Source organism: Methylocystis sp. SC2 (genome assembly GCF_000304315.1).
GTDB lineage: Bacteria > Pseudomonadota > Alphaproteobacteria > Rhizobiales > Beijerinckiaceae > Methylocystis.
Map to the genome: position 1 here is coordinate 314,940 of NC_018485.1, position 56,443 is coordinate 371,382.

Sequence of the window (56,443 nt, forward strand, 5' to 3'; positions counted from 1 at the left end):
CAGCGTGCTCAGGCAGCTTGTCTATGAAGAGGGTCGGGCGCATCGTAGCGGCGCTGCCGTGTTTCGCCGCACGCGATTCTAGCCCCGCGCCATTCGGCTTCGCATATAAAGCGAAGCGGCGGGGGTTAGGGCCAAGCGCGATCTTCGTCTCTCCGCCGCTGCAATTCAAGCGCAACCGGCGCGTTAAGGAGGCGTTTTACCGCCAAAACCGCAATTTGGACGTGACAGTTTGTTCATGCATCCCGCATTAAACGCCCTTCGACGGACGCCATGTATAGTCGTCGGACATCCTCATCACGAAAGGCGTTTCCGTCCATGTGGCGCGCAATCGTTGAAACCGCCCTGCTCTTCCTCACGCCCTTCGCCGCCTATGCGCTTTTCCATTCGTTGCAGCGGCGCTGGCCCTTCGTGCGCGAGCTCTGGCATGGCAAGATCGTCTCGCTGCTGACGATCGCGGGACTCCTCGTCGCCATCGTCGGAGTCGTGGCGCTCGGCCTGACCGGGCTTAACCAGGGCGCTTATGTGCCGGCCCATGTCGAAAATGGAAAATTAAAGCCAGGCCGTTTTGAATGAACGCCGCGCAGAGACTGCTTGACGATCCCCGGCTGGCGACCCTGTTTGCGGCGCTCGCGAAGACGGGGGCGGAAACGCGCGTGGTCGGCGGCGCCGTGCGCGACGCGATGCTCGGTCTGCCGCCTCACGAGATCGACCTCGCCACGACCGCTTTGCCCGACGCCGTCCTTGCGGCCGCGCGAAGCGCCGGACTGAAAGGCGTGCCGACCGGCATCGAACATGGCACGGTGACGATCGTCGTCGCTGGAACGCCTTTTGAAGTCACGACGCTGCGTGAGGATGTCGAGACCGACGGCCGCTTCGCCAAGGTGCGCTTCGGCGGCGATTTCGAGCAGGACGCGAAGCGGCGCGACTTTACCATCAACGCATTGTCGCTCTCGTCCGATGGAGAGATTCACGATTATACGGACGGGCTTGCGGATATCGAGGCGCGGCGCATCCGTTTTATCGGCGACGCCGCGACGCGGATTCGCGAGGACTATCTGCGAATCCTGCGCTTTTTTCGCTTCAACGCCTCTCATGGCGAGGGACCGTTCGATCGCGAGGGCCTGCATGAGTCGATCGTCGCGCGGGAAAATCTGTCGCGCCTGTCGCGCGAGCGCATCCGCGCCGAACTGATGAAGCTGCTGCTCGCGCGCCGGGCGCCGGACGTGCTGCGCGCCATGTCGCACGCCGGCGTTATCGAAGTCATTCTGGGCATCGGCTATCCCTCGCGACTGCAGCGGCTCGCCGAACGCGAAGGGACTTATGGCAAACCGGCGGACGCGGTGTTGCGGCTTGCAGCATTTTCGGTGCTGACCGCGGAAGACGCCGAGCGGCTGCGGGAGCGGCTGCGGCTCTCCAACGATGAATTCGCGCGGCTCGCGGCGGCGGCGCGAACGCTCGCGCCCTTGCATGGACGCGAGGCTCCGCCGCCGACGTCGCATCTGCGCGAGATGCTGTTCCTGTGCGGCGCGCGGGCGGCCGCCGACGCGCTGGCGCTGGCGCATGCGGAAAGCGCCGCGGCGGCGGACGATCCGGAGTGGCGGGAGGCGGCGCGCTATCTGGACGAGACGCCCGCGCCCGCCTTCCCCATCAAGGGCGCGGATCTCATCGCGCGGGGCGTCGCGCCGGGCAAGCAATTGGGCGACGCGCTGAGAACGCTGCAAGCCGAATGGATTCGCGCCGGCTTCCCGCGCGATCCGGCGGTCGTTCTGCAGCTTCTTGAAAACGCCATGGCGAACAGCGGCCGGGAGGCGCCCTAGCGCTCGCAAGCGCCCGCCACTAGCCGACTTCGGCTTTCGCCAGCCGCTCGAAGACCCCCAGCACCAGCGCGCGCTTGTCGAAATTGAACACTTCGGTCTCGCGGGCGGCGTCGCGGATTTCATCCCAGGCGCGCGCAAAGCCCGCAAGCCGCGCCGGCGGCGCGCCGCTTCCGGCGAGCTCCCGCACCCGCGCATCGAGATGCCGCTGCGTCGCGCGCATGAACGTCTCATAGGCCGCTTCATTGTCGCGGCCGGTGAGCTTGTCGGCCAGCATATGCGCGCCGAGCCAATCGACCTGCGGCAACCTGTCGAAAATCCGGCGCACGGCGGCGTCGAAGGCGACGCCGTCATCGCCGAGCAGCCGCAGCGCCTCGCGCACCGAGCCTTCGGCGCGCGCGGCGGCGACGAGGAGGTCCGATTCAGGCGCCTGCGACCAGGGGCGTCCAAGATTTTTGACGGCGGCGATCGTGTCTTCCGGCGACAATGCGCCGAGCATCAGCTTGCGACAGCGCGAACGGATCGTCGGCAGCATGCGGCCCGGCTGATGCGCGATCAGCAGAAAAAGCGAGCGCTGCGGGGGCTCCTCAATGAGCTTTAAAAGGGCGTTGGCGCTGGCGCGATTGAGATCGTCGGCGCAGTCGACGATGGCGATCCGCCAGCCGCCGCTTCCAGAGCCCTGATGGAAGGCCTGAATAACTTTCCGCACATCCTCGATGCGAATCTCGGTGAAATGCTTTTTGGTCTTCTCGTTCCAGGCGCGGCGCAGCAGAAAAATATCGGCGAGCGCCATGGAGGCGATCCGACGCGCCGCCGGATGGTCGGCGGGCGTATCGAGGCTCTCCGCGGACTGAACCGGCGCTGCGGCGGGTTCGGGATGCGCCAGGAGAAACCGCGCCAGGCGCCAGGCGAGCGTCGCCTTGCCGACGCCTTCCGGCCCGCCGATGATCCAGGCCTGCGCCATCTTGTTGCGGCGGTAGGCGTCGAGCAGTTCCCGCTCCGCCGCGGCATGACCGAAAAGCGCCAGGGTCTCCCGCGGATGCGGGGCCTCGTTGTAACGGTCGCTTTCCGGGTTCGTCTCTTCGCGGCTCATTGCGCGGCTTGCGCGGCGTGCGCGAGGAAACGGTCGTGAACGAGCCGCTGCACCGCGCGCGCGACGTCGTCGATGGACATGCCGGCGTCGATCACGCAGCAGCGTTCCTGCTCGCTTTCGGCGATGTCGAGGAAGGCCTGCCGCAGCTCCTCGTGAAAGGCCGGCGCTTCGCTTTCGAAACGATCGACCGCTTCGCCAAGCCGCCGCGACGCTGCGCGCGTGAGGCCTTCTTGCGCCGGCAGGTCGAGCATGATCGTCAGATCCGGCCGCGCATCGCCGACCGCCGCCCTTTCGAGCAGCGCCAGAGTCTTGGCGTCGACGCCGCCGCGCGCGCCCTGGTAAGCGCGGGTCGAATCGGCGAAGCGGTCGCACAGCACCCAGGCGCCGCGCTTCAAGGCGGGCGCGATCAAGGTTTCGACATGATCGGCGCGCGCCGCCGAGAACAGCGCCGCCTCGGCGAGCGGACCGAGCGGCGCGGCGCGGCCTGCCAGCAGAAATGCGCGCAGCTTCTCGGCCTTTGGCGTGCCGCCGGGCTCGCGCGTCGTCACCACCTCGAAGCCGCAATCGCGCAAATGTTCGGCGAGTCGGGCGAGCTGCGTCGACTTGCCGACGCCCTCGCCGCCTTCGAAGGTGATGAAGCGGCCTTTTTCGGGCGTCGCCTGGAAGGTCATTTCTTGCCGGAGAGTTTCTGGTGAATGGCCGCGGCGGCGGATTCGTAAATAGCGTCGAAGGCGCGCCGCGGCAGCGATCCCTGCTCGACCGATTCCGCAGTCTGCAGCGGCTGTTCGAGCACGATGGAGTTTCCGCGCTTCACTTCGAGGCGTCCGACCATTGCGCCCGCCTCGACCGGCGCCAGCACCGGGCCTTCGTAAATGATCTTGCCCATCAGCCGCTCGTTCGCGCCGCGCGGCAGGAGCACCTTGATGTCCTCTTTCGCCGTCAGCTCGACGGATCCCTTGGTCCCGCCATAGACCTGCGCAGGCCCGATGGGTTCGCCGGCCTTGAACAGTTCCTTCTCTTCGAAGTTGCGGAATCCCCATTGCAGCAATTTGCGCGCTTCTTCGGCCCGCTCCTTCGAACTCCTCGCGCCGTAAACGGCGACGATCAGGCGTCGGCCGTCCTGCGTGGCCGATCCCACCAGGCCGTAGCCGCTGTCCTTATCGATGTTGCCGGTCTTTAAACCGTCGGCGCCGATGCTCATCGTCAGCAACGGATTGCGGTTCTGCTGGCGAATCTTATTCCAAGTGTACTCCTTCTCGCCAAAATAGCGGTAATATTCGGGATAGGTCTTGATCAGATGCGCCGCGAGCTTCGCCATTTCGCGCGCCGTCACCTTTTGATCGGGACCGTCCATGCCCCAGGGATTGCCGAAGCGCGATTTGACGAGGCCGAGCTCGGCGGCGCGCTTGTTCATCCGCGTCACGAAGGATTCTTCGGCGCCCGCCAGACCTTCGGCGAGCGTAATCGCGGCGTCGTTGCCGGACTGGATCACCAAACCTCGAATGAGATCCTCGACTCGCACGCGACTATTGAGCGCGAGGAACATCGCCGAGCCGCCGGCCGGCGCTCCGCCGGTGCGCCAGGCGTGCTCGGAAACCGTGAATTCGTCGTCGAGCTTCAATTTTCCTTCGGCCAACGCCTGAAAGATCAGCTCCGCCGTCAGAATTTTAACGGTCGACGCGGGCTTGGCGTAGTCGTCCGCGCCTTTCTCGAACAGGACGGTGTTCGTGCCCGCGTCGATCAGAATCGCGCTCGGGACGCTCGTTTGAAAATTCTGGGCGCGCGCCGGCGCTGCGCCAAGCGCCCACAATGCGACGACGGTCAGAATAAGGTGCAGCCCGGGAAATTTCGGCAAGGCGCGCTCCCGTTATTTACGCCGCAGCGCGGCAAGCCGGGAGAAGATGGCGCGCGACGCCGAAAATTGCAATCACGGCGTGGGGCCGCTCAGTTGGTTCGAACCGAGGAGTTCAGCGCCTGTCGGATCGCGTTGCGAGCCGAAGCTTGACGGGCGGCGAATTGCGCGGGCCGCACGGGCGGCAGCGGCGCCACGACTTTCCTGGCCTTCTGGGTCGAAGCGACCGGTTCTTTGTCGATGCCGGCCTGCTCCCGCAAGGGAGGCAGGGGCGCGTCGCTCTCCTGCCTGGCGTAGGCCCGCGCCTGGTCATCCGACGCGGGCCCATTCTCATAGGCGACGCGCGCCGAGAGTTCGGCGACTTCCGCCCTTTCATCGTAGCGCGTCGCGCGGGCCGGATCCTCATTCGCCGCCGTCATCACCGGCGCGTCGAGCTGCGCCGGTTGGCCGTCGTCGCGCAGGGTCGCAAGGAGCTTTTCGTCGTCGTCTCCCTCAAGATCGGCGCGTCCGACCCATTCCACTTTGACGCGCGTCGTGCCGACGCCGTGAAAATCAAGCGCTTGCGCCACGCGCTGGGAGACGTCCATCACGCGTCCGCCATGATAGGGTCCACGATCGTTGACGCGCACCACGATCGAGCGGTCATTGCGCAGATTGGTGACCCGCGCATAGCTCGGCAGCGGCATCGTTGGGTGAGCGGCGGAAATCGACGCGCTGTCGAAGATTTCGCCATTGGCGGTGCGTCGCCCATGGAAATCCGAGCCATACCAGGAAGCCATTCCGGTCGCCCGAAAGGGCCTCTCGCTCGGGTAATAGGTGCGTCCGGCGATCTTGTAGGGCTTGCCGACCATATAGGCGCCGCCGCCCTTTGGCACCTCTTCGCCCTCGGCGATGACCCGCGGACTGGGACGCACGCCGTAGCGCGGATCGATCTGCCCAAGGCCGCCGAGGCCCGCGCTTCTATGCGATCCCGTGGTCGAAGAGCATCCGGCGAGCGCGCCGAGACAGATAAGAGGCAGCAGTTTGGAAAGGATGATTGAGGAGCGAACCAGCGGACGCGGCGCATGAGCGGCGTTCTTAAAGACGACAAATCGCATTCAAACGGTCCTTGCCACCAAACTTCGATCCGCCGCCGACTGCACCGAAGCGCGTCCCACAAGCGGCGACGCGTTCTTGATACGGGCGCGACGTGAAGCCGCCGCGCGGCACAACCCGCGGAGTGTCTCGTTGATGAGTGAAGTTGTCGTTAAACGCCGTTACGCTGGCGTCAGCAGGCGTCGCGAATGAGACCAAAATGCGACACACGCCCTCCAAAAGCTTGCGCGCGCCGAGATTGAAAACAGATGTGGCCCAGGCGCCACAGTCTGCTCGGCTTCATTGAACGCGCGCGAGGTCGACGATTCGCGTCTCGACGCGCTCGATGCCGCGAAAGACGTTGCGCGACAGTTTCGCCGCGACGTGAAGCTGTGCGCCGTCCCCCCTCAAGAGCGCCTCGCCCAGCGGCGAATGCAGGGCGCGAAAGGCGATGGCGTCAACCGTCGCGCCGTCGCGCGAACGCAAACGGGCGCGCACATGATCGGCTCCAACCGTCTGAGCGAATGTGACCTGCTGCTCAGGCAGAGCAAACAAGGGTTCGGGGTTGCCCTGCCCGAACGGCCCGGCCCGCTCGACCCGTCGCAGCAGTTCGAGACAGACTCCGCGTCCGGCGACCGCCGCATCGACAACCAGCGCATCGTCGAGACGCGCGGCGTCGACGGACGCCGCCAGCGCCTCATCGAGAAAGGCGCGAAACTCGTCGATTTTGCCACGGGCCAAAGTCACGCCGGCGGCCATCGCATGCCCGCCTCCCTTGACCGCCAAGCCCGTTTCGACGGCGCGCCGTACCGCTGCTCCAAGGTCGACGCCACTTAAACTTCTACCTGAACCAGTTCCATATTCTCCATTAAAAGCGATAACGAATGCTGGAATATTAAAGCGTTCCTTTAAACGGGATGCGATCAGCCCGACAACGCCCGGGTGCCAATCCTGGCCGTGCACGATCAGGCAGGACAGCCGATTGGATCGCGCCATTTGCGCCTCCGCCTCGGCGACCGCCTGTTCCAAAATCGCCCTCTCGACGATCTGGCGTTCGCCATTCAGCCGATCCAGCTCGCGGGCGATGCGAAGCGCTTCATCGCCGCCTGGAAGGGTGAGAAGCCTTGCGCCGAGGCCGGCGTCGCCGATCCGACCGCCGGCGTTGATCCGCGGCCCAAGCGCGAAACCCAGATGATAGGCGCGCGGCGGCCCATCCAAGCGGGCGGCGTCCATCAGCGCGGCGAGCCCCGGACGGGATCGCCCCGCCATCACCATCAGACCCTTGGCGACGAGCGCCCTGTTGAGCCGGGCCAGCGGAGAAACGTCGGCGACCGTCGCCAGCGCGACGAGATCCAGCGCCGCGAGCAGATCCGGTTCGGGTCGATCATCGCGCCACCAGCCGCGCGCGCGCAGCGTCCTCGACAATCCGACGAGGACAAGAAAAACGACCCCGGCGGCGCAGAGCGCCCCCTGCCCCGAAAGGTCGTCGAGCCGGTTGGGGTTGACGACCAGCGCGTCAGGCAGGACCTCGGGCGCCTGATGATGGTCGAGGACGATCACATCGAGGCCAAGCGCGCGCGCGACGGCGAACGCCTCGTGGCTTGAGGTGCCGCAGTCGACGGTCGCCAGCAGAGTCGCGCCGCGCGCCGCGAGATCGCGGATCGCCTCGACGTTCGGCCCATAGCCCTCGATGATCCGGTCGGGAATATGGAGCAAGGGCTCCGGCGCGCCGGCCGCGCGCCAAAAGTCGATGAGCAACGCGGAGGAGCAGGCGCCGTCGACGTCATAGTCGCCAAAAACGGCCATCTGCTCGGACTTTTCAATCGCCTCCGCGAGCCGCCTCGTCGCGGCGTCCATGTCGCGCAGCGACGACGGGTCCGGTAGGAGGTCGCGCAGCTTGGGATCGAGATAGCCGGCGGCGTCGGCGACCGTCACGCCGCGTCCGGCGATCACCCGCGCAAGGAAATCGTCGATGCCGTGCGCCTGGGTCAGCGCGAGCGCCTGCGCCTCGCCTCGAGCGTCGAGCCGCCCGCGCCAACGTCGGCCGAGGACGGAGCGCTCGACCCCAAGAAAGGCGGGAACCATCGAATCGGACATTGGCGCCTCAAACGAATCGCTAAGCCTCGCCGGCATACGACGCAAGTTCTTCCGATCGCGTCGCGCGCGGGACTCTCCGAGCGTCGCAAATCGTTCATCAATTCTAGCGCCCCGGGAATTCACTTGACATCACTGTCCATTGGCTGCGTCATAACGCTGGTGGAAAATTTCCAATCCAATCCGTTTTGATGAGGCGAACGTTCGACCGAAGTTTGTAGATTTTTCGCGCACTTAAAGCCCATTCGCGCCTACAGCTTCGTCGGATTGCGTCACAGGAATTGTGCGGAGAGCTTATGGAGACCAGGAAGCTCACGACGGGCGCCGCCCCTCGCAAACTCGGCGACTATCTGACGCGCGCGCGCGACAATGCGCCGGCGCACGCCGGTCATGGCGCTGGCGGCGCGCAGTCGGTGCGCGAGGACGCTTATCGCGGCCACCAGATCGAAATCGTCACGACCTACAAGATCCTGGTCGACGGAAAGCAAATCCGCGCGCCGCTCGGCGTCGACGCCGCCGGCCAGGTTCATTGTCATTCATTGCCGAACTACCAAACCGCGTCGGCGGTCGACATGGTGCGGGCGCTGATCGACGGCTTTCCCGAGGAGTTCGAGCGAAAGCCGGCCCCGACAAAGCGCCAGCCCCCAGCCAGCCGCGCGCGCCGGCCCGCGCCTGCGCGCAAAAGCAGGCCCGCCGCGAAGAAAGGCGCAAAACACGAGCATTGATTTTTCAGGCGAGCATTGATTTTCAGGAGAGAGACGATGGCCGTCGTCCGAAGCAACATTGCAACGAACCCGGGGGTTCGGGACCAATATATTGAAGGCGTCAAACTTTTAAAAAACGAGGCGTCCGGCCGAACGACCGTTGACTTCGGCATTCCGGGCGCCGCGCGCTCCGTGAGCACGTATGATCTTTTCGTCATCTGGCACGTCACCGCCATGATGGTCGAGACGCCGCCCGGAAACCCCGCGCAGCGTAACTCGGCGCACCGGGGGCCGATTTTCGCGCCCTGGCACCGCGTGATGCTGATGGTTTTCGAGCAAAACCTCCAGCGGGTCCTGGATGACGCGAATTTTGGCCTGCCCTATTGGGATTGGGCGGGAGACGGCGACCTGCCGCCACAGGAGCAGAGCGCGGCCACGATCTGGAGCGCCGACTGCATGGGCGGCGAGGGAAATCCGGTCTCAACCGGCCCCTTCGCGTTTCGCGCAGGCGATCCGTCCGCGTTCCGAGTGCGCATCTCCACGAATATCTCCGGAGAGCTGCGTTCGGTGAACCGCGGCCTCCGACGGGCCTTTGGCGTCAGCGCGAATGCGCTTCCCAGAACCGCGCATGTGATGAACGCGCTGGAGCTGTCGAGCTATGATTCGCCCGATTGGGACGCCGACACGAACAGCTTCCGCAATCGCATCGAAGGGTGGATGAACGACGACGGCGTCTCCGCGACCTGGATGCACAATCTTGTCCACGTCTGGGTCGGCGGCGAGATGTTGCTCGGCTCCTCGCCCAATGATCCGGTTTTTTTTCTCAATCACTGCAACATCGATCGCCTTTGGGAGAGCTGGATGTCCCGAAACGGGCGCGTCTATGTTCCCGACATGACGGCGGGCTCCGATCTCAAGGGGCACCGCATCGACGATCCGATCAATTCGCCGCTCGGTCGCAGCGCGACTCCGCGCGAGACGCTCGATGTGAGCGAAATCTATGAATATGACGCGCTCGCCTGAGCGCCAAAAATATTGAATTTCCATCAAATTCGGATCGGCGATGGCGCTCAAGTCCACTCATATCATTTTCGTGCATGATTTCTTCGGCTGGGGCCCCCAAGAATTCGAACTTCCCTATTGGGGCGACGCGCTCGACGAGGTCGGCGAACCCTTCGCGGTTCACGAAGCGAAGGTAGGTCCGGTCAGCTCCTTCCATGATCGCGCCTGCGAGCTTTTCGCTCAGATTGCCGGCGGACGCGTGGACTATGGCGCCCGGCACAGCGATGAGGCCCGCCACGCCCGCTATTCACGGGAATATACCGAGCCTTTCGCGCCCGAGTGGTCGGCGGAAAACCCGGTGATCCTCGTCGGCCATGGCGCCGGCGCGCAGACCGCCCTGCAGTTGCAGGCGCTGCTCGCCAACGATTTCTGGGAGCGCGGAACCAACGCCGACTGGGTGGAAGGGGTGATCAGCGTCGCCGGCGCCATCAACGGCTCATTGCTGCCCTACGGCTTCGGCTGCGACCGCGAAGATGGACGGCTCAAGCGCAGGCCGAGCCGTTTCATTGCGGAATCCTTCAATTTTCTCGGAATGGCCGCCGGCGTGCCGAGCGCCATGCGCAAGCCCTTCGATCTCCATCTCGACCAATGGACCAACGGCGAAGCCGATGCGAAAGCGGCGATGGCGCGTCTGGACGCTGGCGCCTTCGTCGCCGGCGAGGACAATCTCGCCTTCGACATGACGCTGCAGGGCTGCCGCAAGGCCAACGCCCGGTTCAGATCGCATCCGGGCACCTATTATCTGTCGCTGGTGACCAACGCCACGCATGTTCGCGCATCGGGGTTTTTCAGCAAGACCTGGCGGCCCGACCCGACGATCCATCCCATTCTCTGGCAGGCGGCGCTCTACCAGGCGCGCGAGGCCAGCTTCGCCAAGGCGCCGATCGTCGGTTGGGGCGGCGGCGACCTTTCGCTGCCGCAGTGGCGGCCCAATGACGGCGCGGTGAGCGTCATCTCGCAAAGATATCCCTTCACGGCGCGGGAAGAGCCGGTGGGAGGCGAAGGCGTTTTCAAACGCCAAAGGCTTAAGCCGGGGCGCTGGTATTACGAATATCTCGACAAGGCCATTGGACAGCGGTTCGACCATTTTGACGCGGTCGTCGGCGCCCGGCTCAAACCATGGGTTCCGGGACTGCGCGACGCGCATCGGGAGATCTATCTGAGGCTCGGCGAGACCTTGCGCGGGCTGTAGCCTTGTCGAAAGAGCGGCTAATGCAAGCCGCCAAAGCCGGCCGACCGAAGCGCGTCCATAACGCCGTTGAAGATCAACGACACGCCCATCGCCGAGACGAAGAAGCCGACGATCCTGGTCGCCGCGTCAATCCCCAGCGGCCCCAGCGTCGTGGTCAACCGCGTCGCGAAGGCGAGGCACGCGTAAGTGACGGCCACGGCGAGAAAGATCGCGCCGAGGATGACGCCGAACGCCAGCGCCTCATGGGACGAGTGCTCCACGGTGGCCATCATCCCAAGCACGGTGGCGATCGGGCCGGGGCCGATCATGAGCGGCATCGCGAGCGGCATGAAGGCGATGTTGCCCGTCGATCTGGCGAACGCCGGCGCTCCGTCGCCGTCCGACGAGGGTAAAAAAAGCTCAAAGCCGATCTTCATCAGCACGATCCCGCCGGCGATGCGCACCATGCTGAGCGAGACGCCGAAGATTTTTAGGATCACCGCGCCAAAGAACAAGAAGAAGAGAATCAGCAGCAGCGCATAGAGACAGGCCATGAACGCCACGCGACCGCGCTCCTGGTTGCTCTTATCGCGCAGAAGCAGAAGAAAGACCGGCAGCACCTCGAAGGGATTGATGACCGCCAGCAGCGTCGTGAACGTCGAGAAAAAGAGCGTCAGCTCGATTCTGAAAACTCCGGCGCCGATGTCCGACACGAGGCTGCTGTTCATAAGGCCTTCTCATTGGCGTTGCGCTGCGCCAACATGCATGGCGGGTATGGCGGCGGGACGGCGCGACCTTATTGCGGCGGGCGCCGCCGCTCAAGCGCCGCACTGGAGGAACGCGCCGATTTTGTCAGCATTCGCTTGGACTTGTGTCTCACGGTGGAATTGACCCATGACCGACGCGATTCAGCTCACCCACGCCTCTGGCGACGGCGCGCGGATCCTGGCTTTCGGCGCGGAGCTTTCGAGCTGGCGCGCGCGGGGAGTCGAGATGATCTGGGCGAAGAACCCTAAGGTCTGGGACCAGACCGCGCCCGTGCTGTTTCCCGTCGTCGGCTGGACGCGCGACGGCCGCGTGCGCGTCGACGGCGCGACCTATCCGCTTGCGCTCCATGGCTTCGCCTGGAAAAAGCGCTTCGAGGTCGCCGAGCGGCGCGACGACTATGTGCGGCTCGCGCTCGTCGACGACGCCGAGACCCGCGGGCTCTATCCCTTCTCCTTCCGGTTCGAAGTGGAGTTTCAGCTTCGCGCCGGCGCGCTCGAAAACGCTCTCATCGTGACGAACGCCGACTCGCGGCCCCTGCCCTACGCCTGCGGCCTGCATCCCGCCTTCCGCTGGCCGCTCGCCGATTCTTCCTCGCCGCATGCGATCATATTCGAGAAGGCCGAGCGCGCCGAAGTTCCCATCATCGGACCGGGCGGGCTTTTCTCGAAACCCATCCGCAAAACGCCGCTCGTCGGCCGGCGGCTGCCGCTCGAACCGGAAATGTTCACGCGCGACGCGCTGTGTTTTCTTAATCTTGCGAGCCACAGCCTGGTTTTCGACAATGGCGAAGGCGCGCGTCTTTCGGTCACGCTCGACGATTTCCCCCATGTCGGATTTTGGACGCTGCCGCCCGCCCCTTATCTGTGCATCGAGCCTTGGACAGGCCATGGCGATCCGGAGGACTTTTACGGCGATCTCTATGAAAAGCCCTCGATGCGCATTCTGGCGCCGGGCGCGCAGGCGCGGCATGGCGCGATTTTCGCCTTTGAGCGGGAGCCGCCGGTCGGCTAGGAACGAACCGCCATTCGCCAGGAATCATAAATGACCGTCGCCTCCAGCGTCATCGAAGCCATCGGGCGCACGCCGCTCATTGAATTGCACGGCGCCTCGAAGGCGACCGGCTGCCGCATTCTCGGCAAGGCCGAATTCATGAACCCGGGCGGCTCGGTCAAGGACCGCGCGGCGCTGTCCATCGTCGAAGACGCGCGCGCGAAAGGATTGTTGAAGCCGGGAGGAGTCATCGTCGAAGGCACCGCCGGCAACACCGGCATCGGGCTCGCGCTTGTCGCCAACGCGCTCGGCTTTCGCACGGTGATCGTCATCCCCGACACCCAGAGCCAGGAAAAAAAGGACATGTTGCGCCTGCAGGGCGCGCGGCTCGTCGAAGTGCCGGCGGTTCCCTACGCCAATCCCAATAATTATGTGAAGCTGTCCGGCCGCCTCGCCGAGCGCCTCGCCAGGGAAGAGCCGAACGGCGCCGTCTGGGCCAACCAGTTCGACAATGTCGCCAACCGCGTCGCCCATCTCACCGCCACCGGGCCAGAGATCTACGAAGCGCTGGATGGCGCGGTGGACGCCTTCATTTGCGCCTGCGGCACCGGCGGCACGCTCGCCGGCGTCGGCATGGCGCTCAAGGAGAGAAATCCGGACGTGAAGATCGGGCTGGCCGATCCGCACGGGGCGGCGCTCTATTCCTATTATACGACCGGCGAGCTGAAGGCCGAGGGCTCCTCCATCACGGAAGGGATCGGCCAGGGCCGGATCACCGCCAATCTCGAAGGCGCGCCGGTCGACGTCGCCTATCGCATCCCCGATGACGAGGCGCTGCGCATCGTCTTCGATCTCGCCGAGCAGGAGGGCCTGTTGCTGGGCGGCTCTTCGGGAATCAACATCGCGGGCGCCATCAGGCTGGCGCGCGATATGGGGCCGGGCAATACGATCGTGACCGTGCTCTGCGACGGCGGCGCAAGATACGCGTCGAAGCTCTTCAACGCCGACTTCCTGCGCAGCCAAAACCTGCCGACGCCGCCCTGGCTCGAAGGCGCCATCGCGATGGATCCGGGGTTCGTTTAGCCCTCTATCGGGTCCGCGGGCGCGGGTGCGGGCGACGCCACGGGCGCGGGCGACGTCGTGGACTCGGCTTCGCGCTGCGGAACGAAATTCTCGCGACGCACGAAGAGCACCTTTCGTAGCTCCGCCTCCCCGATCAGCTTGGCGAATTCGCGGAAGCCGAAGAACGGCATCAGCGCGGCGAAGGTGACCAGTCCAACCGACAGCAGCGTGCGCAGATTGCCGAGATCCACCGGGTCATGGTCCGCATGGACAGGCCAAAAATGCTCCAGCAGCGCCTGTTCGATGACGTCCATGCCGATGAGCAGCAGACCGAACAGCAGCGACTTGGCCAGAATCGGCACGATCAGCGGCTTGTTGTCGAAGACGCGCCAGACGCCAAACTTGTTGGCGACGAACAGCACCTTCGCGAAAGCAAGCGCCTTGGCGGCGGCGAAGCCCTGATGCTGCACGATATGCGCTTGCGACAGGACAACCGATTTGTGCACGCCGAGCACGGCGAGAAGGAACCACACATAGAGGAACACCGGGTAGAAGGCCCGGGCTTCCTCCTTCACCTTGCTCGTCAGTCCCTTTTTTGCCTGCTCGCTCATGTGCTTTCCCGCGTCGCTCTCATCAGCCTTGGCTGCGCGCCAATTTAGCTGCGCGACTCGTCCTTGGCTATCGAATCGGCGCGCGCCAGATCCTCCGGCCGGTTGACGTTGAAGAAAGGGTCGTAGGGCTCTGCCGGCCAATCGACGATGACATTCGCATGCCGACTGATGAACGCCGACACTCTGCGCTCGTCTTCCGCAACGAGCGCGCGCCGCAAATCGTCGCGCAGCGCGACCGGCCACAGCGCCACGGCGTGATGGGTTCGCCCATGCGAGGCGGCGACGGCGATCGTCGCGCCTGCACGCGTCCGGGCGGCTTGAAGGCGCGAGAGGAGATCGGCGGGCAGGAACGGGGTGTCGCCCGGCGCGCTCAAGACATGCGCCGCGCCTTTTTCCGCGCCAAACTCCATGCCGGCGAGAACGCCCGCGAGCGGTCCGGCGAAACCTTCAACGCTGTCGCGGACGACGGGCAGTCCAAAAGCGGAAAAGCGCGCGGGGTCGCCATTGGCGTTGATCGCGAGACGCCCGCATTGCGGCCTCAAGCGATCGATCACATGCTGAAGGATCGGCCGACCGGCGATCTCGACGAGCGGCTTGTCGCCCCCGCCCATGCGCCGCGCCAACCCGCCGGCGAGGATGACGCCGATGCAGTCGTTCATGCGCTGTCCGGTTTGGTTTCAAAGAGGGGGGCCATTATGTTCGTTCATAATCCCGAGCGCCGCTCGCGCAAGGGGCAGCCTTTCGAGGGAAGCACATGATCTCGCGCCGTCGACTCGCCGTTTCCGCTTTTCTTTTCGCTTCCGCGATCCTTTATTCGGCCGCGCCCGCCGGCGCCGCGGAACAGAGCTTTACGCCGCAGGCCTTCGCCGCCGCGCAAACCGCCGGCAAGTCGATCATCGTGCATGTCTATGCGCCGTGGTGTCCGACCTGCCGCTCGCAGGAGCCGGCGGTGCAGCGCGTCGAAGCCGATCCGAAATATGCCGACGTCGCCAAGTTCCGGGTCGATTTCGACAGCCAGAAGAGCGCTCTCCGCACGCTAAAGGCCAACCGGCAAAGCACGATCATCGTCTTCAAGGGCGATAAGGAAGTCGGGCGCTCTGTCGGCGTGACCGATCCGGGCGAAATTTCGGCGCTTCTCGCAAAGGCTCTGTAAATCGATGGATGCGAGCGCGCTCGGCGCCTTCGGCGTCGCCTTTGTCGCCGGCCTGTTGTCGATTTTGTCGCCCTGCGTCCTGCCGCTTCTACCTCTCGTGCTCGGCGCCGCGGCGGCGGAGCATCGCTATGCGCCGGCGCTTCTGGCGCTGGGCGTCGCCCTGTCCTTCGTCGCGATCGGCCTTTTTATGGCGACGATCGGCTTCGCCGTCGGACTCGACGGAGAGTCGCTGCGGCTGGTCGCGGCGGCTTTGCTGATCGGGCTGGGCGTGATCCTGCTCGCGCCTGAGCTGCAGGCGCGCGCCGCCGCCGCCGGGGGCCCGATCAGCGACAGATTGAGCGCGGCCTTTGGCGCGGGGGCTCGCGGCGGAATGTTCGGTCAGTTTGGCGTTGGTCTGCTGCTCGGCGCCGTTTGGAGCCCGTGCGTGGGTCCGACGCTCGGCGCCGCATCGGTGCTTGCTGCGCGCGGCGAAGACCTGAGCGCCGTCGCCGCGACGATGGCCGCCTTCGGTCTCGGCGCGGCTGCGCCGCTGATGGCGCTTGGAGCCCTGTCGCGGCAAGCGATGGCGCGTTGGCGGGATCGGCTGCTGACCTTTGGAAAACAGGCCAAGCAAGCGCTCGGCGCGTCGCTCGCGCTGATTGGCGTGTTGATCGTGTCCGGCTACGACAAGACGTTGGAGGCGGCGCTTGTCACGGCTTCGCCAGAATGGTTGACGCAGTTAACGACGCGTTTTTAACGCTTCGCCCAATCAATACGCTCGATGCGCGAGACGCTAACCTTGCCGGGGCGGCCCAAGACGCTCGACGCAAGCAAATCCAGGCAAAAGCGGAACGCCGCTCTGGTATTGGCGGCGGCGCGGTCGGCGCGCCAAGTCTCGGAACGCCGCACATTCCTAAAATTTAGTTTATTTTCCATTGCTTATAGAGCCTATCCGTTTAGGCAATTCTTAAAACGGCGCCTCTATAAAGACGCTACAACGTGGCTGTTTGAGTAGCGAGTGAGTGAGATGACCGAGACGCACCGTCCCCGTGTCAAATATGTCATCGGTCCCGATGGCAGTCCGCTGACCATTGCGGATCTACCCCCCGCTTCGACCAAACGCTGGGTGATACGGCGTAAAGCGGAAGTGGTGGCGGCGGTGCGCGGCGGCCTGCTCTCGCTCGACGAAGCCTGCAGTCGCTACACGCTGACGGTGGACGAATTCCTGAGCTGGCAGATGTCGATCGATCAGCACGGCCTCGCCGGGCTGCGGACCACGCGTCTTCAGCAATATCGCATGTGAGCGCGGCGGCCACAGACGCCGAGACGTTCGAAACGCCGGTCCGCGATGGCCGGCGTTTTATTTTCGAGGCTGTTCCTCTATCCGGCGCCAGCGCTCGATGAGTTTCTTGCGTTCGAAAAGCGCGACGACGACGAGCGCGATCAGCAGCGGGACGATGAGATAGAAGAGTCGCCAGACGAGCAGCGCGGCCAGGACCTTCAGCCGCGGCACATCCGGCATGACGTTGATGAACAGCAGCTCGAAGACGCCGAGCCCGCCCGGCGCATGGGACACCAAGGCCGCTGAAAAGGACAAGAGAAACGCGCCGAGCACGACGAGAAAGCCGGGATTGCCCTGCTCCGGCAGCGCGAAATAAATGATGCCGGCGGCGCCGATCAGCTCCAAGGGAGCCGCGAAGAGCTGGCGCAGCATGATGCCGGGGCGCGGATAGAGAATCTCGAAACGCCCGAACAGCCGGATCGCGCGGAAATGCATGAGCGATCCGAGAATGTACAGAACGACGAAGGCCAGGCAGGACAATCCGACCACCAGCGCGGTGCTCGGGTTTGTAAGTATGTCCGGAAGGAAGCCCGACAGTCTTTGCATGAGCGCGGGGTCATAGGTCAGCAAAAGGCCGGCGAGCAGCACATTGCCGAAGCCGAACGTATAGGAGCACAACACCACCAGCGTGGCGACCTGCGTCGCCGTCAGCCCCTTGGTGGAATAGGCGCGATAACGCACCATGGCGCCCGAGAACACGCTTGCGCCGATGTTGTGCGACAAGGCGTAGGTCGTGAACGAACAGACCGAAATAAACAGCCAATTGATGTGTCTGACGCCCAAGTGCAGCAGCGCGATGCGATCGTACCAGGCGAGCGCCGCATAGGCGACAAGCGTCGACAGCCCAGCGAGCAGATAGCGGCTCGTCGGAATGGCCTGGAGATTGGCCCAAACCTCGGCGCCGACCGACTCTCCTTTGAATTCGTGATAGAGGAGGAAAAACGAGGCGACGACCGCGACGAGGCCGACGGCCGGCCAAAAATATTCCAGCAGTTTTCTCATGCGGCCCGTCGCGTTAGATTTCACCGTCGATCATCGAACCGGCCGCAGCTGGCCGCACTCTCCCTCGCATGGAGGACCCGGCGCCCGCAAGCCCCGCTCCATGACCGCTTCGGTAATGAGCGCTTGCGGCGAATAAATGGAGGGCGAAATGCAATTGCTATCGCGGATCAAGGGCTTGATTCTGGCCCCGCAGACCGAATGGGCGAAGATCTCGGAAGAGGAGACGTCCGTCCTCGATCTTTACCGAAATTATATTGTGATATTGGCGCTGCTTCCGCCATTCGCGAGCTTCTTCGGCTCGTGGCTTTTCGGCTTTTCCTACGGCTCGCAGGGAATCATGCATCCGACGTTCGCGGGCGGGCTTTATCGCGCCTTCGTTCAGTATCTGCTGAGCCTGCCGGCGATTTTTATCGTCGCCTTCGTCATATCGGCCATCGCGCCGCATTTCGAAGGGAAGACCGACGACCGCCGCGCCCTGTTGCTGACCGCCTATTCCTACACGCCGGTCTGGCTCGCCTCGCTGTTCGGCCTGATTCCCGGCCTTCGATGGCTGGACGTGCTCGGCTTCTATGGAATTTATGTTTTCTCGGTCGGTCTGCCGCCGATGATGCGCGTGCCCAAGGAAAATCTCGACGTCTTCACCCTCGCGACGCTGTTTCTCGTCGTCGCGACCGTCGCGCTGCACGGCTGGCTGGTGCATCTCATCGCGCCGCAGCAGCTGATCTAGCGCCAACGCTCCGCGGCGGCTTCGTCCTCGGATTTTGCGCTGACCCAGTCGCCCGGCGCGCCATCCGCGCGGCGCTCCTTTTTCCAGAACGGCGCGCGGGTTTTAAGAAAATCCATCAGAAACGCCGCGGCGGCGAAAGCGTCCGCGCGGTGGCGCGCCGCCGCGAGCACGAGGACGATCTGTTCGCCTGGTCGGATGCGGCCGAAGCGGTGAATGACGGTCAATCCCTGCAAAGGCCATCGGTCGAGCGCTTCGTCGGCGACGCGACGGATCTCGGCCTCGGCCATCCCTGGATAATGTTCGAGCTCCAGCGCCTCGAGCGCGCCGTCCTCGTCCCTGCAGAGGCCGAGGAAGCTGACGAGCGCGCCGATGTCTCGCCGCCCGCGCGTCAGCAGCGCCTGCTCCCGCCCAAGATCGAAATCTTCCGCTTGCACGCGCACCGCCGGAGTCGGCTGCGGTGCCATCTCAGCCGCCCGTCATCGGCGGGAAGAAGGCGATCTCCCTTGCTGCGCCGATCGGCGCGTCCGGCGCCGCATGCGTCTTGTCGAGGGCCGCGCGGATCGTCGCCGGGTTGGCGAAAGCGGCGGCATATCCCTCGTCCCGCGCCGACAGCCACTCGATCAGCTCACGAACCGTGACCACTTCGCGCGGCGGCGCGATCTCCTCTTCCGCCAGACCGATGCGCTCGCGCACCCAAGCGAAATACAGCGCCTTCATGTCGCCTCGTCTTCTCCGAAATGGTTCCACGCCGACTGCAGGTAGTCGAACCCGGTATAAAGCGTCAGAATCGCCGCGGCCCACAACAGCGCCGCGCCGATCTTGACCGTGCCGGAGAGAACGACTTCGCCGGCCGGTCCCGCGATGAGGAAGCCGAGCGCCACGAGCTGCGCCGCGGTTTTCCACTTGGCGATCGCGGAGACGGGCAAGCGCACCTTGAGCTCGGCCAGATGTTCCCGCAAGCCGGACACCAGGATTTCACGACACAGGATGATGATCGCCGCCCAGATCGTCCAGCCGGCGACCGTTCGATCGGCGACAAGCGCCATCAGGGTCGTCGCGACCAGCAACTTGTCCGCGATGGGGTCAAGCATTCGCCCCAGCGGCGACTGCTGCTGCCAGATTCTCGCGAAATAGCCGTCGAGAAAGTCCGTCACCCCGGCGGCGATGAAAATGCCGAGCGCGGCCCAGCGCGCCCAGTGCTCCGTAAAGCCCAGGAGCAGCCCCGCCACCACCGGGACGGCGGCCATGCGGCCATAGGTCAGCAGATTAGGCAGCGCCAAGGCTTGGGACCGACGCTTGGCGGTGAGGGCCGTCTGGGACATACCGCAAGGGAATATGTCCCCCGTCCCCAATGTCAATAGAAAGGGCGTCGCCGCCGGGAATCGCTTGCGAAATGCGACGTCACTCGCGGTCGATCGCGAAGGCGCCGGGCCCGGCCGCTGCAAAGAACAGAAATACAAAGCAGTAGAGCGCGGCGAGCTCGCCCTTGTTTTGGAGCGGCCACAGATCCTGGCCGGCGTGGAAAAAGAAATAGGCGACCGCCATCTGGCCGGAAAGGATAAAGGCGACAGGCCGGGTGAAGAGGCCGAGCAGCAGCAGCAGTCCGCCGACAAGCTCGAGGACTCCCGCCGCGCCCAAGAGCGAGAACAGCTTCAAATTGTCGAACATGGCGACATGCGGGACGCCGAAGAGCTTGGCCGCGCCGTGCTGCATGAACAGCAAAGCGGCGACGATGCGCAGCAGTCCCTGTGCGTGCGGGGCGAAGCGTTGGGGAATTATCCGCAGAGTCATGGAATTGGCCTCCTAAAGAATCGTCGCGATCTCCTCACAAGCGAGCCGCGGGCCGCGAGGATAGAGCTTTGCGGGATCACCGTATCCGATGTTGATCAGAAAATTCGACTTTATCCGCGTTCCTTGGAAGAATTCCGCGTCGACCTTCGCCCTGTCGAAACCGCTCATCGGTCCGCAATCGAGACCCACCGCGCGCAGCGCCAGGAGGAGATAGGCCCCCTGCAGCGAGCCGTTGCGAAAGGCCGTCTCCTCGATCAGCGTCTCATTGCCGACGAACCAGGACCGCGCGTCCGTCGCCGGATAAAGGTGCGGGAGACTGTCCGGGAAATCGAGATCATAGCCGACGATCGCCGTGGCGGGCGCGGCCATGGTCTTCGGACGATTGGCGTCCGACATCGCCGGCGCGAGCCGGGCCTTCGCCTCCGGCGAGCGCACGAAGACGATGCGCATCGGCGAGCAGTTGGCGCTTGTCGGGCCCCATTTCGCGTAGTCGACGGCGAGTTCGAGCAGGCTGTCCGGGACGTCTTTGGGGAGCCAGCCATTGTGGGTCCGCGCTCCCGTAAAGAGCTGCTCCAGCGCTTCGGGCGCAACCGGCCCCGGAGCGTGCCTGTCGATCGTCGTCATCGCATTCCCCCGCAGCGTTCAGATGTCGCGCCCCTCGACGTCAATATGCAGGCGCTCCTCGACTTTGCGGAGCGACTCCTGCTGGGGCGAGATCGCCAGCGACTTCCGATAGGCCGCCAGCGCGCCCTTCTTGTCGCCGGTCTTCTCCTTGAGCGCGCCAAGAGCGGCGAGCGCGTCAAAACGCTTCGGCTCAAGCGTCGCCGCGGTCTCGAGGTCGGCGATCGCGCCGCCGTCGTCCCCCTGCTCCGCCCGCACCTTAGCGCGCTGAACATAGCCCTCCGCCCATTGCGGCGAGAGCGCGACCACATAATCGAGAAGCTTCAGGGCGAGAGGCGGCGCGCCGGCGGCGTCCGCCGCGAGGGCCCGCGCCGCAAGCAGGTTGATCGTGTCCGACTCCGAACGCGCCCAGCGGCTGACGATCGCCGCCGAAACGCCCTTCGCCTCCCGCTCGTCTTCGGCGCGCTCCAGGCGAAGATAAAGCCGCGCCATCTCTTCGGCGCGCTGCTGGTCGGGGTCCTTGGGCGGCGGGGGCGGCGCCGCGGCGGCCGGCGCGCGGCGCTCTGGATCAAGATCGCGTCCGCCTTGTCCGGGGCCGAGCGCACGGGTCCCTGGAGGCAGCGGAATCCTTCCGATCCCTGGGATGAAGAGGAAATCGCCCTCTTCCTCGCCAAATGATTCGATCGACGGCGTCTCCGACGCCTGCGCCAGCGCGACTCCGGCCGGCAGGGCTCCGAGAAAGACCAGAATCGTCAGCGGAAGAAGCAGCGGCGTTCGCATCGCCGCTAACATAGCGCAGGTCAACAGAAACGGCCACAGAGCCGAGAATTGGATTAACCATTTGTAAGCCACGACTCGACCGACGGGCGGCGAATTCATCCTGCGTTCAGGCGAGGCGCCCGAATCCTTGGCGCGCTAGTTAAGGTTGTTAGGAAACCCTCGCGCTTATCGCGACAACAACGCTGCAGCCCGCTTCAACCGCGGCGCTCTTGGAGTTGGATCGATGATTGATAAGATACGCCGTTTGCTGCAAGAGCACGGCCGTCTGCATACCCCGGTGGAACATCTGTCTGATTCGGACGATCTCTACAGCGCAGGGCTGACGCCTTTCGCCGCCATCCGCACGATGCTCGCGCTGGAAGAAGCCTTCGACGTCGAATTCCCCGTCTCCATGCTCCGGCGGCAAAGCTTCGCTTCGATCGCCGCCATACGTGATTGCGTCAGCAAACTGGCGCCGTCGGCGGAGCGCCGCGCCGCTTAAGCAGCGCACGCTTCAGGCGATGCAGGGCGCAACGGCGCGCGCCCGCGCCGACCTGTCCCGCTCGGCGCGCGCAAGCTAAACGCTGCGAAAGCTGCGGCTTCGGCTGCTTCAACCGCAGTTGCGGCGGTGCGTTGGCTGCGATAGTCGTCTTTGGAAAGGCTCGAACGACGAGCCTTCGCGACGGCGAGAGTTCAATGCCTCCTTATCGTTCACGCACGACGACCCACGGCCGCAACATGGCCGGCGCGCGCGGCCTCTGGCGCGCGACAGGCATGAAGGAGGAGGACTTCGGCAAGCCGATCATCGCCGTCGCCAATTCCTTCACCCAATTCGTACCGGGCCATGTGCATCTGAAGGATCTCGGCCAGCTCGTCGCCGCCGAAATCGAAAAGGCCGGCGGCGTCGCGAAGGAATTCAACACCATCGCGATCGATGACGGAATCGCCATGGGTCACGACGGGATGCTCTATTCCCTGCCCTCGCGCGATCTCATCGCCGACAGCGTCGAATTCATGGTCAACGCGCATTGCGCCGACGCGCTCGTCTGCATTTCGAATTGCGACAAGATCACGCCGGGCATGCTGATGGCGGCGCTGCGCCTCAACATTCCGACGGTGTTCGTTTCGGGCGGTCCGATGGAGGCTGGCAAAGTCGTGCTCGCCGGCAAGGAGCACGCGCTCGATCTTGTCGATGCGATCGTCGCCGGCGTGGACGACACGGTCAGCGAAGCGGACGTCGCCACGATCGAGCGCTCGGCCTGTCCGACCTGCGGATCATGCTCGGGCATGTTCACGGCGAACAGCATGAACTGTCTGACCGAGGCGCTGGGGCTGTCGCTTCCCGGCAATGGTTCGACTCTCGCGACTCACGTCGATCGCCGGCGCCTGTTCGTCGAAGCTGGCCATCTCATCGTCGATCTCGCGCGCCGCTACTATGAGCAGGACGACGAAAGCGTGCTGCCGCGTTCGATCGCGAGTTTTGAAGCCTTCGAGAACGCCATCACGCTCGACATCGCCATGGGCGGCTCGACCAACACCGTGCTGCATCTTCTCGCGGCGGCGCATGAGGCGCAGGTTAATTTCACCATGGCAGACATCGACCGGCTGTCGCGGCGCGTGCCGGTGCTGTGCAAGGTCGCGCCCTCCGCCCCTGACGTTCATCTCGAGGACGTGCATCGCGCCGGCGGCGTCATCGCCATCCTCGGCGAATTGCTGCGCGCCGGTCTGCTGCACGGCGACCTTCCGACCGTCCATAGTCCTTCGGTCAGCGACGCGGTGGCGCGCTGGGACATCGCCGTCACGCAGAGCGAAACCGCGCGCACCTTCTTTCGCGCCGCGCCCGGCGGCGTGCCGACGCAAGTCGCGTTCAGCCAGGAGCGCCGCTACAAGGAGCTCGACGCCGATCGCGAAAAAGGCGCGATACGCGACGCGGCGCACGCCTTCTCCAAGGATGGCGGCCTCGCCGTGCTCACTGGCAATCTCGCCATCGACGGCTGCATCGTGAAGACGGCCGGCGTCGACGATTCGATCCTCAAATTCGCCGGCCCCGCCAAGGTCTATGAGAGTCAGGACGCGGCGGTGTCGGGCATTCTGACGGGCGACGTAAAGGCTGGCGAGGTGGTCGTCATCCGCTACGAAGGCCCGCGCGGCGGACCCGGCATGCAGGAAATGCTCTATCCGACGAGCTATTTGAAATCGAAGGGGCTCGGCAAGGCCTGCGCGCTGGTGACGGACGGAAGGTTTTCCGGCGGCACGGCCGGGCTTTCGATCGGCCACGTCTCTCCCGAAGCGGCCGAGGGCGGCGAGATCGCCTTGGTTCGCGACGGCGACAGAATTGAAATCGACATTCCGGCCCGCCGGATTACGCTCGCCGTGAGCGAAGAGGAACTGGCGGCGCGGCGCGCCGAACAGTCCGCGAAAGGCTTCGCTCCGGCCAAGGCGCGGCCTCGAAAAATCACGACGGCGCTGCGCGCCTACGCCTCGATGACGACAAGCGCGGCCAAAGGCGCAGTGCGTATGGTGCAGTAGGATCTCGGACTGTTTGCTTAAGAGCTCGAACTAAATAATTTGGAACCCGCGCTCAAGCTTTTGCGTTAGCCTTAGTTCAGCAAAGAAATTGCGTACGGGGACAATGGCTAAAATGGCGAAGGGGCGATCCCTCGAAGAATTTCACGGGCCGGGTTCTATTGCGGCAAGAATGGCCGGTGATCAAACAAGCGGACCGATACATTTACACCCGGGCGAATGGAAACTGCTGAATGCATGCCGTATGGGCGGCGTGTGCACGCTTGGCATCGATAACATTATTCGAGCTGATTTTTTGCGCTTCCTGCTGCTGGGAGGTGACAAAGATGCTCCGGTTCACGAACTGGGCGTACAAATTGAAGGGGCTTCGATTGTCGGCCAATTAATCCTTAGAGGCGCGGCTCTTCCCAATAAAATAGCCCTTCGACAATGCCGCGTGGATGGCAAAATCGACTTGCGCGGCGCCAATGCACGCACAATAAATCTTGAAGGAAGTAGCATTGCAGGGCTGGACGGCGAACATCTTGAACTGAGGGGCGACTTGATTCTTCGTAATGCACAAATAACGGACTGCCTATACTTGCCAGGAGCAAAAATCGCCCACGATTTAGATTGTCGAGGTGGAGAATTCATCGGACCTCACGGCCCCGCAATAAATTGCGAGGGCATAACAATTGGCGGGAGTGCGCTACTCGGCGAATCTTGTCGAGCCAGCGGATCTGTGAATTTCAACAGCGCGAAGATCGTTGGCGACTTCGATTGTTCCGGAGGTAGTTTCCAGAGCGGATATGGTCCAGCACTAGCAATCAGCGGCGCCGAGATCGGCGGGTGCGCCAAACTACGCGACGATTTCTCCGCTGAGGGCGTCGTTGAACTCGTGTCCGCACGGATTGAAGGTCATCTGGAATGTACGAAAGGTAGATTCAATAATCCCAATGGATACGCGCTCGTGTTTGATGGCTCGCAGATAGAGGCCGTCGTATTTCTTGATCGGGGCTTTAGGGCGAATGGCGTCGTGCGAGCACACGGAGCCAGGATCAAAGGTGATTTACACTGCGAGGGCGGCTCGTTTACCGGCGCTCCGATGAAGGAGTTTATCGAAAGAAACAACGATGGTACGTGCTTTGCGTTGAGCCTGAACAAAGCACGCGTAGAAGGAAAATTTTTCCTTCAAAAGTGCACCATTTCTGGAAACATAAGCTTAGCACACACGCACGTCGGGGTGCTCCATGATAATTCACCTACGATCGAAAGCTTCTATAGTAAAATACATGGCAAAACCACTTTAAATAGTCTTCGAAAGCAATTTTCACGCAATCCGGAATATTTTAAGATTCACGAGGCAGCGGCTTCGCGATTTTATCTTGACGGTTTCACATATGATCGTCTCGATTGTGCCGCGCCTCACGATTGTGAAAGCCGTCTCAAATGGCTCTACTCGCAACCAAATGAGCTACTCCTCAAAGAAAAATTTCGCGCTCAACCTTGGATACAACTCATCAAGGTTCTGCAGGCAATGGGGCATAAAGAGGCAGCCAAGCAGATCGCAATTGAAAAACAGAAACACCTGCGCTCCATTGGCAAAATTGGCGATCCAATTATCTCTGCGTTTCACGATTTTTACCATATTTTTATGGATTACGGGCATCGTCCGTGGAAACTTGTCAAGTGGACAGTTGGAATTTGGCTTCTCTGTGCTGGAATATACTTCCTAGCTTGGAAGGAGCAACTAATTGTCCCTGCGACGCCGATTGTGGCCAGCGATCACAATCTGCCAGGGAAAGCCAACACGTCATTCGATGAATTTAATCCGCTATTTTACTCGCTCGATCTGCTTTTGCCGATTGGCGGACTCGACCAGGCGAAGAACTGGAAACCCGCGGTTGGCGCCGCCATATTGAACGAGAAGTGTCGTCAATTCACTGTTGCGAGTGTCTTACCTCACAGCAGCGGTCCTGAGTCTACTGAAACGTGCAATGCTCAAGTCAGCGGCAACAAACGTGATCTTGCCCGACGAAAAAATTTGGTTTTGCTGCTCCGCTACGTCACGTCGATGGAACACTTATTCGGTTGGGCCGCATCATTGCTCCTGGTTGCGTCACTCACTGGATTAGTGAAAAAGGATAGTTGAGATAAATCAGAACCGGGCGATCTCCGCGCGCACGGTAACGATCCGAAAGGGTGGCGGCGCGACGGGTTTCTTGACCTTTCATGAATACGACGCGCGTCGTAGAGTGACGCGCGCATCTCAGCCGTCGCCGGAACGACATGTCTCCGACACGTAAATTCGTCGCTTCTGGACTGTTTGGCATCGCGTTAGGATTCGCGGTGCTTGCGCTCGCCAGCTATGTGGCCGTGCGCGCTGAGTTCCAGCGCCGCACGGCTGGCGCATGGCTGCGCCACACGATTCATGTGCAAAGCGATCTTTATCAGCTTTATGGACTGCTGCAGGCCGCCGAGAGCGGTCAGCGCGGCTTTATCATCACTCAAGACGAACGCTATCTCGACGCCTGCGCCGAAGCGGTGCGCAAACTGCCGGTCGTCGTCGATCGCCTTTCCGAGAGCGTAAGAGACGATCCCAAGCAGCTCGAGGCCATCGCAGAAATGCGGCCGCTGCTTGGCGCAAGGGTCGAGATCATCGATGAGGCGATCGCCGATATGCGCGCGCTCCGGGTCGACAAGGCCGTGCAGCTCGTCAAGTCCGGGCGCGGAAAGGCGCTGATGGACCGGCTCCACGCGATCATCAACACGATGACCGAAAATGAACAAAATCTCAGCGAGAAGCGCGAGCGCGAACTCCATGCGGCCGGCGGCGAGTTTGACGCGGCCGTTTGGGCGCTCGGCGGAATAATCTTCACGCTTGCGGCATTTTCATTTCTCAATGCGCAAAAGCAGATGAACGCGCTGCAAAGGTCGCGCGACTCGTTAAAGACCGCCTACGACCAATTGATCGGCGAAACGACGCGCCGCGAAGCGCTCGAGTCGCAGTTGCGGCAGTCGCAAAAACTCGAAGCGCTCGGCCATCTGACGGGCGGCATCGCGCATGACTTCAACAATATGCTCGGCGTCATCGTCGCGAGTCTGCATCTGCTGCGGCGGAAGCTTGCCGATTCGAATGGCGATTATGTTCAACTGATCGATTCAGCGATGGACGGCGCCGATCGCGCCGCCGCCATGGTGCGCAGGCTCCTGGCGTTCTCCCGCCGCCAGCCCTTGTCGCCACGTCCGCTCGACCCGAACAAGTTTGTCTCCGCCGTCTCGGACATGGTGCGTCGCGCGCTGGGCGAGAAGATCGAACTCGAAACCGTGCTCGCCGGCGGCCTATGGACGACAAAAGTCGATCAGCACGAATTGGAAAGCGCCATCGTCAATCTCGCGGTCAATGCGCGCGACGCCATGCCGAATGGGGGCAAGCTGACGATCGAGACGGCCAACTGCTTTCTCGATGACGCCTACGCCACCGAAAACATGGAAGTGACCCCCGGCCAATATGTGATGATCGCCGTGACCGACACCGGTCAAGGCATGCCGCCCGAAGTCTTGTCGCAGGCGTTCGATCCGTTCTTCACCACCAAGCCCACAGGCAAGGGCACGGGACTCGGCCTCTCGCAGGTGCATGGATTCGTCAAACAATCTGGCGGCCACGTCAAAATCTATTCCGAACCCGAGCGCGGAACCTGCATCAAGCTCTATCTGCCGCGCTTCAATCACGTCGAAGCGCCCGCCGAAGCGCCCCTCCCGCGTTCTCGACCTCTCGAACTTCCGCTTGGAAGGCCCGAAGAACTTGTGCTCATCGTCGAAGATGACGACACGGCGCGCCGGGTGACCGCGCAGGGCGTGCGAGAATTGGGCTATTCGGTTGTCGAGGCCGAGAACGGACGCGAGGCGATCGACATAATTCGCCGACGCGCCGACATCGCGCTGATGGTTACGGATGTGGTCATGCCCGATATGGACGGCGCCCGACTCGCGCGCGAAGCGGTGTTTCGCCGACACAGCCTGCGCGTTCTGTTCATCACCGGCTACACGCGCAACGCCATCGTGCACAACGGCGTTCTCGACAAGGACGTCAAGCTGCTCACCAAACCGTTCACCTTGGAGCAGCTTGCGGTCAAGATGCGGGAGATTCTGGATTCGCGATAGTCGGGGTCAGTCTTCGGCTTTGAGCGGACGCATCAGCAGCGCTTCGACGGCGCCGTCGACGCTTAGCCGCGCCGAGAGAATGGCGTCCACGGCCTCGGCGATCGGCAGCTCGACGTCATGCGCGCGCGCCATTTCCACCATGACGCGCGCCGTAAAGGCGCCCTCCGCAAGCTTGCCATGCGTGGCGTCTTCCACAGACTTTCCCTGCCCCAGCGCTTCGCCAAGCGCAAAGTTGCGCGACTGCGCCGATCCGCAGGTGAGCACGAGATCGCCCAATCCTGAAAGACCCATCAATGTCTCTTGACGCGCGCCCAGGACGCGCCCGAGACGCATCAGCTCGGCAAATCCGCGTGCGATGAGCGCCGCCTGCGCGCTCGCGCCGAGTCCGCGGCCGTGGCTCATTCCTGCGGCGATGGCGAGAACGTTTTTCGCGGCGCCGCCGATCTCGGCGCCGCGGACGTCTGTCGAGCGATAAAGCCGAAACGTCTTCGTCGAAAGCTCTTCGCTCAAGCGTCGGGCCAGCGTTTCTTCATGCGCCGCGAGAGTCACCGCCGTCGGCAATCCTCTGCATACGTCCGCCGCGAAGCTTGGTCCCGAGAGCACGGCGACGTCGGCCTGGGGCAGTTCTTCCTTCGCGACTTCGCTCAGGAACTTGCGCCGGTCGCGTTCGATCCCCTTGGCGCAAATCACAAAGGCGGCGCGCGCGCGCAGATGCGGCCGCGCGGCGCGCGCGGTCATGCGGATCGCTTGTGCGGGCGTGACGGCGAGCACGATGTCCGCCTCACGTAAGACGGAAATGTCGCTCGTCGGGGCGACGGCGGCGGCAAGCGGCAGACCCGGCAAGCGGCGCGCGTTCTCGCGGTCGCGCGCCAGGGCTTCGGCGGCCTGAGGATCATGCGCCCACAGGGGCACGCGGGCGCGGCCTTGCGCGGCGACATTGGCGAGGGCGACGCCCCAGGCGCCGGCGCCGAGAACGGCGACAGTCGCGCGCGTCATCGCATGCCGATCCTCTGATTGTCCGGACGCGACCACAGCCTTTCAAAAGTTTGATGAAACCGCGCCGCGGCCTCTGGGCTTTCGATCACGATCAAATCATTGTCCTGATAGACTTCGCCGGAGACGCTGAAATTCGCGGAGCCGCTGCGCAGGACGCGACCGTCCACCTGATATGATTTCAAATGCATCAGATCGCGCGAGCGGCCTTTGCGGCGCACTTCGACGTTCGGAGCGTCGGCGATTTCCTCGATCGCGGACGCGCCGCGCCGCATTTCCTCGCCGTCGAGATAGATCCGCACCTTGACGCCACGCATGGCCGCGCGGCCGAGCGCCGTCGTCAGAGAGCGGTCGGTCAGAACATAGGCCGCCATGTCGATCGAGCGGCGCGCCTCATTGATCAGCCGCCCGTCGACCGCGCCGAAACCGTCGCCGGGCCCGTAGAATACATGCACGCCCGCGAAGGTCGGCTCTTCCGCGAGCAGCCCGGCCGGTTGCGGCGTTGGCGCGAGCGTCATGGCCGCAAGCGCCGCTGAAAAAAGGAGCCGCATCAAACCGCGCCTCAAGCCTTGCCGTGGTGCGATCGGCTCGGCGCGGCGTCGAGCGGCCATCGCGGCCGCGGCGCAAAGTCGAGGTCGTCGGTCAATCCGCGTTTTAAGCGCTCGAGACCGGTCCAGGCGATGATCGCGCCATTGTCGGAGCACAGCGCCGCCGGCGGCGAAATGAACCGCAGCCCGCTTTCGGCGCAAAGCCGCATGAGGGCGCGGCGAATGGCGCCGTTGGCCGCGACCCCGCCGCCGATCACAAGTCCTTGCGGCGCTCGACCCTCGCCCGCCGTAAAGAGCCGCACGCCGGAGCGCACCCGATCCACGATCACGTCGACGATCGCAGCCTGGAAAGAGGCGGCAAGATCCCGGACGTCCCCTTCGCTCAGAGTCTGCAATCTGAGGATTTCCTGCCGCACCGCGGTCTTGAGCCCAGAGAGGGAAAAGTCGGCCCCTTCGCGGCCCAGCATCGGCCGCGGAAAGTCGAATCGTCGCGCGTCGCCTTCAAGCGCGAGCTTCTCGATTTGCGGCCCCCCCGGATAGGGCAGCTCCAGCATTTTGGCGACCTTGTCGAAGGCCTCGCCGGCGGCGTCGTCGACGGTGGATCCGAGCCGGCGGTAGTCGCCGACGGCCTTCACCGCGACGATCTGGGTGTGCCCGCCGGAGATGAGGAGCGCCAAGAAGGGAAAGTCCAGGCGGTCCGTGAGCCGTGCGGTCAGCGCGTGGGCTTCCAGATGATTGACGGCGATGAATGGTTTGCCCAGGGCGAGCGCCATGGCCTTGCCGGCCGTAAGCCCGACGAGAACGCCGCCGATCAGTCCCGGACCAGCCGCTGCGGCGACCGCATCGAGCTCCTTGGCGTCGATCTTCGCCCGCTCCAGCGCGCGCCTGATCAGCCGGTCGAGCACATCAATATGCGCCCGCGCGGCGATTTCCGGAACGACGCCGCCATAGGCGGCGTGGCGGGCGATTTGGCTCAACACCTCATTGGAAAGGATCTCTCCGCCTTCGCCGCCCAGCCGCTCGGACACGACCGCGACCGCGGTTTCATCGCACGTGGTTTCAATGCCCAAAACGCGCATGCGAACTCCCTGCGCAGAAAAAGCCGCGCCGTTGAACTCTCAGCGGCGGAACGGAGCTTATACCGCCGTATGGCGGGCAGGTGAAAAAATGTGGTCGTTAAAGGGTTTACATCAATAATTCTTAGCTGTTGGGAAATAACAACGTATACTAATGCAGCGCTAAAGATAGCTCCATTAAATTTCTAAGAATTCGTTGGCGTCCCTCTTGACACGATCTCGATAGATACAAGTTGGGTCAGCAGATCGTTGCTCCTCCAACGACGCACATATCTTGAGCTGAGTAGAATTATGGCTAAGGCGAAGAGGTAATTAGCGTCCCGGTTGAGGTTGCTCTCGGTCTAAACTGTATGGAGGTGAAAATGGCGTCGAACAAAATTAAAGCCTTGGCGTTAACGTCCACGATTGCAATGGCCGCCGTGATCGGCTCCACGAGTCTGGCCGAAGCGCGCTACTGCAGGGCTCATTACGGCTGGCATCGGCACTGCGGCGGAACCCACTGGGGCTATGCGCGTCCGGTGCGCACCTATTGGGGTTACGCGGCGCGGCCCACCTATTGGGGCTACTCGTATCGTCCGATGCGCTACTCCCGCTGCTATCGGCCGGGCTATTACGGCTACGGAGCCGGCTATTACGGCGCCTCCTGGCCGTCTTATTATGGTTGGGGCGGCTCCCCGGGCTATTACGGGTATGGCGGCGGCGGCCTGCTTGGCGCAGGACTTGGCGCGGGTCTCGGCCTCGGCGCCGGTCTTGGCGCGGGCATCGGCAGCGGCCTGTTTGGCTGGTGGTGATCGGTTAGCATGCCGCGAGCAGCGTAGAGTACGCTCGCGGAGCTAAAAAGGAACGTCCGCTCCGACGAGCGGACGTTCGCTTTTCGAGGAACGCCGGCGCCACGCCGCTTCCGCTTGCCCTTCACGCGCGCCCGCCTATAGTCGCGCGGATAACGGCCGGCGGATCATGACATCTCCCCCTTCCCTTCGCATTGGAACGCGCGGCAGTCCGCTCGCCCTCGCCCAGACCCATATGGTTCGGGCGGCGTTGATGCGCGCGCATGGCGGAAGCGAAGCGGACTTCCCGATCGAGATCATCCGCACGACGGGCGACCAGATCCAGGATCGGCCTCTCTCTGAATCAGGGGGCAAGGGGCTTTTCACCAAAGAACTCGATTCAGCGCTCATCGCCGGCGCAATCGATCTCGCCGTGCATTCCTCGAAGGATCTGCCGACGCATTTGCCAAGCGAGATCGTCATCGCCGGCTATCTGCCGCGAGAGGATGCGCGCGACGCCTGGATTTCGCGCGGCGGGCTCGCGCTCGATGCGCTTCCCGCCGGCGCCGTGGTCGGAACCGCCTCGCTGCGCCGCGCCGCGCAGGTGAAGCGCCGGCGACCCGACCTCGAGACGACGCTGCTTCGCGGCAATGTCGAAACTCGTCTGAAGAAGGTTGAGAACGGCGAGATCGACGCGACTCTCCTCGCGCTCGCGGGATTGAAGCGGCTGGGTCTCGCCGATCGCGCCACGGCGCTGCTTTCCTTGGAAGAGTTTCCGCCCGCTTGCGGACAGGGCGCAATTGGCCTCACGCGGCGGGCCGGCGACGACGCCACGCGCGATCTGCTCGCGCCGCTCTTTGACGAAGCGACCAGCTTCGCGCTCGCCGCCGAACGCGCCTTCCTTGCGGCGCTCGATGGGTCCTGCCGCACGCCGATCGCCGGCCATGCGCAGGTTCACGGCGCGGAGCTGTCCTTCGTCGGCGAAGTGCTTCGAGCCGACGGCGCGGAAGCTTATGTCGTGCGCCGCCACGGCCGCGCGATCGACGCCGCGCTGATCGGCGCGGACGCCGGCAAGGAAATCCTGCTGCGCCTGCCGCATGGCGTCGCGGGGCTTATGTGAATCTTGTCCTGGTGCTGCGCGCGGCAGAAGACGCCGCGCGCACCGCGGGGAAGCTGCGGGCTCTTGGTTACGCCGCCGTGCTGTCCCCCGTGCTGGAATTCGCCGCCACACACGCGATCATTCCCTGCGACGATTACGACGGCGTCATCGTCACGAGCGCGAAAGGCGTCGAATTCGCCGGCGATGCGCGCCAGCTCAGAGCGGCGCCGCTGCACGCCGTCGGCGAGAAAACCGCCGAAGCGGCGCGCGCGCGCGGCTTCCAACCGGATATTGTCGCCGGGAACGCCGAGGCGATGCTTCCGCGTCTTCTCGAGCGCTATCAGCGTCCGGCGGTTTTCCTTTATCTGGCCGGGCGCGACCGACAGCCCGTTCTAGAGGCGGGTCTGCGAGGCGCAGGCCACGACGTCCATACGGTGGAGGTCTATGACGCGCGGGCGGCTCAATCGCTGACCGCCGAGGCCTTAGCCGCCATCGCCGCGCGGCGCCTCATCGCCGCCCTGCACTATTCCCGGCGCAGCGCGGAAATCTTCCTGCGGCTCGCGCAGGCCGCCGGCGTCGCCGAGGCGTTGCGCGACATGACGCATGTCGCGCTGTCGGAACATGTCGCGGCGCCGCTTCGAAAACTCGGCTTGGAGACGCGCGTCGCGGCGAAGCCGGACGAAGAACATCTGCTGGCGCTTCTCTCGACTCAGCTGCGCAGGAAGACGCCTTGACCATTCGCGTTGAAATAGTCGATGACGACGCCGCTCGCCTTCTCGCCGCCGCTTCGAGAAAACCTCACCGGACTGACCCCGCTGGCGTTTTCTCCTGGCGGCTGAAAGGTGAAAACGTCGCCTGAATAGTGACGCAGCGGATAGGGCGTGGGCCTCGGGCCCAGCGTCAGCGAAAGCCCGTCGGCCGTTTCGACGACCCCGATGGGTCCGTAAAGCTCATTACGGTAGGCGCCGACATATGTCGCGCGCGGCGCGCGCGCCGGCGCGCTGGCGAGCGGTTTTGCGTAATCGGCGTCCCGACCATATGTGGGGACCGCCATCTGCGCAAAAGCCTCGCCAAAGAGCGCGAGCCAGTCCCGTTCGATCTTCCCCGTCAGGACGATGTCGAGAAAGCTGCGGCAGATGGTTTCCGGCGCGCCGACCGGCGCGGAATTGCTGAGCACGACAACGCCGAACCGCTCCGCCGGCATGACATAGACGCAGGTCGAGGCGCCGAGTGAGAATGCGCCCGAATGGCTCCAGCGCACCCGCGCCGGACCGCCATAGTCGATGTCCCAACCCAGGCCGTAAAAGGTTGGTCCGCGCATCGGGTCATGGGCGGGTCCCGTGGCGATCTGCGGGAAATGCGTGTCTGCGAGCGCCTCCGGCTTGACGATCTCGCGGCCGTCGAGCGCGCCGCGGCCGAGTTGCATCCGCACCCAAGTCGCCATGTCGCGCGCCGACGCCGACGCGCCGCCCGCCGGCGCCTGGGCGTCGGGATTTCGCGGTTCGCCGACCACCCATCTGTCGCCGCGGCGCACATGGCCGAATGCGCGGTTCCTGCGCGCGGCGAAATCGGCGTGGCGCGAACTGGCGTTCGCCATTCCAAGCGGCCTGTAGAGGCATTCGTCGCAAATATCTTCCCAGGACTTACCTGCAGCTTTCGCCGCCGCGAAGCCCGCCGCCGAAAACCCCATATTGTTGTATGCGTAATGCGTGCGAAAGCTCGTGTCCGGTTTGATGAAGCGCAGCCGGCGAATGATTTCGTTGCGGTCGTAGCCGATGTCTTCGACAAGGTCGCCGGCATGGTCGGGTAGTCCGCTTCGATGGCAAAACATGTCGCGCAGCGTGATCTCGCGCGTGACCCAAGGATCGCTCATCGCGAAATCCGGCAGGCTCCGCACGATCGGATGATCCCACGAAACGACGCCGTCTCCGACGAGGCTTGCGACAGCCGTCGTCGAGAGCGGTTTGGAAAGCGAGGCGAGCTGGAAAACCGTGTCGGGGTCGACGCGTTCGGGCGCGCCGGCGCGGCGCACGCCGAATCCTTTCAAATAGAGCACGCGATCGGGCGAGACGACGGCCACCGACATTCCCGGCACGCCCGTCTTTCTCATGACGTCGACGACGAGCCCGTTGAGTTCGTCCAGATGTTTTTGGTTCGGCTCGCGAAGGGGCGACGGTTTGGAATGGGCCTTGGCGAGCGCTTTGGGAGACAGCAAGCCGAAACCCGACGCAAGCAGCGCGGATCGTCTCGTGAAAGGCATCGTCCTTCTCCGCTCGCGCTTCTTTCAAAACAATAGCGCGAAATCAGTTCTCCGCCAGCGCCCAGCCGATCAGCACCATCACCGGACCGACGATGGTCTGTTCCGCCGCTTTACCCGGCAAATCCGCGATCGTGCCCTTGACCACCCGCTCATGCGGCGTGGACGCGCGTTCAATGAGGAAGGCGGGCGTATCATGCGACATGCCCTCCTGCAGCAAACGACGCGACAATTCCGGCAGCGTGCGGTTGCCCATATAGACGGCCGTCGTGGCGCGTTCGTCGGCGAGCGCGCCCCAATCGAAGTCCTCGGGAAATTCGCCGTCCTTCGTGTGCGCGGTGATGAATTGCAAACGCCGGGCCGTCTCCCGGCTCGTCAGCGAGGCGCCGATCGCGGCGCCGCCGGCGCAGGCGGCGGTCACGCCGGGCACAATCTCTATCGAGAAGCCTGCCTCGCGCAGCGCGGCGATTTCCTCATTGGCGCGCCCGAAGATGAGCGGATCGCCGCCTTTCAGCCGCACGACATTTTTGCCCTCGCGCGCGAGTTCGACAAGCAGAGCGCTGATCTCTTCCTGCCGCACCGAGGGCGCATAGCCGCGTTTGCCGACGTTGATGCGGGTCGCTTCGCGGCGGGCGAGATCGAGAATGCTCGCGGGAACGAGATCGTCGAAGAGCACGACGTCGGCGCCGGCGAGCGCACGCATGCCCTTCAGCGTCAGCAGTTCCGGGTCGCCAGGCCCTGCCCCAACCAGCGTGACGCGTCCGCGCGCCGTGGCCTCGGCGCCGGCGCGCGCCTCTTCGATCAGCGCCGCGCGGTCATCCTCTTGCGGCGCGCGCTCGATGTCGCGGAAGGCGAGCCGCGTGAAGCGGCGCCAGAAATCGCGCCGCGCCAGAAAGTCGAGTCCGGACGCGCGCACCAGCGGCCGCCAGGCCTGCGCCGCGCGCGCCCACGCCTGAAACGTCGCCGGCACCAGCGTCTCGATTCGGCCGCGCACCGCCTGGGCGAAAACCGGCGACGCGCCGCCGGTCGAAACGCCGATGACGAGCGGCGAGCGATTGACGATGGCGCCCATGATGAAATCGCTGAGCGCAGGCCGGTCGGCGAGATTGAGCGGCACGCCGGCCGCGCGCGCCCACTCATGGACCTGACGCGCGAGCGAATCGTCCTCAATCGCGCCGAGCCCCATGGCGGCGCCGGCGAAATCGTCGGGCTCGACGGCGCGCTCGTGAATGGCGACGTTGCCGCGCGCCGCGCCGATCTCGCGAAGCTTGTCGCTGGGCGCAGGCGCAAAAACGTCGACCCGCGCGCCGGTCGCGGCCGCCAAATCGACCTTCCAGGCCGCCGCTTCGCCGCCGCCGACGACGAGCACGCGCCGCCCGGCAAGGGCGTAGAACACCGGCAGGGTCGCCAGCGGCTGCATCAGATCGGCGGATATTTCGTCGGGCTTGCGGGTCACGGCGCCCTAGGTGCAGGACCAGCGGGCGTGGCGCAAGAGCTTTAACTCGGCGCCGCTCGCCTGTGCGGCTTCGAGAGCGCGCACATTCGCAGGCGCCAAGGCCGTCCATGCGCGCCCATCCGCGGGCCGGCGAAGTTTCGCCGGCTAGAACCTCGCATTGACAGTGACATAGGCCGAGCGCGGAGCGCCGGGCATGATGTTGTTGTTGTTGTGCGCCGAGGCGTAGTAGTACGCGCCGGTGAGATTCTCGATGTTGAGCTGGCCGGAGATGTTTTCCGTCACCTTGACGAAAACCGCGCCATCGATGCGTGCGTAACCGGGCACGATCACCCTGTTGTCGAGAGACGGATAGAAGCTCGAAGCATAGATCACGCCGGCGCCCAATCCGAGCACGCCCGGGCCGCCGCCAACGAACGACGACACATCGTAACGGTTCCAATACGAGAACGTGTTTCTTGGAACCGACGGATTGACTTTGCCGACATCCGTCAGGAAGGGCTGCCGCGGATTGAAGGCGGAATTGCTCGACACCACTCGCGCGTCCTGGTTTCCATATCCAAGCGAGACCTGCCATTCGTCGGTCACATTGCCGGTGAGTCCCAGTTCGGCGCCTTGCGTGCGCGTATTGGCGAGAACGGAGGTCAGCGCAGTCAGCGTCAACGCCTGGTTCGAACGGTTCAATTGATAGATCGCGCCCGTGAACAGCAGCGTCGGCAGGAGCTGCGCCTTGAAGCCGAACTCGATATTTTCGAAGCCCTGCGGCGCCAGACTCGCGGCCGACCTCGGCAGCTGATTGAACTGATCGCCCGACTGCGGCAGGAACGAGCGCGAATAGGTTCCGTATAAGGAGACGATCTCCACGGGTTTGAAAATCAGACCGAATCTCGGCGACCATTTGTTATCGAGGCGGCTCTGATTTTCGAAGGTGATCCCGTCGTTGAACCTCATATGGAAGCTGTCGAACCTGACGCCGGCGAGAACATCGAAATATTTGGTCACCTCGATCTGGTCCTGCACATAGGCGGAGCCAATGTCGAGGTTCGTGTTCCAGCGCCGCGTCGCGGTATCAAAGAAATTGTCGAAGAAGACCGGAGCGTAAACTGTCGGCGCCCAGAACGGCGTCGTCAGCCGTCGCGGCCCGTTGAGCGGATTGTTGAAGCGCGAGATGTCTCTTCCGGTAAAAGACCATTGATTGCCAAACTCCGTCCCCACGAGCATCAAGTGGCGGATCTCGGGCGTCATCTCAAATTTATAGGTCAAGTCCGTCTGATTGAAGATATTGCGCCGCGGCGTCGGCGCGAGATAGCCGTCGAGTCGCGCGACGCCCACCGGCGTGATCGTCATCGGGCTTAGCCCGTTCAACGCCGGATTGAGTTGTTGCGACACCTGTCCCAGCGTCTGATCGGGGAATGTGTTCTGATATAGCTTGTCGTAATTCGCCCAGGCGAACTGATTGCGGATGTTCAACCCGAACTCAGTCGTGTGATCGATCACGAGAGCGGCGCGGTCCATGTTGATTCTGGAGTAGTTCACGTCGCGCACGGACGGATTGCCGACGCCGAAGAAAGCCGAACGCGGGGTTGGCAACGGATAGCCCGGGTAAATATTCTCGCCGAGGAACTGGAACCCGCCGAAGGACGGCACGCCGCGATCCACCGTGCGCCGATCGCGGAAATGCTCGTAATTGAACAGCACGAAGGTGTTCTCGAAAGGCTTCCAACTCACCGCGGGGTTGACGCCCCATCGCTCGAGCTTGTCGAAGTCGCGATAGCCGTAGGACTGTTCATAGAGGGCGTTAAGACGCACGGCGACCTGGTCGGTGATCGCCCGTCCAAAGTCGGCGGTGACGCGCTTGCGGCCAAAACTGCCGCCGACGACCCGCAGATCATTTATCGTTTCGCCGTCGGCCTTCTTGGTGACGCGGTTGACCACGCCGCCGCCGCCGCCGCGGCCGAAGATCAGCGCGCTGGGGCCTTTGAGCACTTCGACGGCCTGGATGTTATAGAGATCGCGATAGTATTCCGCGTCGTCACGGATGCCGTCGATGTAGAAATCCGCGGTCGTGTTCTGTCCGCGAATGGTGATCTGATCGCGGTTTCGCTCGCCCTGCGCCACCGTCACGCCGGGGACGTAGGCCAGCGCATTTTCCAGTGCGAGACTGTTGCGATCGTCGAGCTGCTGTCGCGTCAGAACCGTGACCGACTGCGGTATGTCGAGGATCGGCGTATTGGTCTTCGTAGCGGTTGAAATTCGACCTGCGAAGTAGCCGTGAACGTCGGTCGGGTTACGGCCGACATTGGCGACAGCCGCGGCAAAGGCCGCGCTGCCCGCCCCGGTCGAGGCCGCGCCGGCAGTCCCGGTCGATACGGTGGACGCTGTGACCACAGCGGAGCGCACGGGCGCGACCCGAGCGCTGCGTCGCGCGCCCCCAACGTCGATGGGAGGCAATTTTTGCGCGCCGCTCGCGGAGCGCGCCTGCGAGGCGACGGGCTTCGGCTTCGCCTGCGAGACCGCGCGCGGCTTTTCAGGCGGCGCCTCGACTCGTATGGGCGGCAGGGGCCCGGATTGGGATTGCGCAACAGCAGGAAGCGTGGGCGTCAACGTGGCGGCGAGAATGAGGGCGCCGACCGAAGCCGCGCCTCTCCCTCCGTCCACCGCGGGAGGAAGGGCGGCGAAGCGCGCGCGTCGCGATGTCGATTGTTTCCGAATCATGTCTGCCCCTGGTTGTGAGCCAGGAGAACGTCATTTTCTTTTTCAGAACGGTCAATTACGCGGCTCGGCCGCTTGGAAAGCTTCTATGCGAATATTTAAGATTGTAACTGAGTGTTGCCGAATTGCGACATAAAGGAGGTTTTGACTGGAAGTCTTACAAAGACGAAATCGTCGCTTTTTATTGACTGTTGTATTTTTGATTCAGTCGCGCCTCGGGGCCCGCGCCTGATTTTCTCCTCATCCAAGAGCGCAACAAAAAAGGCGGCCCTGAGAACAGGACCGCCAGCAACGTTGCGTCAGATGATGCGCGCTTACTTCTTCTTGCCGTCGGGGCCGAACTGAACGAGATAGGCCCACACGTTCTCCTGGTCCGCTTCGTTGGGCAGGCCTTGGAAGATCATCTTGGTGCCGGGAATCTTCGCCTTCGGATTCTTGATGAACTCCTTGAAGCTGGCTTCGTCCCAGACGATGCCGGAATTCTTGTCGGCCTCGGAATAGTTGTACCCCTCGACGGAGCCCGCCTTGCGGCCCTCGATCCCGTTGAGTTGAGGCGCGACGGCGTTCTTGGCGGTTTCGCCGACCTGATGGCAGGCTTTGCACTTGGCGAAGATCTTTTCGCCCGCAGCTGGATCGCCGGCGGCGAGAGCCTGGCCGGCGGATGCGGCGAAAGCGACGCTCGCGGCGAACGTCAGCAGGGAAATTGTCTTCATCCTTGTTCCTTTCCTCATCCGGCGTTCGCGTCGCGCCCGCCCTTTTTAAAAACGCGCCCGGCCAAATATTGGCGCCTCGCCGACGCTCTTTAGACGGGTTGCAAACTACAACGAAGCCGGCGTTCAAGACAACTACGTCGGAGGTTACGTTCACTGTTCGGGACATTATCCCGGAAGCGGTGAACGCCCGCTGAACCCTTGGCTTAAGTGACGCGCCGAAGCGTCAAATTGACGCGAACGCCGAACGCCGCCAGCGCGTCCGGCAAAAGCGGGTTGAGCGTCGGCAGAATCCTGTCCACGCCGTGATAGCGCATCCGCGCGGGTCCAGAGAGCACGAGCGCATCTCCGGAAGAAAGCGCCAACGCCATCGCGCTGTCGCTGCGTCGCGTTCCGCCAAGTCTAAAGCGGCAGTCCGCGCCAAACGACAAGGAGAGAATCGGCGCGGCGAAATCCGATTCATCCTTGTCCTGATGAAGGCCCATGCGCGCCGTTGCGTCATAGACGTTCACCAGACAGGCTTCCGGCGGCTTGTGGTAATGCGCGAGTTCGCTCCACAATTCGAGAAGCTTTTGGGGCATCGCCGGCCAGGGACGCCCTGTCTGGGGATGGCGCGGCTCGTAGCGGTAGCCCCGCTCCTTGTCGCTGACCCAGCCAAGCGCGCCGCAATTGGTCATACGCACCGACATGGGGGCGCCGGTCTTGGGCATGGTCGAAACATAAAGCGGCGCGGCCGCGATGACCTGCGCGATCTCTTCGGCCAGCGCCCTCTGCGCCGCTGCGTCGAGAAAGCTCGGATAGTGGAACGCGCCGGGCGCGATTTCAGGCATGCAGCGACATGTGGCGCCGAACGGGCGTGTCGTCTATCCGGCGCTATGGCTGAAAGGCACTCGCGCAAGCTGAACCAATTTGCAGCGCATTGTGGGTGAGCAGCATTTCGACCGAAATGTTGCTGGGTGCCGCAGCGACAACGATCGTGCTAGGAAGATTAAAGCGGGGTCTCTCCTGGGGGGCAAAGGCACAGGCGCCATTAAAAGCATTCGCGCAAAGCAACGCTGAAGGCTTCGTCCGTCACGCGCTCAGCTCTCAATGCTTCGCAATACTTCTCTGGAGCTGGTTACATGCTGTCTGCACTGAGCGAGTGGCTCTTTGACACCTCTGGCCTGTCGCCGCATGGTTACTGCTTGCTGTGGGAACCGGGGCTGATCTGGCTCTATGCGGTTTCCGACGCCATTATCGCTCTGGCGTATTTCTCAATCCCCCTGACGCTCGTGATCGTGGGAAAGCGGAGGAGCGATCTCATATTTCGGCCGCTGTTATGGCTGTTTGCCGCGTTCATCCTGCTGTGCGGCATGACGCATCTGTTCGATCTTTTCACTCTCTGGACCCCGCTCTATGGCTTGCAGGGGCTCGTCAAAGCGGCGACTGCGATCGTCTCCGTCGCGACGGCGGTCGCGTTATGGTGGGCTATGCCGAATTTTCTCACCCTTCCTTCGATGGAGCAGCTACGTCACGCTAATGCTGCGCTGCTCGCGAGCGAGGAGCGGCTGCTCCATGCGCAAAAAATGGAAGCGCTCGGCCAGCTGACCGGCGGCATCGCGCACGACTTCAATAATGTGCTTCAAGTCATCGTCGGTTCGCTTAATGTGATCGAGCGCCAGATTACGCTTGGGCGCGCGAACGCGATAGACCGGCCCCTGTCGGCGATACGGAAAGCGGCGACGACCGCCTCCAGCCTCACCAACCGCATGCTGGCCTTCTCGCGTCGACAGACGTTGTTGCCGCGAGAGATCGACCCCAACAAGCTCGTGGCAGGCATGGAGGAAATGCTGCGCCGAACGTTGGGGCCCGAAATCCATCTGGATCTAAGCTTGGGCTGCCGCTGGAGCGTGAGCTGCGATCCCTCCCAACTCGAGAGCGTCTTATTGAATCTCGCAATCAACGCTCGGGACGCCATGCCGCAAGGCGGCGTGCTCAGGATCGCGACCGCCGATCGGACGTTAGCGAGCGATTCTTCCGATCCCGATGTTGAGCCAGGAGACTATATTGAGATCGAGGTGACGGACAGCGGCGTGGGGATGAGTCATGATCTGCTCAGCCGCGTTTTCGAACCGTTTTTTACAACAAAGCCCCCGGGACAGGGGACGGGTTTGGGCCTGTCGCAGGTTTACGGCTTCGTCAAACAATCTGGCGGGCACGTGCGACTCGAAAGCGCCTCGGGCGAGGGGACCAGAGCGCTAATTTATCTGCCGGGACACGCTCTGCTTCCATACCCAGCCGCCAAAGACCAGCGGACGACCGGGATGAAATTCGATTCCCCTTGCGCTGCGAAGCGAGGAAAAACCCTGGTCGTCGAGGATCAAGAGGAGGTGCGCTCTCTAATTGTCGGCGCCATCGCTGAAATGGGCTACAATACAATCGAAGCCGGCGATGGGACGGCAGGACTGAAAATAATAGAATCAGGCGAGCCGTTGTGCCTCTTGATCAGCGATGTTGGCCTTCCTGGGTTGGGCGGACTTCAATTGGCTGACGCCGCCCGAGCCGCGCAACCTGATCTGCCGATCCTGCTGATCACCGGATACGCGGGTAAATCGACGGAGACATTACAGCTGGCCCCGAATATGGAGCTTTTGCGCAAGCCCTTCACGCTCGATGAATTGGCCGAGAGGGTTCAGGCGATGTTCAAAGGGACCTGAGTGACCCGACTTGCGACGCCGTCCACACGGCGCTGAGTCAGGATGCTTCCCGCCGCAAGCGCGCTAAGCCAACACCGTCTTCGACGCCACCGTCGAATCGGCGTTCAGCTGATAGATAATCGGAACGCCGGTCGTGAGCTCGAGGGTCGTCACGCTCTCGGGCGTCATCTGCTCCAGCACCATGCAGAGCGCGCGCAGCGAATTGCCATGCGCCGCCACCAGGGCCCGTTCGCCGCGCATCACGGGCGGCAGAATGCGCTGGACGTAGAAGGGCACCACCCGCGCGACCGTGTCCTTCAGGCTTTCGCCGCCTGGAGGCGGCACGTCATAGGAGCGTCGCCAAAGGTGCACCTGCTCTTCGCCCCATTTGTCGCGCGCCTCGTCCTTGTTGAGCCCGGAAAGATCGCCGTAATGGCGCTCGTTCAACGCGCGGTCCTTGATGGTCGGGACACTCGTCTGGCCCAGCTCCTCGAAAATGAGATCGATCGTGTGTTGCGCGCGCAGCAAAGCGGAGGTGAAGCCGACGCTGAAGAGAATGTCCCGCTTCTTCAGCTCGCGGCCGGCGCGGCGCGCCTCTTCGACGCCGAGCGGCGTCAAATCGGGGTTTTTCCACCCCGTGAAAAGGTTTTTGGCGTTCCACTCGCTTTGACCGTGGCGAACCAGAACGAGGGTGCGATTCATGCTCATAAATTCTCGTCGATATCAGGCGCCGGAAAGGCCAAGCACGTCGGCCATGGAGTAGAGCCCGGGGGCCTTCCCGCGGGTCCACAGCGCCGCGGCCAGGGCGCCGCGGGCGAAGACGCCCCGATCCTCGGCCCGGTGCGAGAATTCGATGCGCTCGCCGGCCCCGGCGAAGACGACCGTGTGGTCGCCGACGACCGTGCCGCCGCGCAGGCTCGCAAATCCGATCTCGCCGATCCGCCGCGGACCCGTCAAACCGTCGCGTCCGCGCGCGCTGTTGTCGCCGAGGTCGATTCCGCGACCGTGCGCGACCGCCTCGCCGAGCAGCAGCGCCGTTCCCGATGGCGCATCGACTTTGAGGCGGTGATGCATCTCGACGATCTCGGCGTCCCATGCCGGTCCAAGCGCGCGCGCCGCGCGTTCGACAAGCACGGCGAGGAGATTGACGCCGAGGCTCATATTGCCGGAACGCACGATCGCCGTTTCCCGCGCGCATTCGGCGATGGCGGCGAGATCGTCCTGAGACAGTCCGGTCGTGCCGATAATATGCGCCACACGGGCCCGCGCGGCGACGCGGGCCAGTTCCACGCTGGTGCTCGGAGACGAAAAGTCGACGATCGCGTCAGCGTCGCCGAGGGCGGCGCCGACGTCGCTGGTGATCGGCACGCCGTTGGGCGCCGCGCCGCCGCTGTCGGCGCCGAGCGCCGCGGAGCCGGGACGCTCCAGAGCGGCAGTCAGTCGGACGCCCAAAGTATCGGGGATGATCTGGGTCAGCATCCGGCCCATGCGGCCCGCCGCGCCGACTACCACCAAACGCAGTTCGTTCATGTTCAGTCGCCCTCGCCTCCCGCAGCTTAGCGGCTTCGATTCGCATTTCGTGACGCGCCATTTTCCTATACAGGCGAGGCGCCGCGATGAGAAGCGCGCAGCTTGGGCCCGACGTCGGACGCTGCCCGAACGGGCGGTTATTTTGCTTTGGGACGGAAACTTGCGACACGCGCCGGATCGGTCTCGATATAGGCCGCGCCGATAAGATCCAGGCAGTACGGCACCGCCGGCATGACGGCGTCGAGACAGAGTTCGATCGCCCTCGGCTTGCCCGGCAGATTGATCACCAGACACTTGCCGCGATGGGCGGCCACTTGCCGCGACAGGATCGCCGTCGGCGTCTGCGCCAGCGAGACTTGTCGCATCCGCTCGCCAAAGCCGGGCAGTTCGCGCGGGCAGGCTGCGAGCGTCGCTTCGGGCGTCAGATCGCGGGGACTCGGGCCCGTGCCGCCGGTCGTAACGATGAGGTCGCAGCCGACAACGTCGGCCAGGTCGATCAGCGTGTCGCGCACGCTTTCCAGCCCATCAGGAATGATCCGCCGCTCGATGCGGAAGGGCGTCGTCAGCGCCGCGCGCAGATAGGCCTCGATCGCCGGACCGCTCTCATCTTCATAGACGCCGGCGCTCGCGCGATCCGAGGCGGTGACGACGCCGATGATCGCGGCGCGCTTTTCGTCTGTCATTGGCGAGTCTCCCGGCGCGCATGTTTGCCGCCTCCGCCCGCTCTTGTCACTCCCCCGCGCCGCAGCGCTTAAGCTAGTATAGATTGCACATATATCGCACAAAATGCAACTCTGCAAAGACCTGTAACGACAAGAATTTGAATAAATCGACTCGCTATCGAGAATATTGTGCGCTGCGTCGAACATATGCGCCAGGATATTGCCAGCACATATTTTGCCACAATTCACAATTAACTAATTTGACTTCGCCTCCATTCAGACGGATGGAAACTGTGCGCTTGACGAAGCGAATGCGCTCGTCAGCTTCCTTCACGCATTGTGGGTAAACGGAGCAATCCTGAATGAATCGTATCTGTGGCGTAATGACGATCCTTGCACTGACGACCGCGCCGGCTCTGGCGCATCACGCCTCCCGTCATTCCTCGCGCCATGCCTCGCACGACGCCTCGCACGATGCTTCGCGCCACGCGGAAGCTTCGCAGGGTTTCACCGCCAACGCGTCATTCTACGGCGGCGGCCCGCGCCGCTACGAACCCAACAGCCACACCGCCAATGGCGAACTCTTCAACATGTGGGACATGACGGCCGCCCACCGCACGCTGCCGATGGGCACGCGTCTGCGCCTGACCTACGCGGGGCGTTCGGTGGTGGTGCGCATCAATGACCGCGGACCGGCGGCCTGGACGGGACGCAGCCTCGACGTGTCGCGCGGCGCGGCGACCCAGCTCGGCCTCATCGAACGCGGCACCGGACAGGTGCGCGTCGAGGTGATCGGAAAGAGCTAAGCAATTTAAAACGCCCGGCTTCGGCCGGGCGTTTCCCATGCCTGTTTTTGACATACAGACATATAGACGTTATGTCACTCGTGTGACTGAACGAACCACCGTCCGCCTTCCAGAGGATCTCCTGCGTCGCGCGCGCCAAAGAGCGGCGGCCGATGATCGCACCTTGACGTCGATGATCGAGGAAGGTCTTCGCCTTGTCCTTGCGGGAGAACGGCACGCCTCGCCGACGCCGCCTCGCTACGCGCGGATTAGCCTGGAGACGGGAGGCCCCGCGAGAGGCGTAGATTTTCCCAGATTGCGCGATGTCGACGAGCAGGACGACATCGAGCGCCATGAGCGCCTCAAATCGCAATATAGCCGTTCAGAAAATTGAATCTAGCCGATGTCAATGTGCTCGTAGAGGCGTTTCGAGCCGATGCGCCTCGTCATGCACATTGTCGGAGATGGCTTGATGACGCTTTCGATAGCCGCGCGCCATTTGCTGTATCACGCCTCGTTTTGAGCGCAGTCGTACGGATTACAACCAGCACGAGGTTCTATCAATCGCCGAGCTCCCTTGACGAAGCGTTCGGCTTTTGCGCGGACATTCTCGCGCAGCATAATTGTCGTCTCGTCGAGCCAGGCGACGGCCATTGGCGAATTTTTGAGCGCCTCTGTCTCGAGACGCAGACGCGCGGACCCATGGTGACGGACGCCTGGTTCGCTGCGCTCGCCATCGAGTGGGATTGCGAGTGGATTACGCTCGACCGCGATTTCGCGCGCTTTCCGGGTCTGCGATGGCGCGCGCCGTAAGCCGCCTCACGACTCCTTCACGTAAACCGCAACATCAAATCGGCGGTCCGACATTAATTTCATCCTGAAAGCGCGGGCAACAAAAGCATAGCTTTACAATTCAGCCGCGCAATCCTTTCTCAGAATAGGAAAGATAAGAAAAAACGCGCGCAACCCTCTCCCATCGGGAGAGGGTCGGACCGAAGGTCCGGGTAGAGGGGTGGGCGCTTTGCCGGAAAGGCGGACCCCTCACCCGGCCGCCTTCGGCGTCCACCCTCTCCCACAGGGAGAGGGTTACGCGCGCGCTAGGGGAGAAGGGTTTCCTTCACATAAATCTCCGCGCCCTTCTCCAAAAATTCCGCGCTCTTTTCGGCCATGCCCTTCTGGCGTTCGATCTCCTTCGCCTCTTCGCGCAGATCGCGGGTGATCTGCATCGAACAGAATTTCGGCCCGCACATCGAGCAGAAATGCGCGACCTTATGCGCTTCCTTTGGCAGCGTTTCGTCGTGAAATTCGCGCGCCGTGTCGGGATCGAGGCCGATCTCGAACTGATCCTCCCAGCGGAAGTCAAAACGCGCGCGGCTCATCGCGTCGTCGCGTTCGCGCGCCGCCGGATGGCCCTTGGCGAGATCGGCGGCGTGCGCCGCGATGCGATAGGTGATGACGCCGGTCTTGACGTCGTCGCGATCCGGCAGGCCGAGATGCTCTTTAGGCGTTACGTAACACAGCATAGCGGTGCCGAACCAGCCGATCATCGCGGCGCCGATGCCTGACGTGATGTGATCATAGCCCGGCGCGATGTCGGTGACGAGCGGGCCGAGCGTATAGAACGGCGCCTCGCCGCAGACCTTCAGCTGCTTGTCCATATTGGCTTTGATCTTGTGCATCGGCACATGGCCGGGGCCTTCGATCATGACCTGACAGCCCTTGTCCCAGGCGATCTTCGTCAATTCGCCAAGCGTCTCCAGTTCGGCGAATTGCGCGGCGTCATTGGCGTCGGCGTTGCAGCCGGGGCGCAGACCGTCGCCGAGCGAGAAGGACACGTCATATCTGCGCATGATGTCGCAGATCTCGTCGAAGCGCTCGTAAAGGAAGCTCTCCTTGTGCTTCGACAGGCACCAGCGCGCCATGATCGAGCCGCCGCGCGAAACGATGCCGGTGACGCGGCTCGCGGTCAGCGGCACATAGGCGAGACGCACGCCGGCGTGGATGGTGAAATAATCGACCCCCTGCTCCGCCTGCTCGATCAGCGTGTCCTTGAAAACTTCCCAATCGAGCTTCAGCGCGTCGCCGCCGACTTTTTCGAGCGCCTGATAGATCGGCACCGTGCCGATCGGGACGGAGGCGTTGCGGATGATCCAGTCGCGGATGTTGTGAATGTTGCGGCCGGTGGAGAGGTCCATCACCGTGTCGGCGCCCCAGCGGATCGCCCACACCATCTTTTCCACCTCATCGGCGACGGAAGACGTGACGGCCGAATTGCCGATGTTGGCGTTGACCTTGACGAGGAAATTGCGGCCGATGATGACCGGCTCGAGCTCCGGGTGATTGACGTTCGCCGGAATGATGGCGCGGCCGCGCGCGACTTCCGCGCGCACGAATTCGGGCGTGACGAATTCGGGAATGGCGGCGCCAAAGCTCTCGCCGTCGGCGATGCGCTCCCTGGCGACGTCGAGCGCGCGCTCGCGGCAGAGGTTCTCGCGATGCGCGACATAGATCATCTCTTCCGTAACGATCCCGGCGCGGGCGAACTCAAGCTGAGTGACGGGCTGCGCGCCCGATGCGCGATAAAGCTTGCGTTCGGCCGGGCAAGGCGGGACGAGGCGTTCGCCTTCGGCGAAGCCGTTGTCTTCGGGCTTGACGCCACGTCCCTGGTAGGGCTCCAGACCGGCGCGCGTCGCGAGCCAGGGACGCGCCGAGGGCAATCCCGCCGAAAGGTCGGGCGTGAAGGATGCGCAGGCATAGGGTCCTGAAGGGTCGTAGACCCGAAGCGGCGGCTCGCCGGCGGACGGGTTGAGCGCGATCTCGCGATAGGGAACGCGAATGTCGTCGCGGCCAATGGGCGAGGAATAGACCTTGCGCGATGTCCCGATCGGCCCGGTGGTGACGCTCGCCGGCATGCGCTTGTCGTGGATATTCATGATCGCGCTCCTTCATCGCGCTTCGTCAAGGGAAGCGGACGCTGAGTCACGAAGACGAAGGAGGGATGCGCTATCACAGCGTCGACGCGAGGCGCCGTTCGCTTCTTCGCTGGCCTTCCCTACGCCGGCATGACCCGGATCAGGTTCGACGGGTGCTTCTCAGCCGCGCTTGCGGCGCCCCTCGCCATTATGGAAAAATTACCGCGTTCACACTCGTGTCGCAAGCTCGCGTGGCGATACCGGCAAAATAGCGTATAGCCCCGACGAGCCCAGACTATGAGGAATTTAAGTTTTCAGGGCCTGACGTCGGAGGAAGCCGAGAGGCGTCTTGCCGAATACGGGCCCAACGAGCAGCCAAGAGCGCCCCCGCCGGGCATATTCGCGATTGCGCTGCGCACGCTGAAGGAACCCATGTTCTTTCTGCTCGCGTCCGCCGCGTTGCTCTACCTTTTCGTCGGCGATCTGGGCGAGGGCCTGTTCATGGTCGCCGGCGCGGGCGCCTCGATCACGCTCGTTGTTCTGCAGGAGCTGCGAACCGAGCGCGCCCTTCAAGCGCTCAACCGACTGGCCGAACCCACCGCGACGTGTCTGCGCGACGGCGTCGAGCGGCGCATCCCCGCGCGCGACCTGGTCCCGGGCGACGTGATCCTCGTCGGCGAGGGGGAGCGCGCGCCCGCCGACGCGCTGCTGATCGGCGGCGACGCGCTCGTCATCGACGAGTCCCTCCTCACGGGCGAGTCCGCCCCGGTGACGAAATCTCTCGCAAGGCAAGACCGCGCGGCGGAGTTTCCCGATCCTGGCGGCGAACATACGCCCTTTCTTTTTGCGGGAACCATGATCGCGCGCGGATCGGGATTGGCCGAGGTCGTGCGCACAGGCGCGCGCACGGCGATGGGCCGTCTCGGCGCCTCGCTCGCCGCGATAGAGGCCGAGCCCAGTCCCCTGCAGCAAAGGACCGGCAGGCTGGTCGCCATGCTCGGCGCCTTCGCGCTCCTTTTTTGCGTATTGGTGTTTCTCGCCTATTGGTTCGCGCATGGCGACTGGTTCGAAGGCGCCATCGCCGGCATCACGCTCGCCATCGGCCTTTTGCCGGAAGAATTTCCGATGGTGCTGGCGATCTTCCTCGCGCTCGGCGCCTTTCGGCTGGCGCGCCGCAACGTGCTCGTGCGTCGTTCTTCGGTGACCGAGACGCTGGGCTCTACGTCGATTCTCTGTGTCGACAAGACCGGCACGCTCACCCAGAACCGCATGCGCGTCGCCTTCGCTATTTCCGAGAGCATCCAGGCGGTCGATGCGCCGCTCGCGGATGCGAGGCGACGCATGCTGATCCGCGCCGCCTTGCGCGCTTCGTCGGCAAATCCCCTCGATCCCATGGATCGCGCCGTGCACGCCTTCGCGGCGGAAGGGGGCGTCGTATCCGAAGCCGCCCCCCTTTGCAGCTTCCCGATCCGCCCGGACCTGCTCGCCTTCATTCAGTGCTGGCGCGATGCGTCGGGCGAGAGCTACGCCGCGAAAGGCGCGCCGGAAGCAATCTTCAAACTCGCGCGAGTCTCGGACGCAGCACGCGCACGCCTACAGACGAAAGTCGAGGATCTGGCGCATCGCGGCCTGCGCGTGCTTGGCGTCGCGGAGACGGCGCCGCTGCCGCAAGCGCCGCCGCCGGAAGCGGCGTCATTCGATTTCATCGGTCTGCTGGCCTTTGAGGATCCGCTTCGCGAGGATGTCCCCGCAGCCGTCGCGGCCGCGCGGCGCGCGGGCGTCGCCGTGGCGATGATCACGGGCGACTATCCTGCGACGGCGCTCGCCATCGCGCGGCAAGCCGGCATCGATTCTGAAGCCGGCGTGCTCACCGGCGCTGAGATCGCGGCGACGCCGAACGAACTTCGTCCCGAAAAAATCCGCAACATGCGCGTCTTCGCCCGCGTGACGCCGACAAGCAAGCTGGCGCTGGTCGAGGCGTTCAAAGCCGACGGCCATATCGTCGCCATGACCGGCGACGGCGTCAATGACGGGCCGGCGCTCGCCGCCGCGCATATCGGAATCGCTATGGGCCAGCGCGGCTCCGACGTCGCGCGCGAAGCCGCGCACATCGTGCTGCTCGACGACAGCTTTGCGTCGATCGTCGCTGGCGTGGCGTTGGGGCGGCGCATCTTCGCTAATCTGCGCCGCGCGCTTACCTATGTGACGGCGATTCATATTCCGATCGCCGGCGTCGCCCTGACGCCGATCCTGCTGGGGCTGCCGCCGCTGCTGCTGCCGGCGCATGTCGTGCTGATGGAGCTGATCATCGACCCGACCTGCGCGCTCGTTTTCGAGTCGCAGCCCAATGAGGCCGACGCCATGCTCAAACCGCCTCACCGGCGCGATGAGCCGCTTTTTGGTTCGCGCGAACTCTGGCTTGGCTTCGTCCAGGGCTTCGTCGTCTTTCTGACCGTCATGTCGGTCTACATCATTGACGATGGATTTGGCGCGCCGGAGCCGCAGGCGCGCGGTCTCGCCTTCGCAACCCTCGTCGTCAGCAATCTCGTGCTTGCGCTCTCGGATGCGCTTCCGCGCGGCGCCTCGCTGTTTTCACGTGACAATCTGCCGTTCTGGGGCGTCGCCTTCGCGGCCGGCGCGATATTGACGGCCAGCCTTTACGCGCCCGTCATCTCGGAGCTTCTGCGCTTCGAGCCTCCCCCATGGCCAAAACTGGTTCTGGCGCTGACGCTCGCAGCGATTGCGGGAAGCTGGTACGGCGTCTGGCGTCGGTTGCTCTTTCCGGCGCCGAGCGCGCCGCGGGAAGACGCGGCCCTTACTGTCGATTTGCGCTGAGGCGCGCAAGGCGCAAACAGCACATGTGTTGCAAAGACGTTACAGAGACGAGAAATCTTTGCTTGTGAAGGCGAATTTGCCCCTAAAAGCGAGCGGGTCTTGTAATGTTTAACACACTGTAAAAAACGCGTCGAACTTCGGCGCGACATGCGAATGCCCGCCGATGGCGAGGCTCAAGAGACGGTTCGCCTCGGGACTCGCCGACAATGAAAAAACCAAATTCGCGCAGCTTCCTCTTCTCGCTGACCGCAATCGCAGCGCTTGCGCCTTCCTTCTCCTTCGGCGCCGACGGCTATTTCCTTACAGGCTACGGCCCGCGTCAGAGAGCCTTGGGCGGCGCCGGCGTGGCCGACTCCCGAGATCCAATGGCCATGTCGATCAACCCGGCCGGCATCGTCGGACTCGAGCGGGAGTTTCAGATCGGGATCGCCGCGAGCCTGCCCGAGCGCGGTTACTCAACCATAGGCCAGCCAGCTGTCCTGGCGCCCGGCGACGTGAGGAGCGGTCGACCGATCTTTCCGGTGCCAAACGCCGGCTATGTCCACCCGATTGACGCCGACTCCGCATGGGGCGTCGCGAATTACGGCAATGGCGGCCTCAACACCGCCTATGACTTTGGGCATTTCAAGCCTCCGGTTAAGGCGGGCCCGGGAGGCGCGATCACGGTCTCTCCTTCATTCGGCGGCGTCCTCGGCGGCGGCTGGGCGGGACTGGATCTGCAACAGTCCTTTATGAGCGCCACCTACGCCCGAAGATTTGGTCCGATCACCGTGGGCTTCGCGCCCACGCTCGCGATCCAGATGTTCAACGCGCAGGGACTGAAAATCCTCTCGCCCTACTCCTCCAACATGTACAACTTTTCCGACATGGCCTATGATTGGTCGGTCGGCGGCGGGTTCCGGGTCGGCGTCGAGTGGCGCGCGACGAATGAATTGCGCTTTGGCCTCGCTGGCGCGACGCCCATGTTCATGTCGAAGCTGCAGAAGTATCGGGGACTTATTGCGGACCAGGGCAGTTTCGACATTCCGGCGACGCTGATCGCCGGCGTCGCCTATGACGTTCTGCCCAACGTCACGCTGATGGCCGACTGGAGACACATCTTCTATTCGGCGACCACTGCTGGCAACGCGAGTTTTCCCATCTGGTACGGGTCGTTCGGCTCGTCCGGCGGCGCTGGCTTTGATTGGCGCGACACCGATTCCGCCTCCTTCGGCGCCGAATGGCGCACCGAGTCAAAGCTGACGCTGCGCGTCGGCTACCATTACTCGACCTTGCTGATGAGAGAGCGCTCCGCGACGCTGGCGGCGCTGGCGCCTCTTGTCGGCGCCCACGCCGTCACCGGCGGCTTCGGCTATCAGCTGACGAAGAATTCGTCGATCGATTTCGCCGCCCTTTACGACTTCAAGAACTCGGTCAGCTACTACGAGAACGCTCCCTTCGTCGGCCGCGCGTTCGCTCCCGCAATTCCACTGAATGCGCTCCCCCATTACAATACAAACGCCGTCATCACCGCCTGGGGACGCGCCACCCAGTTCACGGTCGGCTACAACTACAAATGGGACGCAGGCGATACGTCCTGGATCCCGAGTCATTTCTGAACGCTAGCGCTCCCTGACGGCCGCAGCGATCGGCCCGCCTGGCGCGCCTCCTGAACGGGAGGCGCGCTTTTTTTTGCGCCCTCGGCTCAGCCGACGACGATCTTTGGCGCAGCGCGCTGCTTTTGCGTTTCGAGCAGCGTTTTCACCTTCGCCGCGAGATTGAGATAGACGGCGGCCTGCGGGCTGTCGGGCTCGGCGCCCACCACCGGACTCCCGGCGTCCGAGGTCTGACGGATCTTGATGTCCAGCGGCGCCTCGCCAAGAAAAGGCACGCCCATCTGTTCGGCGTCGTGGCGCGCGCCGCCATGCGCGAAGATCTCGGAACGCCCGCCGCAATGGGGGCACAGGAAGTAGCTCATATTTTCAATGACGCCGAGGATCGGCGCCTCGACTTTCTGGAACATCGCCACGGCGCGCCGCGCGTCGATCAGCGCCAGATCCTGCGGCGTCGAGACGATCACCGCGCCCGCGAGCGGCACCTGCTGCGCGATGGTGAGCTGAACGTCGCCAGTGCCGGGCGGCATGTCGATGACGAGCGCGTCAAGTTCTCCCCAAGCGACTTCGCCGAGCATTTGCGAGATCGCCTGCGACACCATCGGACCGCGCCAGACCATCGGCACGTTCTCGTCGACGAGAAAGCCCATCGACATGATCTTCACGCCATAGGCTTCGAGCGGCGCGAGCTTGCCGCCTTCGACCTTGGGTTTGTCCGTCAAGCCGAAAAGCCGCGGCATCGAGGGGCCATAGACGTCGGCGTCGAGCAGGCCGACGCGCCAGCCCTGAGCGGCGAGGCCAAGCGCCAGATTGGCCGACGTCGTCGACTTGCCGACGCCGCCCTTGCCCGAGGCGACGGCGACAATGAAGCGGATTTTTTCGAGCGCCGGAATGCCGGCTTTTTGCTGAGGCGGCGGCGCGCCGGACCCGTGGGCATGCGCATGGCCATGGGCATGGGCTTGCGCTTGAGTCCGAGGCGGCGGCGCCTCGGGGCGCGCGGCGCGTTCAGCGGTCAAGGTCACGATCGCCTGCTCGATGCCGGGCGCCGCCTTGATCGCGCGCTCGGCCGCCACGCGCGCCGCCTCCCAGGCCTGCGTCTGGCTCGGATCGCCGGCCAGCGAAACGAAGGCTTTGGCGCCCGACAGATTGACGCCGCTTACCGCGCCGGCGAGCGGCGCGCCGCCCGGCCCGTAGAGCCCTTCCAGAGCCTTCAAAATGTCAGCTTCCGTCGCCACGCGCCCGCTCCTTGCCCGTTTAGAGCTTTTCCAGGCAAGCCATATGCCGCGATTAGCGCGCCCCGTCCATCGGACCGCCGCAGCAATCGCCCTCCCTCTGCACGGGCGGGCACGGAATGTCGCCATAAGAGCAGAACACGCAGCAGTCTCCCGTCTTTGGCGTCAGCCGGGCGCCGCAGGAGACGCAGACATGCACGACGACGCAGGCGTCCTGTGGCATGTCGAGCGTTTCGGCGCGCGCGCAGTGTGGACAGGTGAGGGTCGACTGAAGCTGCAAGTCGACCTCTCTCAGGCGAACATCATCGCCGGATGTTCGATGACATGTTTGAATTCGGCCAAAAGCTCGGCGCCGAGCGCGCCGTCGACGGCGCGGTGATCGCAGGACAGCGTCACGCTCATCATCGTCGCCACAACGGGCGCGCCGTTCTTGACGATCATGCGCTGCTCGCCCTGCCCGACCGCCAGGATCGTCGACTGCGGCGGATTGATCAGCGCCGTGAAACTCTGCACGCCATACATGCCGAGATTGGACACCGCCGACACGCCGCCTTCATATTCTTGCGGCTTCAGCTTGCGGGCGCGGGCGCGCCCGGCGAGCTCCTTGATCTCGTCGGAAATCTCGCGAACGGATTTCGCCTGCGCGTTACGGATGATCGGCGTCACGAGCCCGCCAGGGATCGACACGGCGACGCCGATATCGGAGGATTTGTGGCGCAGCAGCGCGTCCGGCGTGTAGGTGACATTGGCCTCGGGCTTGCGCTGCAGGGCGATGGCGAGCGCCTTCACGACGTAATCATTGACCGACGTCTTCCACGTCGGTTTGCCGTCGGACCCCAGCGGCGCGGCGGCGTTGAAATCCTCGCGCAGGCGCAGCAGCGCGTCGATCTCGCAGTCGACGTTGAGATAGAAAAGCGGAATGGTCTGTATGGCCTCGGTCAGCCGGCGCGCGATCGCCTTGCGCACATTGTCGTGGGGAATTTCCTCGTAGGAGCCGGCCTCGAAGAATTTGCGCGTTGCGTCCGCCGTAGGCGCCGCGGCGAGCGGCGCCGCTTTGGCCGTCTCGCCGCGCGCCAGCGCCGCTTTCACGTCGCGTTCGATGATGCGGCCATGCGGCCCGGAGCCTTGCAGCGCGGAAAGATCGAGTCCGCCCTCCTTCGCCAGACGGCGCGCGAGAGGCGAAGCGAAGATGCGCGGCGCGCCAGTGTCGGAAGTGACGAGCGCCATCACTAAGACCTGTAAAGGACGGCCTTCGCCGCCGTGACGACATCCGCGACGCTCGGCAAAGCGAGCTTTTCGAGATTGGCGGCGTAGGGCATCGGCGTGTCCTTGCCGGTGACGCGCAGCACCGGCGCGTCGAGATAGTCGAACGCCTCCGCCTGCACACGCATGGCGATCTCGGCCGATATTCCGCACTGCGGCCAGCCTTCCTCGATCGCGACGCAGCGGCCGGTCTTCTTGACGGACTCGATGATCGTCGCCGTATCCATCGGTCGCAGCGTGCGCAAATCGATCACCTCGGCGTCGATCCCCTCTTTGGCGAGTTGTTCGGCGGCCTGCAGCGCATAGGTCATGCCGATCGAGAAGGAGACGAGCGTCACGTCCCTGCCCGGCCTTGCGATGCGCGCCTTGCCGATCGGCAAGACAAAGTCTTCCAGCGCCGGCACTTCCGACGTCTTGCCGTAGAGAATCTCGTTCTCGAGAAACACCACCGGATTGTCGTTGCGGATCGCCGCCTTCAGCAGCCCCTTGGCGTCGCTGGCGTTCGACGGCGAAATCACGATCAGTCCCGGCACCTGGGAATACCAGGCGGAATAATCCTGGCTGTGCTGCGCGGCGACGCGCGCGGCGGCGCCGTTCGGCCCGCGGAAGACGATGGGACAATTGATCTGTCCGCCGGACATGTACAGCGTTTTCGCCGCCGAATTGACGATGTGGTCGATGGCCTGCATCGAAAAATTGAAGGTCATGAATTCGACGATCGGCCGCAGCCCGGCGAAGGCCGCGCCGACGCCGACGCCGGCGAAGCCATATTCGGTGATCGGCGTATCAACGACGCGTCTGGCGCCGAATTCCTGCAGCAAGCCCTGCGTGACCTTATAGGCGCCCTGATATTCGGCGACCTCCTCGCCGATCACGAAGACGCTGGGATCGCGCCGCATCTCTTCGGCCATGGCGTCGCGCAAGGCTTCGCGCATGGTCATCGACACCATCGTCGTGCCTTCGGGAACCTCCGGCGCGACGCGCGGGGATGGCTGCTCGGCGAC

General features: G+C 63.8%; 54 protein-coding genes and 1 riboswitch (1 of these 55 running past the window's edge). Of the genes, 23 read left to right on the top strand and 31 right to left on the bottom strand.

Translation table 11 applies throughout. The annotated features are described in order from the left end of the window. Positions 1–315 precede the first annotated feature (315 nt). The gene (locus BN69_RS01420) at positions 316–573 is read left to right on the top strand and encodes a DUF6111 family protein (protein WP_014889754.1); all 258 of its coding nucleotides are present in this window, start codon (positions 316–318) and stop codon (positions 571–573) included. Then, complete coding sequence (locus tag BN69_RS01425; RefSeq protein WP_014889755.1) at positions 570–1,817, top strand: CCA tRNA nucleotidyltransferase; 1,248 nt, start codon at positions 570–572, stop codon at positions 1,815–1,817. Before BN69_RS01420 ends, BN69_RS01425 begins: the two co-directional genes overlap by 4 nt. A 19-nt stretch (positions 1,818–1,836) precedes the next feature. Here BN69_RS01425 and BN69_RS01430 read toward each other — a convergent pair whose 3' ends face one another. The 5 genes from BN69_RS01430 to recJ form a co-directional block, all read right to left on the bottom strand. Next, complete coding sequence (locus tag BN69_RS01430) at positions 1,837–2,907, bottom strand: DNA polymerase III subunit delta' (RefSeq protein ID WP_014889756.1); 1,071 nt, start codon at positions 2,905–2,907, stop codon at positions 1,837–1,839. Further along, positions 2,904–3,578, bottom strand: a complete 675-nt coding sequence (gene tmk, locus BN69_RS01435; RefSeq protein WP_014889757.1) for a dTMP kinase — start codon at positions 3,576–3,578, stop codon at positions 2,904–2,906. The genes BN69_RS01430 and tmk overlap by 4 nt, the downstream gene beginning before the upstream one ends. After that, positions 3,575–4,762, bottom strand: a complete 1,188-nt coding sequence (locus BN69_RS01440; RefSeq protein WP_014889758.1) for a D-alanyl-D-alanine carboxypeptidase family protein — start codon at positions 4,760–4,762, stop codon at positions 3,575–3,577. The genes tmk and BN69_RS01440 overlap by 4 nt, the downstream gene beginning before the upstream one ends. A gap of 89 nt (positions 4,763–4,851) precedes the next feature. Further along, positions 4,852–5,856, bottom strand: a complete 1,005-nt coding sequence (locus BN69_RS01445) for a septal ring lytic transglycosylase RlpA family protein (RefSeq protein ID WP_014889759.1) — start codon at positions 5,854–5,856, stop codon at positions 4,852–4,854. 277 nt (positions 5,857–6,133) lie between these two features. Beyond that, complete coding sequence (gene recJ, locus BN69_RS01450) at positions 6,134–7,930, bottom strand: single-stranded-DNA-specific exonuclease RecJ (RefSeq protein WP_014889760.1); 1,797 nt, start codon at positions 7,928–7,930, stop codon at positions 6,134–6,136. A 293-nt stretch (positions 7,931–8,223) separates the two neighbouring features. Here recJ and BN69_RS01455 point away from each other — a divergent pair, with 293 nt between their 5' ends. The 3 genes from BN69_RS01455 to BN69_RS01465 are packed head-to-tail and all read left to right on the top strand — an operon-like array spanning position 8,224 to position 10,885. Continuing rightward, complete coding sequence (locus tag BN69_RS01455) at positions 8,224–8,652, top strand: hypothetical protein (protein WP_014889761.1); 429 nt, start codon at positions 8,224–8,226, stop codon at positions 8,650–8,652. A 36-nt stretch (positions 8,653–8,688) separates the two neighbouring features. Further along, complete coding sequence (locus BN69_RS01460; RefSeq protein WP_014889762.1) at positions 8,689–9,654, top strand: tyrosinase family protein; 966 nt, start codon at positions 8,689–8,691, stop codon at positions 9,652–9,654. Positions 9,655–9,694: 40 nt separating this feature from the next. Next, positions 9,695–10,885 carry a lipase-like domain-containing protein gene (locus BN69_RS01465; protein WP_014889763.1) on the top strand — a complete coding sequence of 397 codons (1,191 nt, stop codon included), beginning with the start codon at positions 9,695–9,697 and terminating at the stop codon, positions 10,883–10,885. A 17-nt stretch (positions 10,886–10,902) separates the two neighbouring features. Here BN69_RS01465 and BN69_RS01470 read toward each other — a convergent pair whose 3' ends face one another. After that, positions 10,903–11,592, bottom strand: coding sequence for a MarC family protein (locus tag BN69_RS01470; protein ID WP_014889764.1), 690 nt, complete (start codon positions 11,590–11,592; stop codon positions 10,903–10,905). A gap of 166 nt (positions 11,593–11,758) precedes the next feature. Between BN69_RS01470 and BN69_RS01475 the strand changes: the two genes are divergently transcribed. Next, positions 11,759–12,643 (top strand): aldose epimerase family protein, encoded by an 885-nt coding sequence (locus BN69_RS01475; RefSeq protein WP_014889765.1) that lies wholly within the window; start codon positions 11,759–11,761, stop codon positions 12,641–12,643. A gap of 30 nt (positions 12,644–12,673) precedes the next feature. Next, positions 12,674–13,705, top strand: a complete 1,032-nt coding sequence (locus BN69_RS01480; RefSeq protein WP_014889766.1) for a cysteine synthase A — start codon at positions 12,674–12,676, stop codon at positions 13,703–13,705. Here BN69_RS01480 and BN69_RS01485 read toward each other — a convergent pair. Together BN69_RS01485 and mobA are read right to left on the bottom strand one after the other, a co-directional pair. Then, positions 13,702–14,295: a hypothetical protein gene (locus BN69_RS01485; protein WP_014889767.1), complete on the bottom strand. Its 594-nt coding sequence runs from the start codon at positions 14,293–14,295 to the stop codon at positions 13,702–13,704. The genes BN69_RS01480 and BN69_RS01485 overlap by 4 nt on opposite strands. A 44-nt stretch (positions 14,296–14,339) precedes the next feature. Beyond that, the gene (mobA, locus tag BN69_RS01490; protein ID WP_014889768.1) at positions 14,340–14,954 is read right to left on the bottom strand and encodes a molybdenum cofactor guanylyltransferase MobA; all 615 of its coding nucleotides are present in this window, start codon (positions 14,952–14,954) and stop codon (positions 14,340–14,342) included. 95 nt (positions 14,955–15,049) lie between these two features. Here mobA and BN69_RS01495 point away from each other — a divergent pair, with 95 nt between their 5' ends. The 3 genes from BN69_RS01495 (at position 15,050) to sciP (ending at position 16,730) form a co-directional block, all read left to right on the top strand. Next, positions 15,050–15,448 carry a thioredoxin family protein gene (locus BN69_RS01495; RefSeq protein WP_014889769.1) on the top strand — a complete coding sequence of 133 codons (399 nt, stop codon included), beginning with the start codon at positions 15,050–15,052 and terminating at the stop codon, positions 15,446–15,448. Positions 15,449–15,452: 4 nt separating this feature from the next. After that, on the top strand, positions 15,453–16,184 hold the full coding sequence (locus BN69_RS01500; protein ID WP_014889770.1) for a cytochrome c biogenesis CcdA family protein: 732 nt from the start codon (positions 15,453–15,455) through the stop codon (positions 16,182–16,184). A gap of 270 nt (positions 16,185–16,454) precedes the next feature. Further along, complete coding sequence (sciP, locus tag BN69_RS01505; RefSeq protein ID WP_014889772.1) at positions 16,455–16,730, top strand: CtrA inhibitor SciP; 276 nt, start codon at positions 16,455–16,457, stop codon at positions 16,728–16,730. A 57-nt stretch (positions 16,731–16,787) separates the two neighbouring features. Here the strand turns inward: sciP and BN69_RS01510 are convergent, their stop codons facing one another. Then, complete coding sequence (locus BN69_RS01510) at positions 16,788–17,771, bottom strand: putative bifunctional lysylphosphatidylglycerol flippase/synthetase (protein WP_014889773.1); 984 nt, start codon at positions 17,769–17,771, stop codon at positions 16,788–16,790. Positions 17,772–17,919: 148 nt separating this feature from the next. Between BN69_RS01510 and BN69_RS01515 the strand changes: the two genes are divergently transcribed. Next, entirely contained in the window at positions 17,920–18,498 is a 579-nt protein-coding gene (locus BN69_RS01515; RefSeq protein ID WP_244435006.1) for a Yip1 family protein, read from the top strand. Here the strand turns inward: BN69_RS01515 and BN69_RS01520 are convergent. The 6 genes from BN69_RS01520 to BN69_RS01545 form a co-directional block, all read right to left on the bottom strand. Continuing rightward, positions 18,495–18,962, bottom strand: a complete 468-nt coding sequence (locus BN69_RS01520) for a molybdenum cofactor biosynthesis protein MoaE (protein ID WP_014889775.1) — start codon at positions 18,960–18,962, stop codon at positions 18,495–18,497. The genes BN69_RS01515 and BN69_RS01520 overlap by 4 nt on opposite strands. A gap of 1 nt (position 18,963) precedes the next feature. Next, the gene (moaD, locus tag BN69_RS01525; protein WP_014889776.1) at positions 18,964–19,215 is read right to left on the bottom strand and encodes a molybdopterin converting factor subunit 1; all 252 of its coding nucleotides are present in this window, start codon (positions 19,213–19,215) and stop codon (positions 18,964–18,966) included. Further along, positions 19,212–19,820, bottom strand: coding sequence for a CDP-diacylglycerol--glycerol-3-phosphate 3-phosphatidyltransferase (gene pgsA, locus BN69_RS01530; protein ID WP_014889777.1), 609 nt, complete (start codon positions 19,818–19,820; stop codon positions 19,212–19,214). The genes moaD and pgsA overlap by 4 nt, the downstream gene beginning before the upstream one ends. Before the next feature lie 79 nt (positions 19,821–19,899). Next, positions 19,900–20,289: a DoxX family protein gene (locus BN69_RS01535; RefSeq protein ID WP_014889778.1), complete on the bottom strand. Its 390-nt coding sequence runs from the start codon at positions 20,287–20,289 to the stop codon at positions 19,900–19,902. 12 nt (positions 20,290–20,301) lie between these two features. Next, positions 20,302–20,913 (bottom strand): malonic semialdehyde reductase, encoded by a 612-nt coding sequence (locus BN69_RS01540; RefSeq protein WP_014889779.1) that lies wholly within the window; start codon positions 20,911–20,913, stop codon positions 20,302–20,304. 18 nt (positions 20,914–20,931) lie between these two features. Further along, positions 20,932–21,702, bottom strand: a complete 771-nt coding sequence (locus BN69_RS01545) for a hypothetical protein (protein WP_244435007.1) — start codon at positions 21,700–21,702, stop codon at positions 20,932–20,934. 211 nt (positions 21,703–21,913) lie between these two features. On the opposite strand from BN69_RS01545, the gene BN69_RS01550 reads away from it, so the two are divergent. The 4 genes from BN69_RS01550 (at position 21,914) to BN69_RS01570 (ending at position 28,338) form a co-directional block, all read left to right on the top strand. After that, a complete protein-coding gene (locus tag BN69_RS01550) occupies positions 21,914–22,171 on the top strand; it encodes an acyl carrier protein (RefSeq protein ID WP_014889781.1) in 258 nt (85 codons plus the stop codon). Positions 22,172–22,365: 194 nt separating this feature from the next. Continuing rightward, the gene (ilvD, locus tag BN69_RS01555) at positions 22,366–24,198 is read left to right on the top strand and encodes a dihydroxy-acid dehydratase (RefSeq protein ID WP_014889782.1); all 1,833 of its coding nucleotides are present in this window, start codon (positions 22,366–22,368) and stop codon (positions 24,196–24,198) included. Between the two features lie 103 nt (positions 24,199–24,301). After that, positions 24,302–26,326, top strand: a complete 2,025-nt coding sequence (locus tag BN69_RS19005) for a hypothetical protein (protein WP_014889783.1) — start codon at positions 24,302–24,304, stop codon at positions 26,324–26,326. 137 nt (positions 26,327–26,463) lie between these two features. Beyond that, positions 26,464–28,338, top strand: coding sequence for a CHASE3 domain-containing protein (locus BN69_RS01570; protein WP_014889784.1), 1,875 nt, complete (start codon positions 26,464–26,466; stop codon positions 28,336–28,338). 6 nt (positions 28,339–28,344) lie between these two features. Here BN69_RS01570 and BN69_RS01575 read toward each other — a convergent pair whose 3' ends face one another. The 3 genes from BN69_RS01575 to tsaD are packed head-to-tail and all read right to left on the bottom strand — an operon-like array spanning position 28,345 to position 30,958. Continuing rightward, positions 28,345–29,334, bottom strand: coding sequence for an NAD(P)H-dependent glycerol-3-phosphate dehydrogenase (locus tag BN69_RS01575; protein ID WP_014889785.1), 990 nt, complete (start codon positions 29,332–29,334; stop codon positions 28,345–28,347). Further along, positions 29,331–29,849: a phospholipase D-like domain-containing protein gene (locus BN69_RS01580; protein WP_244435008.1), complete on the bottom strand. Its 519-nt coding sequence runs from the start codon at positions 29,847–29,849 to the stop codon at positions 29,331–29,333. Before BN69_RS01580 ends, BN69_RS01575 begins: the two co-directional genes overlap by 4 nt. Positions 29,850–29,893: 44 nt before the next feature. Then, a complete protein-coding gene (gene tsaD, locus BN69_RS01585) occupies positions 29,894–30,958 on the bottom strand; it encodes a tRNA (adenosine(37)-N6)-threonylcarbamoyltransferase complex transferase subunit TsaD (RefSeq protein WP_014889787.1) in 1,065 nt (354 codons plus the stop codon). A 359-nt stretch (positions 30,959–31,317) separates the two neighbouring features. Here tsaD and BN69_RS01590 point away from each other — a divergent pair, with 359 nt between their 5' ends. The 3 genes from BN69_RS01590 (at position 31,318) to BN69_RS01600 (ending at position 33,555) form a co-directional block, all read left to right on the top strand. Then, on the top strand, positions 31,318–31,746 hold the full coding sequence (locus BN69_RS01590) for a hypothetical protein (protein WP_244435009.1): 429 nt from the start codon (positions 31,318–31,320) through the stop codon (positions 31,744–31,746). 166 nt (positions 31,747–31,912) lie between these two features. Continuing rightward, entirely contained in the window at positions 31,913–32,842 is a 930-nt protein-coding gene (gene hemC / locus BN69_RS01595) for a hydroxymethylbilane synthase (RefSeq protein ID WP_014889789.1), read from the top strand. After that, on the top strand, positions 32,839–33,555 hold the full coding sequence (locus BN69_RS01600) for a uroporphyrinogen-III synthase (protein ID WP_051013219.1): 717 nt from the start codon (positions 32,839–32,841) through the stop codon (positions 33,553–33,555). Before hemC ends, BN69_RS01600 begins: the two co-directional genes overlap by 4 nt. Here BN69_RS01600 and BN69_RS01605 read toward each other — a convergent pair. From BN69_RS01605 to BN69_RS01625, 5 genes are all read right to left on the bottom strand, one after another. Next, positions 33,531–35,081: a serine hydrolase gene (locus BN69_RS01605; protein WP_014889790.1), complete on the bottom strand. Its 1,551-nt coding sequence runs from the start codon at positions 35,079–35,081 to the stop codon at positions 33,531–33,533. The two genes, BN69_RS01600 and BN69_RS01605, sit on opposite strands and share 25 nt — an antisense overlap. 43 nt (positions 35,082–35,124) lie before the next feature. Next, a complete protein-coding gene (gene cysG / locus BN69_RS01610; RefSeq protein WP_014889791.1) occupies positions 35,125–36,534 on the bottom strand; it encodes a siroheme synthase CysG in 1,410 nt (469 codons plus the stop codon). Between the two features lie 144 nt (positions 36,535–36,678). Continuing rightward, positions 36,679–39,246 carry a TonB-dependent receptor gene (locus BN69_RS01615; RefSeq protein ID WP_244435010.1) on the bottom strand — a complete coding sequence of 856 codons (2,568 nt, stop codon included), beginning with the start codon at positions 39,244–39,246 and terminating at the stop codon, positions 36,679–36,681. A gap of 311 nt (positions 39,247–39,557) precedes the next feature. Beyond that, positions 39,558–39,956: a cytochrome c-554 gene (locus BN69_RS01620; RefSeq protein ID WP_014889793.1), complete on the bottom strand. Its 399-nt coding sequence runs from the start codon at positions 39,954–39,956 to the stop codon at positions 39,558–39,560. A gap of 203 nt (positions 39,957–40,159) precedes the next feature. After that, entirely contained in the window at positions 40,160–40,783 is a 624-nt protein-coding gene (locus BN69_RS01625) for an alpha-ketoglutarate-dependent dioxygenase AlkB family protein (RefSeq protein WP_014889794.1), read from the bottom strand. Positions 40,784–41,074: 291 nt separating this feature from the next. Here BN69_RS01625 and BN69_RS01630 point away from each other — a divergent pair, with 291 nt between their 5' ends. After that, positions 41,075–42,649, top strand: coding sequence for an ATP-binding protein (locus BN69_RS01630; RefSeq protein ID WP_014889795.1), 1,575 nt, complete (start codon positions 41,075–41,077; stop codon positions 42,647–42,649). Between the two features lie 63 nt (positions 42,650–42,712). Here the strand turns inward: BN69_RS01630 and BN69_RS01635 are convergent, their stop codons facing one another. The 3 genes from BN69_RS01635 to mog form a co-directional block, all read right to left on the bottom strand. After that, positions 42,713–43,336, bottom strand: coding sequence for a 2,3-bisphosphoglycerate-dependent phosphoglycerate mutase (locus tag BN69_RS01635; RefSeq protein ID WP_014889796.1), 624 nt, complete (start codon positions 43,334–43,336; stop codon positions 42,713–42,715). 15 nt (positions 43,337–43,351) lie between these two features. Beyond that, positions 43,352–44,158, bottom strand: coding sequence for a 4-hydroxy-tetrahydrodipicolinate reductase (dapB, locus tag BN69_RS01640; protein ID WP_014889797.1), 807 nt, complete (start codon positions 44,156–44,158; stop codon positions 43,352–43,354). A 137-nt stretch (positions 44,159–44,295) separates the two neighbouring features. Further along, positions 44,296–44,841 (bottom strand): molybdopterin adenylyltransferase, encoded by a 546-nt coding sequence (gene mog, locus BN69_RS01645; protein ID WP_014889798.1) that lies wholly within the window; start codon positions 44,839–44,841, stop codon positions 44,296–44,298. Between the two features lie 341 nt (positions 44,842–45,182). On the opposite strand from mog, the gene BN69_RS01650 reads away from it, so the two are divergent. Together BN69_RS01650 and BN69_RS01660 are read left to right on the top strand one after the other, a co-directional pair. Next, the gene (locus tag BN69_RS01650; RefSeq protein WP_014889799.1) at positions 45,183–45,626 is read left to right on the top strand and encodes a septal ring lytic transglycosylase RlpA family protein; all 444 of its coding nucleotides are present in this window, start codon (positions 45,183–45,185) and stop codon (positions 45,624–45,626) included. A 369-nt stretch (positions 45,627–45,995) separates the two neighbouring features. Further along, positions 45,996–46,418 (top strand): type II toxin-antitoxin system VapC family toxin, encoded by a 423-nt coding sequence (locus BN69_RS01660; RefSeq protein WP_041926755.1) that lies wholly within the window; start codon positions 45,996–45,998, stop codon positions 46,416–46,418. Between the two features lie 284 nt (positions 46,419–46,702). Here the strand turns inward: BN69_RS01660 and thiC are convergent, their stop codons facing one another. Continuing rightward, entirely contained in the window at positions 46,703–48,538 is a 1,836-nt protein-coding gene (thiC, locus tag BN69_RS01665) for a phosphomethylpyrimidine synthase ThiC (protein ID WP_014889802.1), read from the bottom strand. A 98-nt stretch (positions 48,539–48,636) separates the two neighbouring features. Beyond that, a riboswitch (TPP riboswitch) is annotated at positions 48,637–48,730 on the bottom strand. Between the two features lie 84 nt (positions 48,731–48,814). On the opposite strand from thiC, the gene BN69_RS01670 reads away from it, so the two are divergent. Continuing rightward, positions 48,815–51,352, top strand: a complete 2,538-nt coding sequence (locus BN69_RS01670; RefSeq protein ID WP_014889803.1) for a cation-translocating P-type ATPase — start codon at positions 48,815–48,817, stop codon at positions 51,350–51,352. 206 nt (positions 51,353–51,558) lie between these two features. Beyond that, positions 51,559–52,950 carry an OmpP1/FadL family transporter gene (locus BN69_RS01675; RefSeq protein WP_014889804.1) on the top strand — a complete coding sequence of 464 codons (1,392 nt, stop codon included), beginning with the start codon at positions 51,559–51,561 and terminating at the stop codon, positions 52,948–52,950. Positions 52,951–53,036: 86 nt separating this feature from the next. Here BN69_RS01675 and BN69_RS01680 read toward each other — a convergent pair whose 3' ends face one another. The 4 genes in view from BN69_RS01680 to BN69_RS01695 are tightly spaced (at most 52 nt apart) and all read right to left on the bottom strand, a layout consistent with a single transcriptional unit that may run on beyond the window. After that, complete coding sequence (locus BN69_RS01680; RefSeq protein WP_014889805.1) at positions 53,037–54,179, bottom strand: Mrp/NBP35 family ATP-binding protein; 1,143 nt, start codon at positions 54,177–54,179, stop codon at positions 53,037–53,039. A 52-nt stretch (positions 54,180–54,231) separates the two neighbouring features. Further along, entirely contained in the window at positions 54,232–54,456 is a 225-nt protein-coding gene (locus tag BN69_RS01685; RefSeq protein WP_041926756.1) for a GDCCVxC domain-containing (seleno)protein, read from the bottom strand. Positions 54,457–54,467: 11 nt separating this feature from the next. Next, positions 54,468–55,403, bottom strand: a complete 936-nt coding sequence (locus BN69_RS01690; protein ID WP_014889807.1) for a 2-oxo acid dehydrogenase subunit E2 — start codon at positions 55,401–55,403, stop codon at positions 54,468–54,470. A gap of 2 nt (positions 55,404–55,405) precedes the next feature. Then, positions 55,406–56,443, bottom strand: the 3' portion of a protein-coding gene (locus BN69_RS01695) for a pyruvate dehydrogenase complex E1 component subunit beta (RefSeq protein WP_014889808.1). 435 nt of this gene lie beyond the right edge of the window; 1,038 of the gene's 1,473 nt are visible here — the last part of the coding sequence; its start codon lies beyond the right edge, outside the window; the stop codon is at positions 55,406–55,408.

Coding starts and splice junctions, on each gene's coding strand:
- BN69_RS01630 (WP_014889795.1), top strand. CDS start 41,075: ATGCTGTCTGCACTGAGCGAGTGGCTCTTTGACACCTCTGGCCTGTCG.
- recJ (WP_014889760.1), bottom strand. CDS start 7,930: ATGTCCGATTCGATGGTTCCCGCCTTTCTTGGGGTCGAGCGCTCCGTC.
- sciP (WP_014889772.1), top strand. CDS start 16,455: ATGACCGAGACGCACCGTCCCCGTGTCAAATATGTCATCGGTCCCGAT.
- BN69_RS01535 (WP_014889778.1), bottom strand. CDS start 20,289: ATGACTCTGCGGATAATTCCCCAACGCTTCGCCCCGCACGCACAGGGA.
- BN69_RS01485 (WP_014889767.1), bottom strand. CDS start 14,295: ATGAGCGAGCAGGCAAAAAAGGGACTGACGAGCAAGGTGAAGGAGGAA.
- BN69_RS01670 (WP_014889803.1), top strand. CDS start 48,815: ATGAGGAATTTAAGTTTTCAGGGCCTGACGTCGGAGGAAGCCGAGAGG.
- BN69_RS01580 (WP_244435008.1), bottom strand. CDS start 29,849: ATGACGCTCGCGCCAACGCCGCAACCGGCCGGGCTGCTCGCGGAAGAG.
- pgsA (WP_014889777.1), bottom strand. CDS start 19,820: ATGTCCCAGACGGCCCTCACCGCCAAGCGTCGGTCCCAAGCCTTGGCG.
- BN69_RS01430 (WP_014889756.1), bottom strand. CDS start 2,907: ATGAGCCGCGAAGAGACGAACCCGGAAAGCGACCGTTACAACGAGGCC.
- BN69_RS01465 (WP_014889763.1), top strand. CDS start 9,695: ATGGCGCTCAAGTCCACTCATATCATTTTCGTGCATGATTTCTTCGGC.
- mobA (WP_014889768.1), bottom strand. CDS start 14,954: ATGAACGACTGCATCGGCGTCATCCTCGCCGGCGGGTTGGCGCGGCGC.
- BN69_RS01620 (WP_014889793.1), bottom strand. CDS start 39,956: ATGAAGACAATTTCCCTGCTGACGTTCGCCGCGAGCGTCGCTTTCGCC.
- BN69_RS01475 (WP_014889765.1), top strand. CDS start 11,759: ATGACCGACGCGATTCAGCTCACCCACGCCTCTGGCGACGGCGCGCGG.
- BN69_RS01615 (WP_244435010.1), bottom strand. CDS start 39,246: ATGATTCGGAAACAATCGACATCGCGACGCGCGCGCTTCGCCGCCCTT.
- moaD (WP_014889776.1), bottom strand. CDS start 19,215: ATGAAGGCGCTGTATTTCGCTTGGGTGCGCGAGCGCATCGGTCTGGCG.
- BN69_RS01510 (WP_014889773.1), bottom strand. CDS start 17,771: ATGAGAAAACTGCTGGAATATTTTTGGCCGGCCGTCGGCCTCGTCGCG.
- BN69_RS01455 (WP_014889761.1), top strand. CDS start 8,224: ATGGAGACCAGGAAGCTCACGACGGGCGCCGCCCCTCGCAAACTCGGC.
- BN69_RS01635 (WP_014889796.1), bottom strand. CDS start 43,336: ATGAGCATGAATCGCACCCTCGTTCTGGTTCGCCACGGTCAAAGCGAG.
- BN69_RS01625 (WP_014889794.1), bottom strand. CDS start 40,783: ATGCCTGAAATCGCGCCCGGCGCGTTCCACTATCCGAGCTTTCTCGAC.
- BN69_RS01470 (WP_014889764.1), bottom strand. CDS start 11,592: ATGAACAGCAGCCTCGTGTCGGACATCGGCGCCGGAGTTTTCAGAATC.
- BN69_RS01540 (WP_014889779.1), bottom strand. CDS start 20,913: ATGACGACGATCGACAGGCACGCTCCGGGGCCGGTTGCGCCCGAAGCG.
- BN69_RS01605 (WP_014889790.1), bottom strand. CDS start 35,081: ATGCCTTTCACGAGACGATCCGCGCTGCTTGCGTCGGGTTTCGGCTTG.
- BN69_RS19005 (WP_014889783.1), top strand. CDS start 24,302: ATGGCTAAAATGGCGAAGGGGCGATCCCTCGAAGAATTTCACGGGCCG.
- BN69_RS01495 (WP_014889769.1), top strand. CDS start 15,050: ATGATCTCGCGCCGTCGACTCGCCGTTTCCGCTTTTCTTTTCGCTTCC.
- BN69_RS01650 (WP_014889799.1), top strand. CDS start 45,183: ATGAATCGTATCTGTGGCGTAATGACGATCCTTGCACTGACGACCGCG.
- BN69_RS01690 (WP_014889807.1), bottom strand. CDS start 55,403: ATGGCGCTCGTCACTTCCGACACTGGCGCGCCGCGCATCTTCGCTTCG.
- BN69_RS01480 (WP_014889766.1), top strand. CDS start 12,674: ATGACCGTCGCCTCCAGCGTCATCGAAGCCATCGGGCGCACGCCGCTC.
- hemC (WP_014889789.1), top strand. CDS start 31,913: ATGACATCTCCCCCTTCCCTTCGCATTGGAACGCGCGGCAGTCCGCTC.
- BN69_RS01550 (WP_014889781.1), top strand. CDS start 21,914: ATGATTGATAAGATACGCCGTTTGCTGCAAGAGCACGGCCGTCTGCAT.
- ilvD (WP_014889782.1), top strand. CDS start 22,366: ATGCCTCCTTATCGTTCACGCACGACGACCCACGGCCGCAACATGGCC.
- BN69_RS01545 (WP_244435007.1), bottom strand. CDS start 21,702: ATGTTAGCGGCGATGCGAACGCCGCTGCTTCTTCCGCTGACGATTCTG.
- BN69_RS01420 (WP_014889754.1), top strand. CDS start 316: ATGTGGCGCGCAATCGTTGAAACCGCCCTGCTCTTCCTCACGCCCTTC.
- BN69_RS01500 (WP_014889770.1), top strand. CDS start 15,453: ATGGATGCGAGCGCGCTCGGCGCCTTCGGCGTCGCCTTTGTCGCCGGC.
- BN69_RS01515 (WP_244435006.1), top strand. CDS start 17,920: ATGCAATTGCTATCGCGGATCAAGGGCTTGATTCTGGCCCCGCAGACC.
- BN69_RS01575 (WP_014889785.1), bottom strand. CDS start 29,334: ATGACGCGCGCGACTGTCGCCGTTCTCGGCGCCGGCGCCTGGGGCGTC.
- tmk (WP_014889757.1), bottom strand. CDS start 3,578: ATGACCTTCCAGGCGACGCCCGAAAAAGGCCGCTTCATCACCTTCGAA.
- mog (WP_014889798.1), bottom strand. CDS start 44,841: ATGACAGACGAAAAGCGCGCCGCGATCATCGGCGTCGTCACCGCCTCG.
- BN69_RS01425 (WP_014889755.1), top strand. CDS start 570: ATGAACGCCGCGCAGAGACTGCTTGACGATCCCCGGCTGGCGACCCTG.
- BN69_RS01590 (WP_244435009.1), top strand. CDS start 31,318: ATGGCGTCGAACAAAATTAAAGCCTTGGCGTTAACGTCCACGATTGCA.
- BN69_RS01520 (WP_014889775.1), bottom strand. CDS start 18,962: ATGGCACCGCAGCCGACTCCGGCGGTGCGCGTGCAAGCGGAAGATTTC.
- BN69_RS01460 (WP_014889762.1), top strand. CDS start 8,689: ATGGCCGTCGTCCGAAGCAACATTGCAACGAACCCGGGGGTTCGGGAC.
- BN69_RS01445 (WP_014889759.1), bottom strand. CDS start 5,856: ATGCGATTTGTCGTCTTTAAGAACGCCGCTCATGCGCCGCGTCCGCTG.
- thiC (WP_014889802.1), bottom strand. CDS start 48,538: ATGAATATCCACGACAAGCGCATGCCGGCGAGCGTCACCACCGGGCCG.
- BN69_RS01570 (WP_014889784.1), top strand. CDS start 26,464: ATGTCTCCGACACGTAAATTCGTCGCTTCTGGACTGTTTGGCATCGCG.
- tsaD (WP_014889787.1), bottom strand. CDS start 30,958: ATGCGCGTTTTGGGCATTGAAACCACGTGCGATGAAACCGCGGTCGCG.
- dapB (WP_014889797.1), bottom strand. CDS start 44,158: ATGAACGAACTGCGTTTGGTGGTAGTCGGCGCGGCGGGCCGCATGGGC.
- BN69_RS01675 (WP_014889804.1), top strand. CDS start 51,559: ATGAAAAAACCAAATTCGCGCAGCTTCCTCTTCTCGCTGACCGCAATC.